At 38.9% G+C, this 57,671-nt stretch carries 57 protein-coding genes and 6 tRNA genes (2 of these 63 cut by a window edge); 10 read left to right on the top strand and 53 right to left on the bottom strand.

Going from position 1 to position 57,671, the window contains the following annotated elements; genetic code table 11:
• The 4 genes in view from accD to gltB are tightly spaced (at most 21 nt apart) and all read right to left on the bottom strand, a layout consistent with a single transcriptional unit that may run on beyond the window.
• Nucleotides 1–436: the 5' end (the start) of an acetyl-CoA carboxylase, carboxyltransferase subunit beta gene (accD, locus tag SDEL_RS02740; protein ID WP_012856335.1), read on the bottom strand. Its footprint begins 443 nt before the window's first position; only the first 436 of its 879 coding nucleotides appear in the window; the start codon lies at nucleotides 434–436; the stop codon falls past the left edge of the window.
• Between the two features lie 21 nt (nucleotides 437–457).
• Nucleotides 458–1,183 carry an inositol monophosphatase family protein gene (locus tag SDEL_RS02735; protein ID WP_012856334.1) on the bottom strand — a complete coding sequence of 242 codons (726 nt, stop codon included), beginning with the start codon at nucleotides 1,181–1,183 and terminating at the stop codon, nucleotides 458–460.
• Nucleotides 1,183–2,568 carry a glutamate synthase subunit beta gene (locus SDEL_RS02730; protein WP_012856333.1) on the bottom strand — a complete coding sequence of 462 codons (1,386 nt, stop codon included), beginning with the start codon at nucleotides 2,566–2,568 and terminating at the stop codon, nucleotides 1,183–1,185. Before SDEL_RS02730 ends, SDEL_RS02735 begins: the two co-directional genes overlap by 1 nt.
• A 1-nt stretch (nucleotide 2,569) precedes the next feature.
• Nucleotides 2,570–6,994, bottom strand: a complete 4,425-nt coding sequence (gltB, locus tag SDEL_RS02725; RefSeq protein WP_012856332.1) for a glutamate synthase large subunit — start codon at nucleotides 6,992–6,994, stop codon at nucleotides 2,570–2,572.
• A 227-nt stretch (nucleotides 6,995–7,221) separates the two neighbouring features.
• Here gltB and recO point away from each other — a divergent pair, with 227 nt between their 5' ends.
• On the top strand, nucleotides 7,222–7,839 hold the full coding sequence (recO, locus tag SDEL_RS02720; protein WP_012856331.1) for a recombination protein RecO: 618 nt from the start codon (nucleotides 7,222–7,224) through the stop codon (nucleotides 7,837–7,839).
• A gap of 22 nt (nucleotides 7,840–7,861) precedes the next feature.
• Here the strand turns inward: recO and SDEL_RS02715 are convergent, their stop codons facing one another.
• The 27 genes from SDEL_RS02715 to pyk all read right to left on the bottom strand — a co-directional run bounded on the left by SDEL_RS02715 (nucleotide 7,862) and on the right by pyk (nucleotide 29,601).
• Entirely contained in the window at nucleotides 7,862–8,614 is a 753-nt protein-coding gene (locus SDEL_RS02715; protein ID WP_012856330.1) for a tRNA 2-thiocytidine(32) synthetase TtcA, read from the bottom strand.
• Nucleotides 8,607–9,302, bottom strand: a complete 696-nt coding sequence (locus SDEL_RS02710; protein WP_012856329.1) for a 5'-methylthioadenosine/adenosylhomocysteine nucleosidase — start codon at nucleotides 9,300–9,302, stop codon at nucleotides 8,607–8,609. The genes SDEL_RS02715 and SDEL_RS02710 overlap by 8 nt, the downstream gene beginning before the upstream one ends.
• A 9-nt stretch (nucleotides 9,303–9,311) precedes the next feature.
• Nucleotides 9,312–10,235 (bottom strand): ACP S-malonyltransferase, encoded by a 924-nt coding sequence (gene fabD / locus SDEL_RS02705; protein WP_012856328.1) that lies wholly within the window; start codon nucleotides 10,233–10,235, stop codon nucleotides 9,312–9,314.
• Nucleotides 10,236–10,296: 61 nt separating this feature from the next.
• Nucleotides 10,297–11,076, bottom strand: a complete 780-nt coding sequence (locus SDEL_RS02700; protein ID WP_223295857.1) for a DNA-binding transcriptional response regulator — start codon at nucleotides 11,074–11,076, stop codon at nucleotides 10,297–10,299.
• Entirely contained in the window at nucleotides 11,048–11,632 is a 585-nt protein-coding gene (locus SDEL_RS02695) for an FKBP-type peptidyl-prolyl cis-trans isomerase (RefSeq protein ID WP_012856326.1), read from the bottom strand. The genes SDEL_RS02700 and SDEL_RS02695 overlap by 29 nt, the downstream gene beginning before the upstream one ends.
• 120 nt (nucleotides 11,633–11,752) lie before the next feature.
• A complete protein-coding gene (locus SDEL_RS02690; protein WP_012856325.1) occupies nucleotides 11,753–12,673 on the bottom strand; it encodes a tetratricopeptide repeat protein in 921 nt (306 codons plus the stop codon).
• Nucleotides 12,674–12,684: 11 nt separating this feature from the next.
• A complete protein-coding gene (locus SDEL_RS02685) occupies nucleotides 12,685–13,185 on the bottom strand; it encodes an OmpA family protein (protein WP_012856324.1) in 501 nt (166 codons plus the stop codon).
• A gap of 63 nt (nucleotides 13,186–13,248) precedes the next feature.
• The gene (gene tolB, locus SDEL_RS02680; RefSeq protein WP_012856323.1) at nucleotides 13,249–14,517 is read right to left on the bottom strand and encodes a Tol-Pal system protein TolB; all 1,269 of its coding nucleotides are present in this window, start codon (nucleotides 14,515–14,517) and stop codon (nucleotides 13,249–13,251) included.
• 3 nt (nucleotides 14,518–14,520) lie between these two features.
• Entirely contained in the window at nucleotides 14,521–15,297 is a 777-nt protein-coding gene (locus SDEL_RS02675; RefSeq protein WP_012856322.1) for an energy transducer TonB, read from the bottom strand.
• Between the two features lie 5 nt (nucleotides 15,298–15,302).
• Nucleotides 15,303–15,695, bottom strand: coding sequence for an ExbD/TolR family protein (locus SDEL_RS02670; protein WP_012856321.1), 393 nt, complete (start codon nucleotides 15,693–15,695; stop codon nucleotides 15,303–15,305).
• A complete protein-coding gene (locus SDEL_RS02665; RefSeq protein ID WP_012856320.1) occupies nucleotides 15,696–16,283 on the bottom strand; it encodes a MotA/TolQ/ExbB proton channel family protein in 588 nt (195 codons plus the stop codon).
• Nucleotides 16,284–16,288: 5 nt separating this feature from the next.
• A complete protein-coding gene (atpC, locus tag SDEL_RS02660; protein WP_012856319.1) occupies nucleotides 16,289–16,684 on the bottom strand; it encodes an ATP synthase F1 subunit epsilon in 396 nt (131 codons plus the stop codon).
• A gap of 19 nt (nucleotides 16,685–16,703) precedes the next feature.
• The gene (gene atpD, locus SDEL_RS02655) at nucleotides 16,704–18,101 is read right to left on the bottom strand and encodes a F0F1 ATP synthase subunit beta (RefSeq protein ID WP_012856318.1); all 1,398 of its coding nucleotides are present in this window, start codon (nucleotides 18,099–18,101) and stop codon (nucleotides 16,704–16,706) included.
• A 33-nt stretch (nucleotides 18,102–18,134) separates the two neighbouring features.
• The gene (gene atpG / locus SDEL_RS02650; RefSeq protein WP_012856317.1) at nucleotides 18,135–19,019 is read right to left on the bottom strand and encodes an ATP synthase F1 subunit gamma; all 885 of its coding nucleotides are present in this window, start codon (nucleotides 19,017–19,019) and stop codon (nucleotides 18,135–18,137) included.
• A gap of 9 nt (nucleotides 19,020–19,028) precedes the next feature.
• On the bottom strand, nucleotides 19,029–20,534 hold the full coding sequence (atpA, locus tag SDEL_RS02645) for a F0F1 ATP synthase subunit alpha (protein ID WP_012856316.1): 1,506 nt from the start codon (nucleotides 20,532–20,534) through the stop codon (nucleotides 19,029–19,031).
• Nucleotides 20,535–20,587: 53 nt separating this feature from the next.
• A complete protein-coding gene (locus SDEL_RS02640; protein WP_012856315.1) occupies nucleotides 20,588–21,118 on the bottom strand; it encodes a F0F1 ATP synthase subunit delta in 531 nt (176 codons plus the stop codon).
• Complete coding sequence (locus tag SDEL_RS02635; protein WP_012856314.1) at nucleotides 21,118–21,633, bottom strand: F0F1 ATP synthase subunit B; 516 nt, start codon at nucleotides 21,631–21,633, stop codon at nucleotides 21,118–21,120. Before SDEL_RS02635 ends, SDEL_RS02640 begins: the two co-directional genes overlap by 1 nt.
• Nucleotides 21,634–21,644: 11 nt before the next feature.
• The gene (locus SDEL_RS02630; protein ID WP_012856313.1) at nucleotides 21,645–22,067 is read right to left on the bottom strand and encodes a FoF1 ATP synthase subunit B'; all 423 of its coding nucleotides are present in this window, start codon (nucleotides 22,065–22,067) and stop codon (nucleotides 21,645–21,647) included.
• 144 nt (nucleotides 22,068–22,211) lie between these two features.
• Nucleotides 22,212–23,066 carry a ParB/RepB/Spo0J family partition protein gene (locus tag SDEL_RS02625; protein WP_012856312.1) on the bottom strand — a complete coding sequence of 285 codons (855 nt, stop codon included), beginning with the start codon at nucleotides 23,064–23,066 and terminating at the stop codon, nucleotides 22,212–22,214.
• A 1-nt stretch (nucleotide 23,067) separates the two neighbouring features.
• On the bottom strand, nucleotides 23,068–23,853 hold the full coding sequence (locus SDEL_RS02620) for a ParA family protein (RefSeq protein ID WP_012856311.1): 786 nt from the start codon (nucleotides 23,851–23,853) through the stop codon (nucleotides 23,068–23,070).
• On the bottom strand, nucleotides 23,850–24,485 hold the full coding sequence (locus SDEL_RS02615; RefSeq protein WP_012856310.1) for a biotin--[acetyl-CoA-carboxylase] ligase: 636 nt from the start codon (nucleotides 24,483–24,485) through the stop codon (nucleotides 23,850–23,852). Before SDEL_RS02615 ends, SDEL_RS02620 begins: the two co-directional genes overlap by 4 nt.
• On the bottom strand, nucleotides 24,466–25,425 hold the full coding sequence (gene fmt, locus SDEL_RS02610) for a methionyl-tRNA formyltransferase (RefSeq protein ID WP_012856309.1): 960 nt from the start codon (nucleotides 25,423–25,425) through the stop codon (nucleotides 24,466–24,468). The genes SDEL_RS02615 and fmt overlap by 20 nt, the downstream gene beginning before the upstream one ends.
• A gap of 43 nt (nucleotides 25,426–25,468) precedes the next feature.
• Nucleotides 25,469–26,236, bottom strand: a complete 768-nt coding sequence (gene proB, locus SDEL_RS02605) for a glutamate 5-kinase (RefSeq protein WP_012856308.1) — start codon at nucleotides 26,234–26,236, stop codon at nucleotides 25,469–25,471.
• A complete protein-coding gene (obgE, locus tag SDEL_RS02600; RefSeq protein ID WP_012856307.1) occupies nucleotides 26,217–27,323 on the bottom strand; it encodes a GTPase ObgE in 1,107 nt (368 codons plus the stop codon). The genes proB and obgE overlap by 20 nt, the downstream gene beginning before the upstream one ends.
• Before the next feature lie 131 nt (nucleotides 27,324–27,454).
• Nucleotides 27,455–27,712 (bottom strand): 50S ribosomal protein L27, encoded by a 258-nt coding sequence (gene rpmA / locus SDEL_RS02595; RefSeq protein ID WP_012856306.1) that lies wholly within the window; start codon nucleotides 27,710–27,712, stop codon nucleotides 27,455–27,457.
• Between the two features lie 39 nt (nucleotides 27,713–27,751).
• A complete protein-coding gene (gene rplU, locus SDEL_RS02590) occupies nucleotides 27,752–28,060 on the bottom strand; it encodes a 50S ribosomal protein L21 (RefSeq protein ID WP_012856305.1) in 309 nt (102 codons plus the stop codon).
• Nucleotides 28,061–28,155: 95 nt separating this feature from the next.
• Nucleotides 28,156–29,601, bottom strand: a complete 1,446-nt coding sequence (gene pyk, locus SDEL_RS02585) for a pyruvate kinase (RefSeq protein ID WP_012856304.1) — start codon at nucleotides 29,599–29,601, stop codon at nucleotides 28,156–28,158.
• A gap of 175 nt (nucleotides 29,602–29,776) precedes the next feature.
• Between pyk and SDEL_RS02580 the strand changes: the two genes are divergently transcribed.
• Complete coding sequence (locus tag SDEL_RS02580) at nucleotides 29,777–30,829, top strand: chemotaxis protein CheX (RefSeq protein ID WP_012856303.1); 1,053 nt, start codon at nucleotides 29,777–29,779, stop codon at nucleotides 30,827–30,829.
• A 77-nt stretch (nucleotides 30,830–30,906) separates the two neighbouring features.
• Entirely contained in the window at nucleotides 30,907–31,395 is a 489-nt protein-coding gene (locus tag SDEL_RS02575; RefSeq protein WP_012856302.1) for a hypothetical protein, read from the top strand.
• On the opposite strand, the gene SDEL_RS02570 is transcribed toward SDEL_RS02575, so the two are convergent.
• The 16 genes from SDEL_RS02570 to ileS form a co-directional block, all read right to left on the bottom strand.
• Nucleotides 31,392–32,081 (bottom strand): class I SAM-dependent DNA methyltransferase, encoded by a 690-nt coding sequence (locus tag SDEL_RS02570; RefSeq protein ID WP_012856301.1) that lies wholly within the window; start codon nucleotides 32,079–32,081, stop codon nucleotides 31,392–31,394. The two genes, SDEL_RS02575 and SDEL_RS02570, sit on opposite strands and share 4 nt — an antisense overlap.
• Nucleotides 32,082–32,128: 47 nt before the next feature.
• Entirely contained in the window at nucleotides 32,129–33,469 is a 1,341-nt protein-coding gene (locus SDEL_RS02565) for an FAD-dependent oxidoreductase (RefSeq protein WP_012856300.1), read from the bottom strand.
• A gap of 105 nt (nucleotides 33,470–33,574) precedes the next feature.
• Nucleotides 33,575–33,949 carry a RidA family protein gene (locus SDEL_RS02560; protein WP_012856299.1) on the bottom strand — a complete coding sequence of 125 codons (375 nt, stop codon included), beginning with the start codon at nucleotides 33,947–33,949 and terminating at the stop codon, nucleotides 33,575–33,577.
• Entirely contained in the window at nucleotides 33,946–35,055 is a 1,110-nt protein-coding gene (gene dapE, locus SDEL_RS02555) for a succinyl-diaminopimelate desuccinylase (RefSeq protein ID WP_223295856.1), read from the bottom strand. The genes SDEL_RS02560 and dapE overlap by 4 nt, the downstream gene beginning before the upstream one ends.
• Before the next feature lie 77 nt (nucleotides 35,056–35,132).
• Nucleotides 35,133–37,334, bottom strand: a complete 2,202-nt coding sequence (locus tag SDEL_RS02550) for an endonuclease MutS2 (protein ID WP_012856297.1) — start codon at nucleotides 37,332–37,334, stop codon at nucleotides 35,133–35,135.
• A 2-nt stretch (nucleotides 37,335–37,336) separates the two neighbouring features.
• Nucleotides 37,337–37,678, bottom strand: coding sequence for a hypothetical protein (locus SDEL_RS02545; RefSeq protein WP_012856296.1), 342 nt, complete (start codon nucleotides 37,676–37,678; stop codon nucleotides 37,337–37,339).
• Nucleotides 37,678–38,991: a UDP-N-acetylmuramate--L-alanine ligase gene (gene murC / locus SDEL_RS02540; RefSeq protein ID WP_012856295.1), complete on the bottom strand. Its 1,314-nt coding sequence runs from the start codon at nucleotides 38,989–38,991 to the stop codon at nucleotides 37,678–37,680. Before murC ends, SDEL_RS02545 begins: the two co-directional genes overlap by 1 nt.
• Complete coding sequence (locus tag SDEL_RS02535; RefSeq protein ID WP_012856294.1) at nucleotides 38,988–40,118, bottom strand: succinyldiaminopimelate transaminase; 1,131 nt, start codon at nucleotides 40,116–40,118, stop codon at nucleotides 38,988–38,990. The genes murC and SDEL_RS02535 overlap by 4 nt, the downstream gene beginning before the upstream one ends.
• 28 nt (nucleotides 40,119–40,146) lie before the next feature.
• Entirely contained in the window at nucleotides 40,147–40,812 is a 666-nt protein-coding gene (locus SDEL_RS02530; RefSeq protein ID WP_041666424.1) for a HesA/MoeB/ThiF family protein, read from the bottom strand.
• Nucleotides 40,809–41,600 (bottom strand): carbon-nitrogen hydrolase family protein, encoded by a 792-nt coding sequence (locus tag SDEL_RS02525; protein WP_012856292.1) that lies wholly within the window; start codon nucleotides 41,598–41,600, stop codon nucleotides 40,809–40,811. Before SDEL_RS02525 ends, SDEL_RS02530 begins: the two co-directional genes overlap by 4 nt.
• A 5-nt stretch (nucleotides 41,601–41,605) precedes the next feature.
• Complete coding sequence (xseB, locus tag SDEL_RS02520; RefSeq protein WP_012856291.1) at nucleotides 41,606–41,800, bottom strand: exodeoxyribonuclease VII small subunit; 195 nt, start codon at nucleotides 41,798–41,800, stop codon at nucleotides 41,606–41,608.
• Nucleotide 41,801: 1 nt separating this feature from the next.
• Nucleotides 41,802–42,911, bottom strand: coding sequence for a homoserine O-acetyltransferase MetX (gene metX, locus SDEL_RS02515; RefSeq protein ID WP_012856290.1), 1,110 nt, complete (start codon nucleotides 42,909–42,911; stop codon nucleotides 41,802–41,804).
• Between the two features lie 144 nt (nucleotides 42,912–43,055).
• Nucleotides 43,056–44,504: an IMP dehydrogenase gene (guaB, locus tag SDEL_RS02510; RefSeq protein WP_012856289.1), complete on the bottom strand. Its 1,449-nt coding sequence runs from the start codon at nucleotides 44,502–44,504 to the stop codon at nucleotides 43,056–43,058.
• Nucleotides 44,505–44,514: 10 nt separating this feature from the next.
• On the bottom strand, nucleotides 44,515–45,873 hold the full coding sequence (gene gatA, locus SDEL_RS02505; protein WP_012856288.1) for an Asp-tRNA(Asn)/Glu-tRNA(Gln) amidotransferase subunit GatA: 1,359 nt from the start codon (nucleotides 45,871–45,873) through the stop codon (nucleotides 44,515–44,517).
• Nucleotides 45,870–45,998: a hypothetical protein gene (locus tag SDEL_RS12355; RefSeq protein ID WP_012856287.1), complete on the bottom strand. Its 129-nt coding sequence runs from the start codon at nucleotides 45,996–45,998 to the stop codon at nucleotides 45,870–45,872. The genes gatA and SDEL_RS12355 overlap by 4 nt, the downstream gene beginning before the upstream one ends.
• Nucleotides 45,991–48,747, bottom strand: coding sequence for an isoleucine--tRNA ligase (gene ileS / locus SDEL_RS02500; RefSeq protein ID WP_012856286.1), 2,757 nt, complete (start codon nucleotides 48,745–48,747; stop codon nucleotides 45,991–45,993). Before ileS ends, SDEL_RS12355 begins: the two co-directional genes overlap by 8 nt.
• A gap of 170 nt (nucleotides 48,748–48,917) precedes the next feature.
• On the opposite strand from ileS, the gene SDEL_RS02495 reads away from it, so the two are divergent.
• The 7 genes from SDEL_RS02495 (at nucleotide 48,918) to SDEL_RS02465 (ending at nucleotide 50,672) form a co-directional block, all read left to right on the top strand.
• A complete protein-coding gene (locus SDEL_RS02495) occupies nucleotides 48,918–50,027 on the top strand; it encodes a CinA family protein (RefSeq protein ID WP_012856285.1) in 1,110 nt (369 codons plus the stop codon).
• Nucleotides 50,028–50,082: 55 nt separating this feature from the next.
• Nucleotides 50,083–50,158: transfer RNA gene (locus SDEL_RS02490), tRNA-Lys, on the top strand.
• 17 nt (nucleotides 50,159–50,175) lie between these two features.
• Nucleotides 50,176–50,251, top strand: a tRNA-Glu gene (locus tag SDEL_RS02485).
• A 27-nt stretch (nucleotides 50,252–50,278) separates the two neighbouring features.
• A tRNA-Val gene (locus SDEL_RS02480) sits at nucleotides 50,279–50,354 on the top strand.
• 7 nt (nucleotides 50,355–50,361) lie between these two features.
• Nucleotides 50,362–50,438: transfer RNA gene (locus SDEL_RS02475), tRNA-Asp, on the top strand.
• A 58-nt stretch (nucleotides 50,439–50,496) separates the two neighbouring features.
• Nucleotides 50,497–50,572 (top strand) — tRNA-Lys (locus SDEL_RS02470).
• Between the two features lie 25 nt (nucleotides 50,573–50,597).
• Nucleotides 50,598–50,672: transfer RNA gene (locus SDEL_RS02465), tRNA-Glu, on the top strand.
• A gap of 17 nt (nucleotides 50,673–50,689) precedes the next feature.
• Here SDEL_RS02465 and SDEL_RS02460 read toward each other — a convergent pair.
• From SDEL_RS02460 to SDEL_RS02435, 6 genes are all read right to left on the bottom strand, one after another.
• Nucleotides 50,690–51,136 (bottom strand): hypothetical protein, encoded by a 447-nt coding sequence (locus SDEL_RS02460; protein ID WP_012856284.1) that lies wholly within the window; start codon nucleotides 51,134–51,136, stop codon nucleotides 50,690–50,692.
• 75 nt (nucleotides 51,137–51,211) lie between these two features.
• A complete protein-coding gene (locus tag SDEL_RS02455; RefSeq protein WP_012856283.1) occupies nucleotides 51,212–54,349 on the bottom strand; it encodes a cytochrome c biogenesis protein in 3,138 nt (1,045 codons plus the stop codon).
• 119 nt (nucleotides 54,350–54,468) lie between these two features.
• The gene (locus SDEL_RS02450) at nucleotides 54,469–55,164 is read right to left on the bottom strand and encodes an ABC transporter ATP-binding protein (protein ID WP_012856282.1); all 696 of its coding nucleotides are present in this window, start codon (nucleotides 55,162–55,164) and stop codon (nucleotides 54,469–54,471) included.
• Nucleotides 55,157–55,924 (bottom strand): ABC transporter ATP-binding protein, encoded by a 768-nt coding sequence (locus tag SDEL_RS02445; RefSeq protein WP_012856281.1) that lies wholly within the window; start codon nucleotides 55,922–55,924, stop codon nucleotides 55,157–55,159. Before SDEL_RS02445 ends, SDEL_RS02450 begins: the two co-directional genes overlap by 8 nt.
• Entirely contained in the window at nucleotides 55,921–56,949 is a 1,029-nt protein-coding gene (locus SDEL_RS02440; protein ID WP_425352955.1) for a branched-chain amino acid ABC transporter permease, read from the bottom strand. The genes SDEL_RS02445 and SDEL_RS02440 overlap by 4 nt, the downstream gene beginning before the upstream one ends.
• A 10-nt stretch (nucleotides 56,950–56,959) precedes the next feature.
• Nucleotides 56,960–57,671: the 3' portion of a branched-chain amino acid ABC transporter permease gene (locus SDEL_RS02435; protein ID WP_223295830.1), read on the bottom strand. Its footprint extends 185 nt past the window's final position; 712 of the gene's 897 nt are visible here — the last part of the coding sequence; its start codon lies off the right edge, out of view — the gene reads right to left on this strand; its stop codon occupies nucleotides 56,960–56,962.

Below are 57,671 nucleotides of genomic sequence, written 5' to 3'. Positions count from 1 at the left end.
TCGCTCGTACAATTTTTTCGCCCTCAACAGAACCTAAACTTCCGCCCATAAACGCAAAATCAAACACAACAAGCTGAACGCTCACACCATTGATTTTACATGAACCACATACAACAGAAGAGTTTTTTCCTGTCTTCTCTTGCGCCTCTTCAATCCGTTTTTTATACGATTTTTTATCTACAAATTTGAGGGGATCTATAGGAGCTAATTTCGTATCAAACTCAACAAAACTTCCTTCATCACAGAGCTGTTCGATACGTTGTTTGGCAGAGATACGCATATGAAAACCACACTTTGGGCAGACATTTAAACACTGTTCAACTTCTTTATAATACATCAAAGATTGGCAGGCACCACACTTCACCCAATGGCTTGGGGCTTCGCTTGGAGTAGATTGCATTTTTCGGATGCTGCTGAAAATTTCTGCAAATCGCATAGGTTTTATCCTCGTGTAAAGCTAATCGCTTTTAAATAAGCCTATCATTTTATCGAAAATTTCCTTATCTTTACTTACGAGGAAAATCTCACCCTCACAGAAGGTCTCTAAATCCGCACACATAAAAAGACCCGCTTCAATATCATAAGAGCGCATTTTGCCAACATAAAGGACAAAATCAACGTCGTGGGCGTAGGCTAAAGAGAGGGCAAAGGCACCAGGAGAGCGGTATTTTATCTTGGCATCAAAAAGTTTCTGATGCACACAATTTGAAGCGTACGAACGCTCAAAAATACCCACTTTTGAAAAGCTATTTTTTCTTACATATAAAAAGGTATCTGAGCCAATTTTACCTTGCCTTAACCCCTGTTCATCCTTGATAAAAACATCCCCATTGGCTAAATTTACAATGACCGCTTGGGTACATTTTCCTGCTTCAAAATAGGCCACAGAAGTTCCATAATAGGGTAAATGAGAGAGCAGATTGTCACTTCCATCAATGGGATCCAGTACAATGCGAGCGGAAGTAGCGGGGTTTTCAATGACCCCACTCTCTTCTGATAAAATCTCTCCAAAAGGCAGAAGATGTTTAATAAAAATCTTCTCTGCTTCTAAATCAATCCCCGCACTTCTATCCCCTCCCGCACCCACTTCAAATGCTTGATGATGCGTAGTCTGCAAACCCTTTACATGTAAAAGGGTATAAAGCTCTTCATTCGCACGTAAAACCGCCTCAATAAAACGCATTAGCCGAGCAGTTTCTTGATGATGTGCATCGCTGCTTCTTTGCCCTCTTTGGCTGCGGTGACAACAAGATCAGAACCTCGCTTACAATCTCCACCCGCATAAACCCCTGATTTGGTCGTTTGATACTCATGATTGACGACAATGCACCCTGATTTATTCACCTCAATGCCATTTTCAGCTAAAAAAGTCGGAACAGAAGGACTAAAACCTAAAGCAAAAATAATCACATCCGCATCCACTCTAAAATCGCCACCTTTGACAATTTCCACGCACTGACGGCAACTCGCATCTTTAGCGCCCAAAATCGTTTTATGCATATCAATACCCACCACAGCGCCATCAGAATTAACCAAAATCTCTTTAGGTGTCACGTTGTAAACAAACTCCGCACCCTCTTCAATGGCATTTTTAAACTCTTTTTTACTGCCTGGCATATTGTATTTATCTCTTCGATACAAACAAGTCACACTCTTAGCCCCCTCACGAATGGAGGTTCTAAGACAATCCATCGCCGTATCGCCACCACCGATGACCACAACATTTTTACCCTTAACTTCAAACTTTTTATCGTAGGCTTCATTGAAAAGCTTTTTTTGAATGGAACGTAAAAAGTTAATGGCAAGAAAGACACCCTCAGCGTTTTCATTGGCGATATTCGCTTTGCGTGGACTCTCCGCACCAATGCCTAAAAAGATAGCATCATGACTGTGTGCCACCTCATCAAAACTCAGCTCTTTACTGCCTACGTGTGTGTTTACATGTAAAGAAAGACCCGCTTCTTCAAGCCACTTGACACGACGTGCTACCACCTCTTTATCGAGTTTAAAACCAGGAATACCATAGGTTAAAAGTCCGCCCGCTCGGTTTTGCTTATCGTATAAACTGACCGCAATACCCGCACGAAGTAAGTAGGTTGCACACGCCAATCCTGCAGGTCCCGCACCAATTACCGCTACTTTTTTCTTGGTCGTAATCCCAGGGAAAGATGGTTTTAATCCTCGCTTGAAACCATCTTCTGAGATAAATGTCTCAATCGCCCCAATCGTAATTGCACCATACCCATCATTGAGCGTACAATCTCCCTCGCAAAGGCGATCTTGCGGACAAATACGCCCTGTAATTTCAGGAAAAGGGTTGGTTTCATTGGAAAGATTAAACGCCAACTCTTTCTTCATCCCACTGGTTGCTTTGAGCCAAAAAGGAATGTAGTTATGCAAAGGACATTTACTATGGCAAAAAGGGTCGCCACACTGCACACAACGATCCGCCTGTTCTCTAGCGTCTTCTCGACCCATCACTTCATAAATCTCTTTAAAATCTCTGACCCTATCACTGGTTGAGCGCTTTCTTGGCTCAATTCTCTCTTCATTGATAAAATTTTGCATCTTAGTCTCCTTGCGCTGGGTTGAGTGGTACATTGGTCATATCTTTAGGGCGTACCATCCAAAAATCTCTTAAAACATCACGGAAATTCTCTAAAATATGGGTAGCTTTGAAACTCACCGTCTCATTGATATGCGTTCGAAGGAGGCGTTTTAAGAAGTGGCGTGCTTCATCCATGTCATCCGTATCAATACGCTCTGCCACAACCAACTCTTGATTGAGTTTGTCAATAAAATCACGGTTTTCATCGTAGATAAACGCCACACCGCCTGTCATACCCGCACCAAAATTTACACCCGTACTGCCTAAGATAGCAACCACACCGCCTGTCATATACTCACACGCATGATCACCCGTCCCTTCAACAACCGCCGTAGCGCCTGAGTTACGCACACAAAAACGCTCACCCACATTGCCCGCAACAAAGAGTTTTCCACCCGTTGCGCCATACAAACAGGTATTGCCCGCACACGAGTAACCTCTGCCTTGATACTTTGGAGCAATAACGATTTTTCCACCGTTCATGCCTTTGCCCACATAATCATTGGCAGTGCCTTTGAGATTAATGCTAATACCATTGGCTAAAAAAGCCCCCAAAGATTGTCCTGCTACGCCATTGAGTCTAAAGACAATGCTCTCATCTTTTAGCCCTTTATTGCCATAGTATTTCGCAATTTCACCGCTGATGAGTGTGCCAAAGCTTCGATTGGTATTGCAAATGGATTTGTGCAACACCATTTTTTCATCAGGATTTTCAATAACTTTGTAAACCTCTTTTAAAATCTCTTTCTCAAATTCATTTTTATCAAACGGCTCATTGGCTTTGCCATTGTGCGTGTTGGGTCCTTCGAGTCGCATCAGAACCGAAGAGAAGTCAAACTTTTTCGCAAAGCTATCTTCAATTACATGTAAAAGATCGCTTCGTCCAATAATATCTTCCAAACGCTCATAGCCTAAGTGTGCCAATATCTCACGCACATCTTCAGCCAATAGGGTAAAGAAGTTCACCAATTTATCGACCGTACCGACAAAGTGTTCACGAAGCTTCTCATCTTGCGTTGCCACACCCACAGAACAGCGGTTTAGGTGACACACACGAAGCACTTTACACCCAATAATCGTCAAAGAGAGCGTTCCAAACGCATAACTCTCTGCCCCCAATAAAGCAGCCTTAATAACATCAAGTCCCGTTTTTAAACCACCATCGGTTTGCAAATGAACACTATCACGTAAATGGTTTGCTTTGAGTGCATTATGCGCTTCACTCAGCCCTAATTCCCACGGATTTCCCGCAAATTTAATGGAGGTTAAAGGTGCTGCACCCGTACCACCATCGCCTCCTGAGATAATAATTTTATCCGCATACGCTTTAGCAACACCCGCTGCAATCGTTCCAACACCTGCTGTGGAGACTAATTTCACCGTAATAATCGCATCAGGATTAATCTGCTTCATATCAAAAATAAGTTGCGCCAAATCCTCAATCGAGTAAATATCGTGGTGTGGCGGAGGAGAAATCAGTGTAACACCTGGAATGGTATAACGAAGAGTGGCAATGAGTGGTGTCACCTTATGCCCTGGAAGCTGACCACCCTCACCTGGTTTTGCACCTTGTGCCACTTTAATTTGAATCTCTGTGGCGGAGCGTAAATACTCAGGTGTTACGCCGAAACGACCCGATGCAATCTGTTTAATTTTAGAGTTTTTATGGGTTTTAAGACGCTCTGGTGCTTCACCACCCTCGCCTGAGTTACTCATACCCCCAATTTTATTCATCGCCTCACCTAGCGCTTCATGCGCCTCGGGAGAGATAGAGCCTAAACTCATCGCTGCTGTAGCAAAACGCTTAAAAATAGCCTCTTTACTCTCTACTTTCTCCAATGCGATAGGCTCACGATCAGATTTGAGTTCAAAAAAGTCACGAATCATTTTAAAGCCACGGTTATTCACCATTTTGGTAAATTCCGCAAAATCTTTTTTCTCCGCTGTCACAACGGCTTTGTGAATCGCATGGACAATATGCGGATGATAGTCGTGAAACTCTTGCCCCTCAATGTATTTGTAAAATCCACCAATTTCAAGCGGAAAGAGTTTTTTGTTAATGTTTAGATCATACGCTTTTGCATGGTTGTTTGAAAGACGCTCTTCAATATCGCTATATCCAAGCCCTGGAATCATTGAAATCGCACCATTAAAACACTCTTTAACAATCTCGCTAGAAAGTCCTAAGACATCAAATAAGGCTGAGTTTCGATATGAAGCAATCGTTGCAATACCCATCTTCGACATAATTTTGAGCAAGCCTTGATTGATAGCGTGACTGACGTTTTTAAGTTTTGTTTTCGTCTCATATGCACTCATCTCACTCTTTTTGCACTCATCCAAAACGGTTGCGTATAAAAGATAGGGATAAATCGCACTGGCGCCAAACCCAACCATAGTGGCACACGAATGGGCATCCAACGCTTCACCGCTAATGGCAACAATGGAGACCAGCGAGCGCACACCCTCATCCAATAAAACCTGATTCACTCGACCAATGACCATAGTCATCGGCATCGGTTTTTGTTTTTCACTCATTCCTCTATCATCAAGGAAAACGATGCGAACACCCTCTTCTTTGACGGCTTGAACGATGTCATACACCAAATCTTCAAGACTACCTTTAAGGTTGTCTTCAAAAAGGGTTGAGAAATAGCGATTTTTATACTCTTCTTTATAACGAGGTTTACTGGCATCACCAAACGAATCAATAATTTCATATTTTTCTTGCATTAAAAGAGGTGAAATGGTTTTAATACAAAGGGCGTGTTCTTCACCCTCTTCTAGGATATTGCGAATGATGCCAAAGTTGGTATTTAAACTCATAACGACTTTTTCACGAATCGGGTCAATCGGAGGATTGGTGACTTGTGCAAATTTTTGTTTAAAATAATCACTAAAATTACGCTGTGTTTGGCTAAATGCCGCCATTGGGGTATCATCCCCCATAGAGCCAACACCCTCTTTGCCATCTTTCATCATCGGCTCAAGCACCATATTTTTGACTTCTTGCGTGATGTTAAAATAGCGCTGTTCTATCTCTAAATTTTCACGTACATAATCCGTTGTTTTTGAAAACGGGATATCTACAAACTCTTGCAGGTAAACAAGCCCTTTATTAAGCCATTCTGTGTAAGTGTTGGAGCTTTTAATGTAGTCATTGATGTCATCATCTTTCATGATTTTGCCAAATTTAAGGTCTAAGCCTATCATTTGACCACTTTGTAAACGACCACGCTCAATGATGTTATCCTCTTCAATATCTAAAACACCGTATTCACTTGAAATCAGAATGCGGTCATCTTTGGTAATGATATATTTGGCAGGACGCAAACCATTTCTATCCAATACACAGGCAATGTAACGTCCATCGGTCAGAGAAATCGCAGCAGGACCATCCCATGGCTCAAAATTGATACTGGAGTATTCATAAAATGCTCGAAGCTCTGCATCCATATGAGGAGCATTTTGCCATGGTACAGGAATTAAAGAGCGAATGGCTTTGAAAAAATCAAACCCATTAATCAACATAAATTCAAACATATTATCTAAACTTGCGCTATCGCTGACATCTGCGTTGGTTAAAGGATAGAGTTGTTGAAGCTCTTCTTGCGTAAAAACAGAACTTTTTATAGACTCGCTACGCACTTGTGTGTAAAAACGATTCGCTGAAATAGAGTTAATCTCACCGTTATGCGCTAAAGTGCGAAACGGTTGTGCGAGTTTCCATTTGGGAAGGGTATTGGTCGAAAAACGTTGATGAAAAAGTGCAAAGGTTGCTTTAAACGCTTTATCGCTCAAATCGGGAAAAAAGGTTTTAATGTAGGTTGGCATCACCAACCCTTTATACGAAATCACTTTACTTGAAAAAGAAGCAATATAAAAATCAAAAGCCTGTGCTAACTTTTTTTCAACCATTTTACGGGTTAAATACAATAATGCTTCAAAGCGTTTTGTCGCAACCAATGAAGAAGAGGTTACAAAGGCTTGTACAATTTGGGGTAATGAATCCAGCGCTAATTTTCCAAGCGCTTTTGTTTTGACGGGTACATCACGGTACAAGAGGACTTTCAAGTCATTTTGCTCACAGGTCTCTTCAAAAATCTGTTTTTGTTCATCATTTTGCAAAAAAATCATTGCGACCGCAAACTGCTTTGGCAAGTCCACACCCAATTTTTTTGCTTCGTTTTTCATAAACTCAGTGGGCATTGAAAAAAGAAGACCACTTCCATCGCCACTCTTACCATCTGCGGCTATCGCACCTCTGTGCATCATACGCTCTAACGCCGTAATTGCATCTTCAACATTTTCATGGGTTGGGATATTTTTTATGTTTGCGATTAGTCCAAAACCGCAATTGTCTTTAAATCCTGTAATAAGATCCATTGCACAAGCCTTTTATGGAATTTTCATCAAAAATCTGACAAATTTTAAGTTAAAAGCGAAGGATGTTACACAAAAAACAATTAAAAAACAATTAAACACTATTTTATGCTATTTTGAACACTTACTTATCGTAAATAAAATTAATTGTCAATAAATTTAATATATAAATTTAATATACTAATTTTAAAATTTAATATTATTGCAATATTTGAATGCTAAAATTCCTCATGCAAGGTTATATTATCAATATTACACGGGTTAAAGACGAAGACCTCATTGTCACCCTTCTCACACAAACGAGTATCAAAACACTCTACCGATTTTACGGGGCAAGACACTCCACTATTCATTTAGGGTATAAAATTGACTTTGAAGCGCTTCCCTCCCTCAAATCCTCGCTCCCTCAGCTACGTTCTATCCTTCATTTAGGCACTTCGTGGAATACCCATCGTGAGCGAATGCTATTATGGCAACCTTTTGTGCGTCTTTTTTATACTCATCTCAAGGATATTGCGTCCTTAGAGCCTTTCTACTTTGAACTTTTAGAGTCTTGTGCTGCTATTTGGGCGAAACAAAATCCTAAACGTATAGCCATAGAGGCTTATGTTAGGCTTTTAGAGCATGAAGGAAGACTGCATGATGATTTTATCTGTTTTAATTGTGAAGAGCCCATAACGAGTGATTTAACACTCATTCGAGCCTATTTACCCGCACACAAAAATTGTGCATGGAATCAAACGTTTTCGCTTTTACATGTAAAAAGGTTGTTTGAAGAAAAAAGCACCATAGCACTCAGCGATGAAGAGGTGGATGTGCTATGGAAGATTTTATTGGAAGGGTTTTAACGTTTAGAAAACTACGTCAGCGTTATGCTAAAAAACGCTCATCGCAAAAACTTGAAACCTGTAAACTCTCAAACGCTTTTTTAAGAGAAATAAAAAGCTCAGGGTTTTCTTGTTCCATTTGAGCCAGCATCTCTTTGGTACGAGTACGAATCACAGGCATTTTTACATCAAAACGCATCGCAGGACACGCCTCATCACCAATGGTTGGCATGTTATGCTCTTTTGCACAATCTCTGAGTTGACGCTCTCTTGCATGTATCAACGGGCGAATTACATGTAAGCCATTCTGGGCTGTATAAATTGGAGGCATGGAACGCAAAGTTCCATTGTAAGAGAAGTTCATAAAAAAGCTCTCCACCGCATCATCCAAATGGTGTGCAAGTGCTAATTTTGTATAGCCATACTCCAGAGCATAGGTATAGAGCGCACCCCTTCGCATTCGTGAGAAAAAACTACAAAAAGAGGAGTTTTCTCGAATTTTATCTTGCGCCAAATCAAAAATTTTCGTATCCACAATTTCATGGTCTATCTCATGCTCAACACAGTGCTGATGCAGTGTATCTAGCTCTTCACCCATACCATAGGTAATCGTAACCGCCTTAAACTCAAAATCAAACGGAGCAACCCGTTGCATATGCTTTAAAATATGGGCAAGGCTGAGTGAATCTTTACCGCCACTAAGCCCCAAAAGAATCCTATCACCCTCGCAAATAAGCTTATAGCGCGCGTTGGTTCGCCCAGCAATACGCAATAAACGTTTACTAATATTAAGCATCTGCCAATTCATCCAACATGGCAATAATAAACTGCGCACTCTCTTTAGCTGAGCTTACTAAAAACTCATCAAAGCTAAAACCTGCATCCATGTCCGCTGCATCACTAATCGCACGAAGCACACAAAAAGGAATCTTTAGCGCATCACACACAACAGCAACTGATGCACCTTCCATTTCAGTCGCATCTGCCTTAAACGTCGTATGAATCCACTCTTTTTTGACGCCATCGCAAATAAACTGATCTCCCGTGGCAATAATGCCCTCTTGCAAAATGATATTTTGTGCCTTGGCTACTTTATGCGCTAAAGCTCGAAGCGACGCATCGGTGTCAACATACACAGACCCCTCAGGCACATACCCATGCGGATGCCCAAAAGCGGTAATATCTAAATCATGCTGGGCTAAAGCCGTTGCAACAAGGACATCACCGATGCGTAAATTTGGATTTAGCGCACCTGCAACACCTGAGAAGAGCAGTTGTTCTGCCCCAAATTTTTCAATGAGGGTTGTTGCGGTCAAACTCGCATTTACCTTACCAATTTTACTGTACGCAATCACTAACTCCATCCCTTTATAGGTTGTCGTGTAATAACGATTTTTCGCAAACTCTAGTGTTTCGTACGTTCCAAAAAAATCTAAGAGTGGTGTGATCTCTTCGACCATGGCACCCATAATGGCTATTTTCATCTTTTTCCTTTAAAACAGTGCAAGCACTTCTTCTAAACTTTTCATATCAACAATGCTATGGGTTGGCTTTTGCGAAATGCGTTTATTTAACCCTTTAAGTACACTGCCACCAAATTCTATAAACATATCGGTTGAAGATTCTACATGTAAAATAGATTGTTTGTATTTTACAGGAGAAATCAACTGCTCAGACAATAAGCGTTTTGCCTCTTCTTTGCTTTGATACGCTTTGGCTGTTACATTAGAAATAACAGGCATCGCAAAATCATCTTTCAGCCACTTCTCCAAATACCCCTCTAAATTGGCTTGGGCTGAACTGAGCAAAGGACAATGACTGGCAACAGACATCGGCAGTAAAACTGCTTTTTTAGCACCCGCTTCTTTAAAGAGTGGCTCTAGGGAAGAGAGGTCATCTTTATTGCCTGCAATGACAATTTGCCCATCCCCGTTATAGTTGGCTGCCCACACCTTTTTACCCAGCTCTCGCTCTTTACACGTAATCTCTTCCACACGGGCATCATCAAGCCCTAAAAGTGCCATCATCCCAGCGTTAATACCTTCACATGCCTTTTTCATCAACAACCCTCGTTGATGGACTAATTCAACAGCGTCTAAGTAGTCCATAGCACCTGTTGCACTGAGTGCTGAGAACTCACCCAAAGAGTGTCCTAGAACAGATACAGGAAGCGTTTTGCACGTTTCTGTAAAAAGACGATGTGCAATGAGGCTGACAAGCAAAATGGCAGGTTGCGTGTATTCGGTTTGTTCTAATTGGTCATTTTCTTCAAAAAGAAGTTTTGTAAAATCAACATGAATGCGCTCACTTGCTTTCTCAACCATCTCTTTTGCAAGTGAACTGTTGTCATAAAAATCCTTCCCCATGCCAACTTTTTGGCTGCCTTGACCAGGAAATATAAACAGTGTTTTATTCATTAATGAACCTTTTATATTATTTACATGTAAGAGCTATGCAAGACCATAACCATTTTCCATGTTAATCTATTTTTAATCGATCTTTGTAGTCGTTAATTTTTTTGCGAAGTGTATTTCTATTGAGTCCAAATCGTTCACTAATAGCCAGTTGCGATCCAAATTTGACGTATCCACTTTGAATCATGGGAACATCAAAAAGGTACAACAAGTCACGATAATCATTACGCCCACCAATTTTATTTGAAATAAAATTTTGCATCATGGTTAAAACTTCATCTTCACCAAAAGAGTGCATTAAGTAAGCGTTATATACAGAACGTCTTAAGGAGTAAGCATTTTTACTCAAATCAGGGGCTATTATCGAAAGTGAAAAAGTATCATGCTCTGTATCATCAAACATACATCGTGCTTCTGCAGTAAATTTTTCGACTAAAGGAGTAACATCCTCTTTGCGTTCACGTAAAGGAGGAAGCACTATTTTTAAACTAAAAAACATATCCACTATGGAGTCACTAATATCCATATTTGAAGTTGCAATCAAACGTGTTTTGTAAACATCCAATGCAATTTTTAATTTTTTATAATTGGTAATTTCGTGAAAATTTTTTACAATCAAAACACTATGGGTTTCAATGAGAGCTAAGAGATCATTAAACGCTCTCGCATCTACAACAGGAGCATTAACAATGTGTTGTGCTAGTGTTAATTTACCAACACCACGTTCACCTAAGATTAATGCATTAATTGAGACACTTTTGAGAAGATTGGCAGATTTAAGAGCCTCAATTGAGGCTCTTGACTTTGCTATATAATTAGTGTGATCCACAACATCCGCCACCATGAGAGTGACTTTCACCGCCGCAGCATGCATCTTCATCATCGTTTGTAGTGTGACAACTGTCACCTGATCCGCATCCACAACCACCATGGCTACTGCCAACATATCCATTTATTAACTCATCTGATGTCGCATCTCTGACTTCAAGAACATTAATAGCAAATAAAAGATCTTTACCTGCTAACGGATGATTAAAATCTATTTCAACATTTTCATCATTGAAATTTTTGACAACAACTTGAACAGTCTCGCCATGTTCGCCTTGACCATAAAGTGTCATACCTACGTGTAGTTCAAGTCCAGCAAATTGCTCTTTAGGCAAAGTTTGAACAGCATTTTCATCATACTCACCATAAGCATCAGCTGCTGCAACATGAATATTTGCATTATCTCCTGCTTTGAGTTCTTTAATTTTTTCTTCTAATCCTGGAATGATTTGACCTTTTCCAACAATAAAAGAGAGTGGTGCAGCGTTTAAATTACTATCTAAAACTTCACCATTATCAACACTCGTAAGTTCATAATGAATTGAAACGACTTGATTATCGCAAATCAACATAACTTCTCCCTTGTTTTTTTGGTAAAGTTTATCGTATCATAAATTTGTTGTAGAAGCCCTTAGAAAAAAAGTAAGGTCTATTTTTTATGCAAAAGAGTGGTTAAAAATTGTCAAAGTAGGTTATTTGACTTTTTTAGCCTCAGGAGATGTAGGATAATTTGCTTTCAATGCCTTATAAAAACCTTGTGCTTCCTTAGCTTTTCCAAGTTTTTCAAAAGAAGTTCCTGTATGGTATAAGAGCGTTGGAATATATGCTGCTTTATCAAATAAGGAAATACTTGTCTTATAATATTCAATCGCCGAAGCATACGATTTTTTACTATAGGCAATCTCACCCAAATTAAAATTTACTTTTGCAGGTTTATAATTGCGGTTTAATAACTCTTTGTATAAAGGTTCTGCATTGGTATAAGATTTGTTTTCAAAAAAGGTATCTGCTTCTTTCATTAAGCTAGCACTATCTTTAGAACTCAAATCTTGCTTTGAAGTCACACTAGGTGTAGACTCTTTTTCTGTCTTTTTTTCATCTACCGCAGACGATTTTTGCTTAGAAATGGCATTTTTATTCTGCTTTAACTCATTTTCAAGCTGTTCAAATTTTTCTTTTGGAACATAACTCTTATTAATAGAATCGATGAGCGTACCTAGTTCGCCAACTACTGACTTAACTTTTTCTTGATTTTCAAGTTGAATTTTTCGGCTTTCTTCAACATACTCACGCAATTTAATAATCTCATCTTCCATCTGTCGCATACGTTCATCTTGTTTTGCAATTTTTGTTTCATAACTTTGTAAAACAGATCGAACACCTTCATAATCTTCAGAAGAAACATTAGTACTTGAACTTTTTTCAGGCTCTCTATAACGTATTGGTGATGAATGAACTGACTCTCCATTTTGTGGAAGAGTTTGAACTTCTTGAGAAGGAACACTTTTAGAAGAAATACCATTGCTATCAATAGTACCGTAAACAGAAGGTTCAGAAGATAACGCTACTATTGGAAGTAGCGCTACCGAAAATAAGAAAAACTTTTTTTTCATTTTATAGACAATTATGGAAGTACTTTAAACTCAGCTCTTCTGTTTTTTGCCCAAGCATCTTTATTGTGCTCGTTAACAGCAGGATTGCTTTCACCATAACTTACAACTGTAAGTCTATCAGCATTCATACCTTTTGCAACCAAACCATCTTTAACACTTTTTGCTCTTTTAAGACCAAGCGCATAGTTGTACTCATCTGTACCGAATTCGTCACAGTTACCTTCAACTTTAATTGAAAAGTTTTTTGCCTCAGCAGAGTTAAACAATGCAGCATTTGCATCGATATTTGTTTGTTGATCTTTACGAACATTGTATTTGTCAAAATCAAAATAGATTGTTTTAGAATTTGCTTCTAAAGAAGCAATCAATTTTTGAAGAGCACTCATACCATCATCAACACTTGATTGTGTATCAGCAGTTGATTTAGTCATATCAACCTCTGGACTTTTTTGACTACAACCAGTCAAAACTAAAACTGCTACCGCTAAACTTGTTAACGCTAATTTACCCATTATTAAATCCTTTTTGGAAATTAAATTTACAACTTTGGAATTATACCATTTTTTTTTTAAAAATTACCAATCAATTGACTGAAGTTTACCTGTTTTTAGCTCAAAATGATACGTTTTGTTTGCATTTAAGCGAATAATGCCTAAGGCACTCTGATTTCCAAACTGCTTTATATACATAATTGTATCAGGATCATTTGCAAAACGAGGATATAAATTCTCTCCTGCTGCTGTTAATTGTCTCAAATAATCTGTATTCGTAGAAATAAGATAAAGATTGAACGTATTACGTCCAAAGGCATTGTCTGCTTCTCTGCTCGAATAAACAATATAATTATCATAGGTTGAAATAGAGTTTTTATTTTTTCCATGATAGACGAGTTTTTCGAAACTTTTATCATAAATACCTTGAGCAAAGATATCAGGGTTACCTAATCTATCAGAAACAAATGCAATACGTCTGTCATTATCAATAAAATTACCATTAACATCAATACCTGCATATTCTGTAATTTTTGTAATTTTGCGACTTTTTACATCATATAAGTAAATATCAGGCTGATCTTTGGGCGCCATAGTGAGCAAAAGTTTACTTCCATCTTTGGAAACATCCGAACATACAATCATACCATTACTTGAAATAATACTTTTACGGGCACCTGTTCTTAAATCATAATGATAAATTGTAGGCTCAGCCCCATTATAAGAAGTATAATAAAATGCGTTTTGTTGATCATTTGCCCATTTTGGGAAGATATTTAATCCTCCTGCAACCATCACTTTTTGATAACTAAGCGTATAGTCTGAAACAACAATTTCACTTTTTTTAGTCCCTGTATATTTTGCAAAAATCACAGACTGCTCCATCCATTTAATAGAGGGAGCTCCTATTTGGTCATTGACATCTATAATAATTTTGTGTGCCAAGAATGGATGTCGCTTGAGATCATTTAAAGAGTATGCCTTTTCAAAAGTTGTTGCACCTGTTTTAGCATTAATAAATTTAACATTGGCAGACATCGTATTGATATTACTATTAATGCTAAAACGTAAAATTGAATCAACTTTTTTTTCAGAAAGAAAATTCTCGAAAGGTCCACCTTCATAACTACTTTGTAAATATTCATCAACAACTTGAAAATGACTACTGACTCGTAAATCGCCAACCAATAGTTTGAAAAATTTTTGTCTTAATGCCATATCTACATTTTTAGCACTTGCATCCTGAACAGCAATTTTTGGTAAAACATCTATTTTTTTAACAATCTCAACCGTCGCATCTGCTGCATACGAAAACAGTGCAAACACCATTAAACAAATCATTTTTTTTATCATGACTTACTCCTTCATATCTTTAAATTCAACAGGTAACTCAAAAAGCTCACCTTTGTCATATTTTGGAAATTCTTCACTTTCCATGCTTTTTAAGAACTCTTTTAATTTTGTATTAAAATCATTGTTATACGACAATGAAACTATTTTATAACTGAAAACACCTTGATTACTTACTTTGATAATTACTTTAGCAACATTTCCATTTTCAGTATCAACTGTTTTTTGCCAATTTTCTTCTAAAATTTCTTGTACCTTACCAATAAAAGGATCATACTCACCACTTTTTTTACTATCAATCAAATGCTTTTCTTCTGCAAAATTTAAAGAATTGGCGATTTTAGAAGCAACATTCTCGCTCTTTTCTTTTGTCTCTTCTTTATTTGGCTTAATACGTGTTGGTTGTGTTTGATTTTTTTTCTGCTCTTTTGCTTCTGGTTTCAATTTAGAAGTATTAATATCTTCAAATAAACCTCTTAAAGATTGACTTTTAACTGCTTCTTTTGGAGATGAAGCAACTTTCTTTTCTTCACTTTTCGGTTTTTCTGAAGGTTTTTCAACAGGTTTTTTGATCTCTTCTTTTTTTCTCTCTTCTTTTAATTTTTCAGAGTTATTTTTTGTTCTTTCTACTAAAGAGACATTCATTGGATCTTTGTTTGAAGTATAATTTTTAAGTGTCTGTTTCTCATGGCTTAACATATAGCCAAAAAAAATAAGAATAAAAATATAAAGGAGGATGGACAATGTCCACCCTAAGGAGGCATATTTATTAACGCTTGACACGTTAGCTATCCATTCGTTTCTAATGAAATATTAGTAAAACCAGATTGTTTAACAGTTTTAAGTACAAACATAACATCTTTATACGAAAGTCCCTCATCAGCTTTAATATAAACAATACTTTTTAAAGGATATTTACTTTTTTGCATCATAAAACTATCAGCGAACTCCGATAACATAAAACTGTCATTTTTTAAATAAACTTTTCTATCTTTCGTAATTCTAATTTCTAATTCTGGTAATTTATTTACAACAGATGATTTACTTCCATCAGGAAGCTTAATCACCTCTTCATAAACTAAAGCGGGTGTAGTTACCATCAAAATTGCAAGAAGTACCAACATAATATCAACTAAGGGCGTAATATTTAGTTCTGGTACTTCATCTAATTGACTATGCATTTAATTATCTCTTTTTGTTTCATTGGCTGAGAGTAAAATATCAACCTCTCTTTGCACATAAACAATCACTTCATATGCCTTACGTCGCAAAAATAAGTTTGCACTATACGCTGGAATAGCAACAAAAATACCTGCTGCTGTCGCAACTAAAGCTTCACTAATGGCAGGAGCAATGACACCTAAAGAAGCGCTTCCTGATTGTCCAAGTCCACTAAAAGTTTCTAAGATAGAGACAACCGTACCAAAAAGACCAATAAAAGGAGCTGTTGAAGCAATAATTGAGAGCATCCATAACGCACTTGTTGCATTTTTCTCAGCTACATTTTTACAAACATTAAGCAATTTTTCAGATGTTCCTGAAACACTAGAGCATTTTCTTAAAATCGAATCATCACGTACATTTTTTGCACCCATCAACATCGATTCAAGAGAACTCTTCTCAACAGAAAGCCAATGATTTAAATAAAGGTGCCTACCAAATAGTATCCCAAATGTAATGATAAAATAAGTAGACAACCAAATCATAATAAACCATGTAACAAAACCGCTTCGAGCGGCAAAATTAATCACCAAATCAAGAAATGACATATCAATTAAAACTTTTTCAATTTAGCAGCAGATTCAATTTTTGCTGTTGCCATTGCAATTGCAACATCAGAATCACTAATACTTTTCAAAAGCTCTTTTGCAGCTTCTAAAGATTTAGCAACTTCACTTTCACTTGTCCCACCAATAGAAACTGCTCCATCGGCTAAAATAGTGACAGAGTTCTCATCAACTTTCACATGTCCCCAATTAATGGCAACGACATCGTGATTTCCATCTTTAAGTTCAATGTCAATAATACCTGCTTGCAACAATGCTACAATAGAGGCATGGTTTGGAAGTACTCCAAACTCACCCTCTTTCCCAGGAAGTGTAACACCTTTGACATCGTTGGTAAAAATTTGACCCTCTGGAGTGACAATCTCCAATTTAAGTGTATTCATTTTTAAACCTTATTGCTTCTTAGCTTTTTAATTTTGCAGCTTTCTCAATTACTTCTTCGATACTTCCTACCATATAAAAAGCAGCTTCTGGTAAATCATCATATTTACCTTCTAAGATACCTTTAAAACCTGCGATTGACTCTTCAAGCGTAACATATTTTCCAGGACTTCCTGTAAATACTTCTGCAACGAAAAATGGCTGAGACAAGAAACGTTCGATTTTACGAGCACGATCAACGGTTACTTTATCTTCTTCACTTAACTCATCCATACCAAGAATTGCAATAATATCTTGTAAATCTTTATACTTTTGAAGAACTGCTTGTACACCACGAGAAACATTGTAGTGTTCAGCACCTAAAATCTCAGGATTAAGCATACGTGAACTAGAATCCAATGGATCAACCGCTGGGTAAATACCTTTTTCTGCAATAGAACGGTTAAGTACTGTTGTTGCATCTAAGTGCGCAAAAACTGTTGCTGGAGCAGGGTCTGTTAAGTCATCCGCTGGGACATAAACTGCTTGAACAGAAGTAATTGAACCTTTTTTGGTCGATGTAATTCTCTCTTGGAATTTACCCATTTCGCTTGCAAGGGTTGGTTGGTAACCTACCGCTGAAGGAATACGTCCAAGAAGTGCTGACATCTCTGCACCAGATTGTGAGAAACGGAAAATATTATCAATAAACATCAATACATCTAATCCCATTTCATCACGGAAATACTCAGCCATTGTAAGACCTGTTAGAGCAATACGGTTACGTGCTCCTGGAGGCTCACTCATCTGACCATAGCACAGTGCAACTTTATCCAAAACATTAGAGTCTTTCATTTCATGGTAAAGGTCATTTCCTTCACGTGTTCGCTCACCAACACCAGCAAAGACAGAGTATCCACTATGCTTAAATGCAACGTTGTGAATCAATTCCATAATAATAACGGTTTTACCTACACCAGCACCACCGAAAAGCCCAACTTTACCACCCTTTGCGTAAGGAGCGAGAAGGTCTACAACTTTAATACCTGTCTCAAAAATTTCTGATTTTGTACTTTGCTCTTCAAATTTTGGTGGTTCTCTATGAATTGACCATTTTGTTTTACCAGCAACGGGCTCACCTTGGTCAATAACATCACCAACAACGTTAAAAATACGTCCTAAAACTTCTTCACCAACAGGAACTTGAATAGGATTTCCTAAAGCTTTAACTTCGATTCCTCTTGTTAAGCCCTCGCTCATATCCATAGCAATTGTTCTTACACGGTTGTCGCCTAAATGTGCTGCTACTTCAAGAATCAACTTTTGTTTTTTACCTTCTACTTCATAATTCACTTCAATCGCTTCATTGATTTTAGGAAGGTAGCCATTAAAATCGACGTCAACAACTGGACCCATGATTTGGCTAATTAATCCATTCATTGAATATTCTCCTTTTATTTTTTAAAAAACAGTTTATTTCATAGACTCTACACCACTGATAATCTCAATGAGCTCAGTAGTAATAGACTCTTGTCTTGCTTTATTATATGCGAGTGTAAGAACACCCACACGCTCTTTCGCATTATTGGTTGCATTTTCCATGGCTTGCATTCTTGCACTATGCTCAGCAGCCAATGAATCAATCAAGGCATAATACATGTTGTACTCAAAATACTTTTGAATTAAAGAATCCAAAATCTCTTCACCATTAGCTTCTGGTTCAACTTCCATTAAAGAACTTGTCTCTTTTGCCTCAATCGGTGATGCAACAGGTACAATATCTACGATTTTCAACTCTTGAGAAATCATATTTTTATACCCATTGTGTACAAGAATAACTTTATCAGTTTTTCCATCAATAAAATCGTCAATGGCACTTTTAATAATTTCTTGTGCTTTTTCATAACTAGGGCTAGAACTCACTCCAGCATAAGTGCTCAGAAGTTCAATACCTTGGAAATTAAAAAATGCGATACCTTTACGTCCAACTGCACGCAATCGAACCGTAATATTTTGGGCAGAATACTCAGCCAATAGATGACGCACTGCTTTAATGGTTTGAACATTAAAACCACCACACAACCCTTTGTCTGCTGTTACAAAAACAACATCAACAATACGTGGTGTTTGATTATTATCAAAAAAACGACTCTCAACTGCACCATTTTTATGCTGATTTATTTTATAAGCAATCTCTGAAAGCACTTCATTAATTTTAATCGCATACAAGCGAGATTGCTTTGCTGCCATTTCAGCTCGTTTCAACTTTGCAGTTGAAACGAGTTTCATAGCTCGTGTCGTTTTTTGAGTGTTTTGAACACTCTTGATTTTTCTTTTTATCTCTTTAAGGTTTGCCATAGCTTATCCTTACTTGACTGCAAACGTCGCTTTAAACTCGCTCAATGCCTTATGTAATTGCTCTTCTAATTCTTTATCAATTGCTTTTTTAACGTTAAGTTGTTCAATAATATTTGGATATTTTGCAGCAACGTATGAGTTAAGTTCCGCTTCAAAACGACTCACCTCTTTTACATCAATACTATCCAAATAACCTTTAGCACCTGCGAAAATAATTAAAACTTGCTTTTCAATAGCAATTGGTGCATATGGAGGTTGTTTGAGAAGCTCAACCATTCTCTGACCACGCTCTAATTGTTTTCTACTTGATTCATCAAGATCACTTGCAAACTGTGCAAATGCTTGAAGCTCACGGTATTGAGCAAGATCAAGTCTCAGTGTTCCTGCAACTTGTTTGGTTGCTTTAATTTGAGCCGCACCACCAACTCGGCTTACAGATAAACCAACGTTAATCGCAGGACGAATACCTGAGTTAAATAAATCTGATTCTAAGAAAATCTGACCATCTGTAATTGAAATAACGTTTGTTGGAATATACGCAGAAACGTCACCCGCTTGTGTCTCAATAATAGGAAGCGCTGTTAGTGAACCTGCACCCAATTCATCATTGACTTTTGCAGCACGCTCTAGTAATCTTGAGTGTAGATAAAAAACATCACCAGGGTAGGCTTCACGACCTGGAGGACGGCGTAAAATCAATGACATTTCACGATAAGCAACCGCATGTTTAGAAAGATCATCATAAACGATCAACGCATGCTTGCCACTATCTCTAAAATATTCACCCATAGAAACACCAGCATATGGTGCTAAAAATTGCATTGCAGCAGAATCACTTGCTCCTGCATTAACAATGATTGTATAATCCATAGCTCCATGCTCTTCTAGCTTTTTAACGACTTGAGCAACCGTTGATTGTTTTTGACCAATCGCAACATAAATACATGTAACATTTTGACCTTTTTGGTTAATGATAGTATCTATAGCAATCGTTGTTTTACCTGTTTGTCTATCACCAATAATCAACTCTCTTTGTCCACGACCAATGGGAACAAGGGCATCAATTGCTTTAAGTCCTGTTTGAAGAGGCTCATGTACGGATTTTCTCGCCATAATACCATGTGCTTTTTCTTCAACGAAACGTGTCTCAGTAGCGTTAATTGGTCCTTTTGCATCAATAGGATCTCCCAATGAGTTAACAACACGACCAACAAGCGCTTCACCAACAGGTACACGTAAAAGCTTTCCTAATCGTTTAACAGAAGAACCCTCTTTAATCTCATTACAGCTTCCAAGAACAACAATACCTACACTTGATTCTTCAAGGTTAAGTGCCATTCCTCTCTCACCATTTTCGAACTCAACCATTTCACCAGCCATAACGTTCTTTAACCCATAAACGTTTGCAACACCATCCGCAACGGAAATAACTTTTCCTGTCTCTTCGATGTCAACATTGAGTTCAAAGTTTTCAATACGCTCTTTAATGATTGAACTGATCTCATCAGCTTTCATTTTTGCTCCCACAATTACTCCTTATCTTTCTTTGTTTATTCTTCTAAAATATACTAAATTGCTTTTAAAATATGTTCGCTCATTTGAGCTTTGAGTCGCTCAAGAGAAAAACGTACTTCTATCCCTAAATCATCTAACTCTACCTTAATACCAGGATACGCATTGACACTATTTTTTAACGAAATACTCGCACCAAATTTTTTACTAAAATTATCTTCTAGAAGTTTTATTTGTCTTTCATTCATCGCAAAGCTTGTAGAAATAGTACCAACGAACTTGTTATTTTTCAGTGCTAGCTGGTATTTAAGTTCATCTGCAATAGAAGGTATTAATTTAAGTCTATCATTGTTGTTTAAGAGTTTAACAAAATTCGTTAATTTTACATTCTTTAGCGTTAACAATGAAACCACAAACTCCGCCTTAGCATGTTTTGATACATGAGGAGAAAGAACAATATTGTTAAACTTATCAAGGCTAAACAGATGGCTTAAAGTAGATAGTTCATTTGAAATTTCTACCAATTCATCGTTGGTACAGCCTTTCATAAGGGCATTGACATATTTTTTTGCTATTGCACTACTCATTATGCAACCTTCTTATTCACAATTTTAACCATCTCATCATCGCCTAGAGTAATAGAACCCTCTTTAAACATCTCGTCTAAGACATTTGAGATAATTTCTCTTTGCATTCTACGCTGTTCTATTGCCATACGATCTTGAAATGCTTTTTCTAAATTACTTAGTTCTGCATCTGCCTCTTGTGCAATTTTTTCTGTCAGTAAAACTGCCTCTTTTTTAGCAGTTTCAATCAAATTTTTTGCATTTACTTTTGCTTCTTCAACTTTTGCAAGGGCTATCTCTTTTTTGCTATTAGACTCTTTAAGTTTAACTTGAATTGAATCTAACTTCGTTGCAATCTCATTTTTTCGACCTACATACCATGCTTTAAGATCATTCGCAACATAGTAATACATGATTGAAACAAAGATTAAAAAGTTAACGGTTCTTGGAAAAATATCTGTTCCACCACTTCCCTCACCACCACTGGCTAAAAGGGCAATAGGTGTTAACAAGAGTAAAAAATAATTGATCTTCATTTTTTATCTCCTTAAATTGTGTTTAATTTTGCATGAACGCTCTCTTTGAAAAGAGGCATTTGTGCCATTAAACTATTTTTAAACTCATTTTTTTCTGATTCTAACGTTGTGAAGAAAACGCCTGTTTGAACTTCAAGTTCATTTTTCTTCTGCTCAATACGTTTCAAAGCTTTCTCATTTGCTTCGTTTATCGCAGCCTCACGAATTTTTGCAGCTTCAAACTTGGCTTCAGACAAAATTGTTTCTATTTCTTGGTAATAGGCAACAACGTCACTAGCATTTTTTCCTGCATTTTCTAAATCACGGTTAATAGAGTTATTTCTATTATCAATAAACTCTAAGAGTGGTTTATATAATGTTTTGTTAAGAACAATCAACAAAACTAAAAATACAGTTCCAGTCACTAGTAAGAGTGCTGGTATGATATCCAACATAATTCTTGCTCCTTTGGCTCGAGATGAGACTCAATTTTTAAGATTTTTTTTGATACAAGTTAAAGTTACTTTTAGAAAATTTTGGCGAATTTTACCATAGTAAAGGAAAATAGTTTATTAAACGTGTGACAAAAATAGATTAATTTATTGGAAACGTTCTAAAAAAGTATGAATTGATTCACCATTTTTAAAATGAATCGTAATAGTATTTGATTTTGGTTTAGCCTCAAAACCAAGCTCTTTTAGGCGTACTGAGACCATTTCCAGTTCTTCAGAGACGTTAATAGTGGTTTTTTCTTTTTTACCAACAGGTTCTTCACTGTTTTTTAACTTTTTTACCAGTGCTTCTGTTTCACGCACACTTAATTTTTGACCTAAAATAGTGTTAACAACCGTCTCTTCATCCTTAGGCTCAAGTCCAACCAAAACTTTTGCATGTCCTTGGGAAATAACGCCTTCAGCCAAATATTTTTTTGTTTGTTCACTTAACGATAACAGACGAATGGTATTGGTAATTTGGGTACGACTTTTATGAATAATTTCAGAAAGTCCATCTTGTGTGATTTGATACTCTTCAATCAACTCTTTATAAGCAATTGCTAGTTCAATAGGATTTAAATCTTCTCTTTGAATATTCTCAATGAGCGCAAGTTCTCGCAAATTTTTGGATTCAATATCAGCTACAATCGCTTTGATTTTTGTAAATCCTGCTAATTTACTCGCACGTAAACGTCTCTCGCCTGCTAAAAGCATATAATCATTGTCTTTAGCAACTACGATGATAGGTTGCAAAAGACCATGTCGTTTAATTGATTCACTTAACTCTTTTAACGCTGTTTCATTAAACGTCACGCGGGGTTGATAAGGATTTGCTGTAATACGCTCTATATCAATTTCGCGTACCAAATCTTTAGCTTGTTCAATATCTTGTTTATACGCCTCTTCAACGTCTTCTATAATAGCACTTAATCCTCGACCTAAAACTTTTTTTGTACTCATATTAACTCACTAAAATAGAATTGGCAAGATTTTGATAGGCTTTTGAACCAGGAGATTCAACATCATATAAAATAATAGGTTTGCCAAAACTTGGAGATTCAGCCAATTTAATATTTCGGGGAATCACGACGTATGAGGCACTCTCTTTATCTAAAAAAAGCTTGTTTTTAAAATGTTCTTTTAAATCAGCAAAAACCTGTTTTGAAAGATTGTTTTGCGTACTGTACATTGTTGGTAAAAAACCTTTAATCTCAAGGGTTGGATTGATGGTTTTTTTAATCAGCTTTACCGTATTCAAAAGCTGTGCAAGTCCTTCTAATGCAAAAAACTCACATTGAATCGGAATAATAACTGAATTTGCAGCACTCAGTGCGTTAATCGTAATACTTCCAAGTGCAGGAGGAGAATCAATGATAATGTAGTCGTACTGATCTCGAATCTCTTCAATTTTGGTCTTTAAGATAAGTTCTCGCCCTTTGGTATTGTTATCATAAAACTCTTTTTCAACACCAACCAATCCAATGTTTGAGGGTGCTACATGTAAAGTGGAAAGAGAGGTCTCTAAAATAACTTGTGAAAGGCGCTTTCTCCCAATGAGAACGTGATAAATGTTGTACTCATAATCGCTTCGATGAAACCCAAGACCTGTGGTAGCATTGGCTTGAGGATCAATGTCGATCAATAACACGCGCTTTTCAGCAACTGCTAAGGAGGCAGCCAAATTAATAGCAGTCGTTGTCTTACCAACACCGCCTTTTTGATTTGCTATCGCTATAATCTCGCTCATCGTAAACTGTACACCTTTTTATTTTCTAGCTCAATAGAGCCATCATCACACAATATCGCATCTTTTAAAGAGACCAACTTGCCATCTAAATGAAAAGAATAACTTCGATTTTTGTCAAATTCTATCTTATAATTACTAAAAACTTTCTTCCATGTTTTCTTTTCTGTAATCTTTTCGACCAGCATTTTTGCCAAAAGCGCTGGGGCAATGGCAATATCTAATTTACCAAAATTTTCAGGGGCAAAAGCGATATTTAATCCAACAGACCCGACAATATTCGAACCAATTTTAGTCGTAATCATCCCGCCAATTTTTTGTGTATCAAGATAAAAATCATTGGGCCATTTCAACCATACCTTCGATGCTTGTTCCGCTAAAATTTCTTTCATGAGTGCAGAAAAATAAATGGAAACGGAGGCTAAAGGTAAATCTAAAGGTAACGCTTTTTCTTCGAGGCAAAAGGAGAAGAAGAGATTGCCCCCTTCTCCAATCCAACGATTTCCTCGACTACCAACCCCGTTGGTTTGGATATCTGCACCAACGCCACACGGAGCGAAAAGAGTACCATTTCGTAACGCTGTTATTAAATAATGATGTGTGGATTCAAGCGTTTCAAACCAATGTATCACCACGACCCAATCGCTTTCCTCGAATATAGTCCACTGCAGGCATGGCATTCTTCGAGACTGGTTGAAGTATTTTAAGAAGCACTTTTCCTTTTTTACATGTAAGGATTATACCCTCTGTTTCAATCCCATCAATCATCCCAACTGACGCATTGCATGAGCTCTCATCCACCAAACATATATCTAAAAGTTTTAATCCAGACTCCAAATAAATTCCAGGCCAAGGAGAAAGCGCTTTAAAATGCTTCATTATCTCTATTGCGTCAAGTTCAAAAGAGACTAAACCATCCTCTTTTTTAATTTTTTTACAATGGGTTGCATTGGCACTTACTTGTTGAATCGGTAAAAGTGCAGCAAAGTTTTTAAGGGTTGTTAACGTCAATCGTGCTGCACATGAAGACAAGGCATTAAATAATAAAGATGCATTATGCTCTGGCTCAATTTTAAGATACGAAAATCCCAGCATGGCACCGGTGTCTAATCCCTCTTCCATCAACATAGATGTCACACCTGTGTAAACTTCGCCAGCAAGTAATGCGGACTGAATCGGACTTGCCCCTCTGTATTTTGGTAATAAGGAGGCATGCAGGTTAATACATGGAGCAATATCGAGCACTTCACGAGGTAAAATTTGCCCATATGCGGCGACCACAATAAAATCAGGACGGCACGCAGCAATTTTCTCCTGAGCCTCTTTGCAACGCAGAGTTTTAGGTTGAAAAATCTCTACATGTAAACCCTGCTCTAAAAGCCACGCTTTCGTATGCGGTGGTGTTAAAAGCTGTTTTCGTCCGACAGGTTTATCCTCTTGAGTCACCAAAAGAATAACCTCAATAGAAGGTTCAAGACAGAGCGCTTCTAAGATGGTTGTTGCATACGAAGGCGTACCCATAAAAACTATTTTCAATTTCTCATTCCTTCGCAGATGTTCACTCTTCACATACATACTTCGGTTCCAAACCTATCAAAGTGAAGCAGTTCACTTTGATTTAACGGTTTTTACATGTAAAAAGGGTTCCGCCTTTATGAACGCCTTCTAGCATATAACTTTTCACATCACTCAAATCAAACCCACTGGCAATAAACATCGATTTTTGATGTTCTAATAAAAACTGTGCCGCTTTGAGTTTGGTCACAATGCCACCCGTGGCAAAAGCAAAATTGGCAGATTTTTCCATTTCAAGCTCACTTGGCTCAATCTCATGAACAATTTTTCGCATTTTCGCATCTTCATACTTATGAGGGTCTTTGTCATAGTATCCGTCAATGTCAGAGAGTAAAATCAACAAATCTGCGCCAAAATAGTACGCTACACGAGAAGAGAGTTGGTCATTATCGCCAAAAACCAACTCCTCCGTTGCCGTGGCATCGTTTTCGTTAATGATGGGTAAAATGCCATTTTCAAGTAAAGTATCAATCGTACATTTAGCGTGATAACAGCGCTTACGTGAGTCAAAGTCATCTGCGGTCAGAAGTAACTGTGCTCCACTTTTACCAAATCGCTCAAGTTTTTTATTGTAAGTGGACATCAATTGAGGCTGTCCCACCGCAGCAATGGCTTGACGATTGTGGAGGAGTTTTTTATCCAGTTTCAAAATACTGTATCCTGCCGCCACGGCACCCGAAGAGACCAAAATGACCTCATATTTTTCCATAAGTGCCACTAAAAACTCAACTAAATTTAAAATGCGCTCTTTGCTTAAACGGTTTTGTGCACTTAAAACGTGCGTACCAACTTTAACAACGACTCTCTTCATCTCGTACCTTTCGAATAACATCTGATAATGCATATTTTATAGCATCCACATTAATTTTAGAAACAGAGGAAAGGGGTATAACAAAAAAGGGCAGATTGCCATCTCTTTCATAGACATCTTGACAATACGTATGTAAATCTTCTCTGGCTTTATATTTGTGTGCCAAATCATTGGTGTTTAAACCTAAAAGATTTAAGAAAAGGTCTACTTTTTCATTAATCTCCTCAGGCGCTAAGGTATCACAACGACTTAATGCAATCGCATAATCACGCTGTGCCAATAAAGGAGAAAATTTTTCAAGCTCTTTTTTTAACGTTTTATATTGCTCTTCAAGGTCACGATAATTGGCTAAATCTATCATGAAAAGTAAAAATTTTGTACGTTCAATATGACGTAAAAATTCTATCCCAAGACCTTTTCCTTCACTCGCCCCTTCAATAATCCCTGGAATATCCGCCATCACATAGGACTGGAAATCATCGGTAACGACAACGCCAAGCTTTGGTGTTAAGGTTGTAAATTCATAATTGGCAATTTCTGGCTGAGCATTGGAAACCACTGAAATAAGCGTTGATTTTCCTACATTGGGAAAACCAACCAGTCCAACATCCGCAATCAGTTTTAATTCTAATTTAATTGCTTTAGTCAGTCCACCTCGACCTGGTTGCGCAAATTCTGGGCGTTGATTGGTTGAACTTTTAAAGTGTGTATTACCAAGTCCACCCATACCACCTTCTAAAAAGAGTTGTTTATCACCCTCATCTAAAAGATCCAATAAAACCTCATTGGTTTCTGCATCAATGACTTGCGTACCAGGGGGAACAGTCACCACTAAATGCTCACCTGATTTTCCATACATTTTACGTCCCATACCAGGTTCGCCATTTCTTGCTTTAAGGTGTTGATTGTTACGAAAATGAGAAAGCGTGTGGGTATTTTTATCTACTTGAAAATAAACATTGCCCCCTTTGCCACCATCTCCGCCATCAGGTCCGCCTTGAATAACATGCTTTTCTCTACGAAAAGAGACACAGCCTGGGCCGCCTTTGCCAGAGCTTAGTGTGAGTGCTACATGATCGATAAACATCGTAAAACCTTTGTGTGTTGTATAAACATAATACTTTTAATCATTACATGTAAAAGTATAATCATTGAAAGTATTTAAATTTTGAGAGGAAGGAAGAAGAAGGAAACCCCTCTTCTTCGTGAAATTATGAATTAGTTTGCGGGAATAACAGAAACTTTATTTCGTGTTTTATCTTTACGTTGGAATTGAACAAATCCATCAATTAAAGCGTAGATTGTATGATCTACACCGATACCAACATTGCTTCCTACATGTACTTTTGTTCCACGCTGACGAATAATAATATTACCAGCACGTACAAACTCGCCACCAAATTTTTTAACACCCAGTCTACGTCCAGCTGAGTCTCTATTATTCTGGGTACTTCCTTGACCTTTCTTGTGAGCCATTGGTTACTCCTAATCTTTATCTTTTGTAACGCTTGTGGGTTAAGCTTTAATGCTTACAACTTTTACTCTGGTATATTGTCTTCTAAAACCACGCTTGACTTTTGAGTCTTTACGTCTACGTTTTTTGAATGTAATGACTTTCTTGTCTTTACCTTCTGTGACAACAACCAGTTCTACAACTGCACCACTGACGAAAGGTGTTCCCACTTTAAGTTCGCCGTTATTCACCGCTAAAACTTCCGTCACTTCGATTTTCTCTTTTGGCTGAGCGTCAAGTTTGTCGACGTTTAAATAGTCGCCTTCTTGAACTTTATATTGCTTCCCGCCATTTTTAATAATTGCATACATGCGTATGTCCTTCTTGGGAGAGATTTTATTTAAGGTTTGGATTCTACCCAAATCTTCTTTAAGGAAGTATTAAAGATATAAATCTCTCATGAATCTTAGAGTACCATATCGGTGTAATACTCAATTTGTTCTTTTTTCAAAATACGAATAAAGTTCGTACTCCCTTCAACGCCAGAAGGATGTCCTGCGGTGACAATATACGTTTTTTCTTTATCAAGAAGACCTTTTTCAAGCCCACGTTGAAGCGTTTGACCAATCATCACATTGAGATTACTGGTATCTATATTCATAATAGGTTTAATACCCCATGCAATCGTAAGAGAGCGTGCAATTTTTTCATCATGCGTTACCGCATAGATATCGGCACGAATACGGTAGCGCGCTAATTTTTTAGCGGATTTTCCTGAACTGGTCAGTGAAATCATCGCCTCTACATTTAAACGATCCGCCAAACGTGCTGTTGAGGAAGAGATAATGTCTGTCTCATCTAAGAAAGGATAAACCTCAAATTTTCCATACGGATAAATACTCTCTGTCTCTTTGATCGTTGCTGCCATAACCTCAACAACGTGAATAGGATTGACACCAATCGCACTCTCTTCAGAGAGCATCACAGCGTCCGTTCCATCTAAAACAGCGTTGGCAACATCGCTAATTTCCGCACGGGTTGCCATCTCTTTTTCTGCCATGGAAAGCAACATTTGCGTTGCGGTAATAACAGGTTTTGAGGCAGCATTGGCTTTGGCAATGATTTTCTTTTGAATGCTTGGAACTTTGTAATACGGCACTTCAATACCCAAATCCCCACGAGCCACCATAATACCATCGCTCACTTCTAAAATCTCATCAATTTTCTCAACGGCATCAAATTTTTCAATTTTAGCAAAAATATGCGAACGGGACTTATGCTCATTCAAAATATTTCTTACATGTAAAATATCTTTAGCACTTTGAACAAACGAAACGGCCACAAAATCAACCCCATTTTGCGCACCCCATAAAAGATCTGCCTCATCTTTGGGAGTAATCACTTCAATATTAATCACTGTATTGGGGAAATTCACCCCTTTATTCGAAGAGAGCTTACCACTGTTCTCAACTTCTGTGACAATATTTTTCCCTGTTTCAACTACCCTAGCACGAATATTGCCATCATAAAGATAAATATACTCACCCACTTTGAGCATATCTAAAATTTGTGGTTGATTGATGCAGAGCTCATAAGCACCCTCTTTTACTTTTTTGCCTACAATTTGCTCTTTTGTAAAATAGAGTCTATCGCCTGTTTCAAGCATAAAATCCTCTTCAAGTTTTCCCACTCGAATTTTAGGTCCACAAATATCTTGTAAAACACCTATTTTTTTGCCTACTTTTGCTTCTGCTTCTCTAATTTTTGCTAAGGTACTGGCGTGGTATTCGTGACTTCCATGACTAAAATTGAGGCGAAATACATTCACACCCGCACGAATTAATCCCTCTAAAACTTCTACGCTATCACTTGCTGGTCCAACTGTTGCTAAAATTTTGGTCTTTTTATCCATATTTTTTCCTTTATTTAAAATACATTCTATCTTATCACGCTATGGTTACAAAATTATATCATAAGGCTTAGCCATTCATCATGTAGAAGTGATGAACTTTTATTCACTTTCAATGAATTTAAAAGCTTTCTATGCTATCATGAACACTTATAATCCTAACAAATAAGATATTTGCATGACAAATACCATTCAACATTCCGTTTTAATTTTTCATTACAATGAAACACTTTTAGAAAGTCGGAACAGTGTACTGTGCAACACCATTGCAGGACAAGCCTCTACGTTTAAAGAAAGAGGCATTAAAGGCATTTTTATTTCGCTCAAACACGCTCCTTATTCTCCATTTGCTAAAGAAGACCCTGCGCTAGGAAATCTTGTGATGCAATTAGAAAAGCTGAGTCATAAGCTTGAAATTCCACTAAGCATTGGCGATTATAAAAAGGAGCTGTTCCCATATCTAAAACGCTTAAGTGCAGCAACCTCTTTGAAACTGTTTCAAAATATTCAAACAGCGTTTCTTTTTTTAAACCCCAATGCTCTTAAAAAAGAGCTTGATGTTTTAATTTATGATGAAGATGCTGAAAATGCGACCAAAATCACCGCAGAGCTTTCCAAACTCGGTTATTCTATTGTACAAGCCAATGATGCAGAAGATTTTAGAATCAAAGCGTCGGCTAAAAAATACGATATGACTATTACCCACACCGCAGTCAATCACTCTAAAAGTGGAGCCTCACAACCTAAGAGTTTAGGACTTTCCAAACAACTCATTATCAATTTGCCTGTTTTTATTGATACAGCCGTCAACTCATTGGTCACCATGACAGGACTTGAAGCTCAAAAAATAAAACATGAGATTAGACCTTTTAATGAAAAAATTCCTGCTCAAACGATTATTGCGGCAATGAAATTTAAAGGGGATATTAGCGGTATTTTCTTTCTCATTTTTCCTAAAGATCTTGCGCTCATCTCTTTGGAAGCGATGTTGGGTGAGCCTGTGGATGAGGAAGACAATGCTGCCATTGTCGATGGTGTTGCAGAATTTTGTAATATCATTACAGGTGCGGCTAAAGTTATCTTCTCTAAAAAAGAGCTCAAAGTCCTGTTTGAACTTCCTAAAACCTACCTCTCAATGCAAGCCGCTCTTGCAGATACACTAGGTTCCAATGGCGTTTGGATTGATATGCAATTAGATGAAAAACCTTTTTACATGTTTATCACCAAATAACTCTTTTACATGTAACGAGATGATGCTAAGGGAACCTTTTTTGCTTGTTATGCTGTATCTATCCAAAGGAGGTACGTATGAGCCTTGATGAGAGTAAAATACGAGTGAATACCTTTTTGCAACAAACACTCAATGCTATCGCCACTAAAAACGAAGAGGCTAAAAATGCTTTTGCCTCTATTTTAGAGAGTGAAATCAGCATTAAGCAAAAAGAAACATCTAATGAAACACCGATTGAGACGCTAACATCTTCTTCACAAGATGAAGCCCTTGAATCCTTTAAAGAAGCACTTAGAACCAAAGGTGCGCTTCAATTTTATCAAGATTACAATTTTGAAAAAATTGAAAAGATGATTGAAGAGAAAAAAGCAGAGCTTATGGATAAGCTAGGGCTTAGTGAAGATGCCCAAACTCCTCTTGTGGGAGAAGAACGGGCTCATGCACTGGCGAGTTTAGATGAGATGCTAGATGCGTATCGTAAACAGTTACAAGAGAAGATGCAAGCTGAGGATGAACTGAAACAGCAAACCTCAACGCTCACAACCTTTTTGCAAGATTTGGCTTAACGCTTTTGAAAAATTAAAATGGTTTTATCAGGCGCATCCCCAAAAAGGGTGATGGGCTTGGTCGAAACCAATTTAAGCGCTGTCAGTTTTTTAAAAAATGAAAGCGGATGAAAATATTGGATAATGTTTCCTTCCTCTTTACGATATAACGCACCTTCCTTTTCAAAAAGAACGATTTTGGTAAAAAGCTCTTTATTCGAAAACGTTGCGTCCACACACAAAAATTGTGTGCCATTGTCCTGACACATAACGCCTTCTGCTACACCTTCAAAACCATAGAGTGTATTGACATCACAGACAAAATAGCCCCCTTTTGGCAAGCAAAAAGCAATGGCATTTAAAAAGTCATCGAGTTCATGGGGTGGAATGTAATTCAGCACATCCGCAATCGCCACCACACATTCAAAACCCTCCGCTTCACATTCACAAAGCTCCTTGGTGGAAGCATTCACACCCAAAGCAAGGGCTCGCTCCACCATTTTAGTACTTCTATCAATCCCTAAAGCCTCAAAGCCATTCTCTTTGAGATGTTTTAAGAATTTTCCATTACCACAGCCGACATCTAAAATAGTCTTTACATGTAAAGATTTTAAGAGGGCTAAATAGTTCTGATACAGCATTTCATACTGGGCATCAAAGCCAATGAGGGATTCTATTTTTGCGTAAAGATCAAGAGGATTTATCATCAGACTTCTTTAAAAAAAGAGGCGTGAAACCACGCCTCTTAAGAGGTTTAATCAACGAGTTCTTGTTTGAATAACTCTTCGTCAAAGGTTTTACCGAGGTATTCACATAAAATACGTGTATCACGACGGGCATTGCCTAAACAACTGGTTGCTCCAGGACTTGGCGTCATGTTAAAGATAATACCCGTACCCGGATTGATGCTCGCTTCTCCTAACATCAATTTCTGCTCCGTTTTATTAATAACCTGAGGTCTTACACCACCAAAGTTATGTGCGTATTCGATATCTTCGATTTGTAAGGAAGGTACGATTTTTCGAGCATCTTTCACAAAAAGCTCTTTACCATACTTTGGTACCTCAAAAAAGAAGTTTCTAAAAATATAATTTCGAATATCGCTGTCTTTCATCAAATCATAAAATACTTTGGCAACTTTGGTATCAAACTGCAATGTCTGCCAAAAATCAAGATACGTACCCCCTGTGTAGCGCTCTAATTTTGGAAGCACTAACGCAGTCGGTCCAAAACGGGTACAGCCTCCTGCCAAAATATCAGGGTCACCATGCAGTGCAGCAAACGGAAGTTTTGGATGCTGAACCATGTAAACTTTACCATTCAACATTTTTTGCTTGGTCATATAAAAACTTCCCGCAACGGGTAAACACGCAAAATCAAGCCCATAGCCCATTTCATGCGCAAGGTAAAGCGAGTGAGCACCGGCATTGACCACGACAAAATCTGCGGTAAAGGTTTTATCTTTGGTCATCACGACATGCATATCACCCAATTTTGTGATACTAGTCACTTGTGAATTTAAGAAAACATCGGCAACTTTGCCTTCAATTTTTTGCGCCTCTTCGACCAAACTTTCTGTCATCTGCCCAAAATCTACGGTACTGTACTGTCCACCTTCAACACCCACACCGACAATGTTTTCAGGACGTTCTTTGCCATACTGATCAAAGACAAGTTTAGGCTCAATCTTGGCAAGTTTTTCTTTGTCAAAGACTTCCAAATAAGGATAAAGATCTTTAAAATCCTCGTAACGCTTCAGCATATAATCCACTTCAGCATCACCCACACCGATTGCCATTTTTTGATGAGCAAACAAAAATTTATCCTGATGACCATGCTGTACACAATACTTTGCGACCATGCTTGCAGTCTCTTTGACTTTGGTTGCTTTCTCTAAGGTGTAGTTTGTCTCGATGTCACCACAGTGAATGGTTTGGGAATTGGAAGTTCCAGCAGAATTAAGTTTTGCTAAACGTTCATACTTTTCAACAAGCGCAATACGCTTAATATCCGTATATTTGGCAAGCTCATAAAAAAGAGCTGCTCCTGAGATACCGCCGCCAATGACTAAGACGTCATAGTGATTTTTTGTCATGATAAAAAACTTCCTACTCTAAGATTTTAGGGTAACGCATTTTATTATAAAACATCCAACAAAAACTTTAAACTAATTTAATATTTATAGGTTAATCTATCCACTTTAAGATTGCAAAGCAATCGCTTCGATTTCCACCAAAGCATTTTTGGGTAATGTTTTCACCGCTACGGTACTACGAGCGGGCTTATGCTCACCAAAAAAACTTCCATACACGGCATTGACACTGGCAAAATCATCCATATTGGCTAAAAAAATGGTGGTTTTAACCACATGATTTAAACTGCTCTTTGCCTCTTTGAGCACTGCTTGAAGATTTTCAAGAACCTGCGTGGTTTGCGCCTTAATATCGCCTTCTAAAAATGTACCATCAGGACGCAAGGCAATTTGACCTGACGTAAAAACCATTCCATTGGCGACAATCGCTTGAGAATAAGGTCCAATGGCACAAGGCGCATCGGGAGTTGAGATAACATTCATTTTTCTTCCTTTGTAAAATGTTCTATAACATGGTTAAAAACAGCTTCAAGTGCTTCTACTTCGCTTAAGGGACAACACTCATTGGGCGCATGAATGGTATCGTTTACCACCCCACACTCAATCGTGGCTACCCCAAACGCACCAAAAAAACGTGCGTCACTTGTACCTCCAGCCGTGGAGAGTTTGGGGGATTTTTGCGTTACATGTAAAAGTGCTTTTTCAACGGCTTTGACAATCAAAGACTCTTTAGATGTTACAAAAGGATGAGCGGTTTGATTCAAACGTAGCGTAAAATCAAGCCCGTTTAGCACGTCACAAATATACTGCTCAATCGCTTCAGCAGTCGTTTTGGTAGAGTTTCGTACGTTAAACATGATTTTGAGATTCTGTGGCGTGACATTGCTCACTTCCATCCCGCCTCTGATATCCGTAATGACCATCATCGAGGGGCCAAAAAATTCATCGCCACAATCTAGCTGATGACCTGCGAGTTTAGAGAGTAGTGGCGCTATTTGATGCACGGGATTGATAGTTTTCTCAGGATAAGCCGCATGTCCTTGTTTTCCTTTAATCTCAATCACCCCATTGATAGAACCTCTTCGTCCCACCTTTATCGCATCGCCAAAGACTTTCTCAGAAGTCGGCTCCGCTACAATGGCATAATCAGGCAAGAAAGAGCGCTCTTTTAAACATTTCAGCACCTCTATCGTTCCATGCTTGGCATCACCCTCTTCATCACTGGTTAAAAGAGCTGAGAGCGTACCTTGAAACGTCTTGGCTTGTTTAAGCGCTTGAAGAAAAGCACACACACCGCTCTTCATATCTTGCGCTCCTCTGGCATACACCACACCCTCTTTCACCACAGGCTCAAAAGGATTACTCTCCCAGCCTTGCCCTGGAGGCACCACATCAATATGTCCTGCAAAACAGAGGTGTGCCCCCTCGCCAAAACGTTTATATAAAAAAAGATTTTTCGTCTCTTCTACATTGACTTCAATCACTTCAAAATCACTCAAATACTCTTTTATAAAGGCAAATGCGCCATCCTCTTCAGGTGTGATTGAAACATATCGTAAAAGTTTTAAAAAAAGTTCATCTGTTTTTATCATCATTTTTCCATTCTAAAAGAGTCTTGTTTAAAATTTATTCTCTTTTTAAGGTTATCTTTTTCTCTCAAGTTTTCTTAAAGTTTAATCAGTGTGGCACCAAAACCACCCATATTGATTGGCGCATCGCCATACGAAACCAATGCAGGGTAAGTACTCAAAAAGGTTCTGACCGCATAAGCTAGTTTACCCGTGCCAATGCCATGATAGACCAGCACCTCATCAAAGCCACTCATTAAGGCATCGCTTAAGAATTTATCGAGCCGCTCTATCGCTTCATCGGCTCTGAGTCCATGCAAATCCAAAATCATCGAAGCACTAGGAGTCTCTTTAGAAATGCTCACTCCCGCACGTTGAACTTTTGGCTGATTACCACTACGTTTGAGCTTGGAAAGAGGCACACGTAAGCTAATACCATCGCACTCAATCATCGCCTCTTCTTTTTTAATGCTCTTAATCACACCCTTAGAGCTTCCATATTTAATTCTATCGCCCACCACCAAAGGTTCAGGTTTATGCTCAGGAATCACTTTTTTGGTCTCTTGATGGAGTTGATTGGCTTTGTTTAAAAGACGATGCGACTCTTTGGTATCACTACTTTTAATCGCTTTTTTGGCTTCACCAATGGCTTCTTGAAACTCTTTTGCCATCTTCGAGTACGCCAACTCAAACTCATCCTTGACCCGTTCTTTCTCCTCTTTTAACGAGAGTTTGAGCTTTTCGACTTCGTGCAATTTAGCCTCTAGCTCTTCAGAGGTTTGGCGCATTTTCAGCTCCAAATCAATGTTTTTTTGAATCAAATCATTGAGTTTTTCTTTATCTTCGCCGTACAATACTCTAGCCTCAGCTACGAGTGTTTGAGGAATGCCATACCGAAGAGCCGTTTCAAAGGCGTAACTTTTACCAATCGTTCCTTTTAAGAAACTGTACGTGGGACGTTCGGTTTTTTCATCGTAAATAGCGGCTAAAAGTTCTACCTCAGGGTGTGTCGCCAAAAGGGATGCTAAGCGTTTATGGTGCGTGGTGATGACGATTTTCATCTCTTTATCAATCAGTTTTTCTATCATCACCTTAAAGAGATTGGCCGCTTCATCGGCGTCCGTTCCTAACTCTATCTCATCCACGCCCACAAGGGTCGCTTTTTTGCCAAAGAGTTTGCTAAATTCGCTCATACGCCCCGCAAAGGTGGAGATGTCATTTTTCACATTTTGAGGGTCATCCAAAATAGCAAACACCTCTTTAAACGAGCCAATACTCGAGTGTTTTGCATCTATACGCATGGGAAGGAGGTACTTGCTTAAAATCGCCGCACTCAAAATGGATTTTAAAAGCATGGTCTTTCCACCCGCATTCACACCCGTTATCATCAACACCTGTTTACTAAAATCAATGCTAATAGGCTTTGGATGTAAAAGAGCGGGATGAGCAAAGTTTTCCAGTTTTAAAGCGTTGCCTTTAGAAGGAAGCACAAAATCCATATCTTTTTCTCTGGCATAAGCAACTCTGGCATAGTAGGCATCAAAACGATCAAACTCTTTATTGACAAAGCTTAAAAATTTTAACTGCTTGCTAAAGAGTGAGGAGATTTGTTTGGCGTACATGTAGACCAACTCCTCTTTTTTATCTAAGAGTTCACTTTCACGACTGACTAATTTTGAAAGCGCTTCTGGAACCACATAGAAAAAACCACTGCTACTGCGACCAATGACATTGCCTTTTAAGACATGGTTAAACCCGCCACGCACTAGAAGCGCTTCTTGATTGTTGATGTAGTGTATCTGTTTATCGGCAAGGTAGAGGGCAATTTTCTCCGTGGAAATGAGACGTCTAAGGGTGGAGTTCATCTCCTCCTTAATCATTTTCAAGCTTTTCGCAATATGCGCAAACTGTTCATCCACACTCGCCCTAAGCTCTCCTTTTTCATCGAAATAGTCACAAATCGAGCGCACATCCAAAGGAATAACAATGCGCTCCATCCATTCACCCAAACTCTGTTCACGTAAAATGGATTTGAGGTAACTAAAGTAACGAATTATCTGCACAAAGGCAAAAATTTCAGAAAGCCTCAGCACACCTAGTTTGCTTAAATGCATCAGTGCGACATCTAAATTAGGCACTTCTGGTAAAGGCTTTAGGCGATCACGCATCAAAAGTTCATGAATGAGTTTATAATGTAAGTTAGCATCACCCTCCATAAAAAGAGGTTTTTCTCGGGCTAAAAAGTGCTTAAAAGAGGTCGCATAATCGACCAAATCAAGCTTTGAAAAAAGTTTTTCCATGGTTATTTCAAGTTACATGTAAAGATGTCTATCACGACACCTTTATCATTTTTATTGGTATCGCTGGGAATAAAACTCATCGTGCCACTGACAAAAATAAAATCCTTTTGATGAACTTCTCTTTGCCCACATACCAATGTTTTTCCCTGTTTAAAAGCATTAAGCATGGCTCGATTGTGTGCGCTTTTTTGAGCGACATTCCACTCATAAAACGCCCCCGCCACAATCGTCATGAGAATACAACCTAAAAGCAAGAGTTTAGTGCGTGTTGATAAAACCTCTTTTTTAGCGTACCAAAAAGCACTTAAGAGCAAAACAATCGCAATAAAAAGCAAAAGTTGCATCAGATAACTCCTCGAAGTTGATAGGTAATATCCCCTGCACCAAAACTAATCACCAATCCCTCATCAAACACACGGTGATCTGCTTCGTTTGGAAAGAGTTCTATACTATCATTTTTTCGATAAATTCGAGGCGCAAAGAGCGGTTCATAGCGTGCAAACTCTTTTTCAAAATCAATAAAAACTTCTTTCTCTCCCGCTTTCCAAACAGGTAAAATGACCAACTCATCCACACCTTCAAAACAGGAGACAAAACTCTCTAAATTATCAATAGTGCGTGAGTATTTATGCGGTTGCCAAATAGCCGTTACCTTTTGAAGCCCCATCAATTTAGCGTAAATTTTAGCAGAACCAAGCGTTGCTTTAATTTCTGTGGGATGATGTCCATAATCATCAATTAACGCAAAATTATCCTCTTTGGCGATAATATCAAAACGCTTTTTAATCCCTTTATAAAACTTCAGTTTTTCACGCACACTCTCCACATCCATCTCATGCAACGCCGCTAAAATGGCTAAAGAAGCATTCAGAGCCATATGCGCTCCAATCCCCCACACCTCAAAACGTCCCAAATCTTTGAGTTCAAAAGAGGTATAAGGCTCACCCTCGTGCATCAAGGTTTGAATGTTTTTAATATCTTGACTGGGATAGAGTCTGGTGGCTTCAAGCTCACTCAGTGTGCTTAAAAACTCATCTTCAGCGTTAATCACACGAATTTTCGCACTCTGTAAAAAGTGGCGATACGCCCCATAAAAACGGTTCAAATCGTAGTTATAGTACTCCATATGCTCAGGTTCAGCGTTCGTCACCACCGCAATGTAAGGATTGGAATTTAAAAAACTCTCATCACTCTCATCGGCTTCAAAAATGACATTATTGCCCTCTTTGTAGTACATATTGGTGCCATACTGTTTGCTCTCCGCTCCAATGACTAAAGAGCCCTCAATCAATGAGGCAAGCATAGCGCTCGTGGTACTTTTACCATGCGCTCCACAGACTGAGAAAACCCGTCTGTCTTTTAAAATAAACAAAAGCGCTTCACGGCGTGGCATAACGCTTATCCCTTTTTCACGTGCACGTACGAGTTCCACGTTATCAGGCTTAATCACCGCAGAGTAAACCACCAAATCTTGATCGGTGATACAATCAGCGTTGTGAGGAATACGCACCTTGATGCCTAACTCTTCTAACCCCGCCGTAATTTTTGTGGCTTTAATATCTGAGCCTGTAATCTCATAACCCTCTTGTTTCAAATACTTCGCTAAAGCAGACAGTCCAATACCGCCAATTCCTACAAAATGAACTCTTCTTTTCAATCATTTTCCTTCATAAATGCTGCAATCTCTTTTAAAATTTTTTCTGTTTTTTCACTATTTTCCACCAACGCAATGCGCACATATCCCTCACCCATGCCCTCACGTCCTAAAAATCGCCCAGGTAAGACTTTGATATTTTTCGTCTCGTAAAGTTTACATGTAAAGGCTATATCATCGCTCACCTCTAGCCAGACATAAAAGGTTGCATCCACCTTTTTCACACCTAAAATCTCCTGCGCTAAAGAGAGGTTTTTAGCATACTCTTTGCGGGTAAGTTCCACATGTTCCATATCATTCCATGCGAGAACTGAAGCCATTTGAATCGGCAATGGAATCCCCATACCCACATAAGTTCGATACTGTGCGTACCCTTTTAAAATGTTTGCATCCCCAGCAATAAAGCCTGAGCGTAAACTAGGAGCGGAACTGCGTTTAGAAATGGAGTTAATGACCAACATATTTTTAAAGCTGTGATTTCCTACATATAAAGAGGCTTCTAAAAGCGATACTGGCTTTATATCGGCATAAATTTCACTGTAACACTCATCGTTTAAAAGCACAATGTCATGTTTGAGCGCAAAGCGTACCCACTCGCTTAACTCCTCCAAAGAGAGAGTAGAAGTGGTTGGATTGTTTGGGAAATTTAAGATAATCAAATCCGCATTTTGAAGCTCTGGCGTGTTCATATCAGGCTTAAACGCATTCTCTTTGCTAAGATTTAAATGAATGACTTTTGCACGACTGGCAATCGCAGCCCCTTCGTAAATCTGATAAAAGGGATTGGTGTACGCCATCACGGGATTTGGTTTGTCAAATAAAAAATATTGAGGAAAATTAAACAACACCTCTCTGGTACCAAAAGTAGGAATAAGCTCACTGGCTTTAAGTTCCACACCAAAACGCTTTTGCATAAAACTGCGCTGTGCTTCATTCACACACGCTTCGCCTAAGGATTTTGGGTATTTATTGAGTAAGGCACTGTTTTGTTTGAGTGCTTCTTGGATAAAATCAGGCGTATCAAACTGCGGTTCACCAATGGTTAAAGAAACCGCTGGATACACACTATTTGGTGTTATATTTTTAAGTAATTCACTGAGTTTTTCAAAGGGATAGGGTTCAAAATGCAATGGTTTTCCTTTTTACATGTAAAGATAATTAATGAGGCATATTCAATTTTTGAGTCATCAGTTCACCCTCATCATTAAAATAAAGATAATAGAGCAAATCTTTTTTAACACGAAGACCCACAAGATACCGCAAAGCTAAATTGGCTTGCAAGGAGGCGATGTGCATGACAATAGGTGCTGCAATGCCCTCAGGGGTTTTGTTACTGATGGCAAAGGCTTTAAAACTGCTCTGCTCAAAGAGACACACTTGCCCATGAAATGCCTCCACCGAGCCATAAAGCCACGGGGTTTTAACCTCTTTGGCATACGTATCTATCAAAGCGCGTGTGGGTAAATTATCGGTCGCATCGATGATTAAATCAACGCCAATGCCTTTACATGTAAAGTCTTCTAAACGTCCAACATGCGCAAAAACCTTGACATACGGGCAACGCTCTTCTATGCTTTGTTTGACAATTTGGGCTTTAAACTTACCCTCATCCCCGACTTTAAAAGCAATTTGACGGTGAATATTGTGCACACTCACCGTATCAAAATCAACGAGATGTATCTCACCAATACCTGAACTGCCTAGTGCATAGGCTAAAGAGCTTCCTAGCCCTCCACACCCAATGATGACAATTTTTTTATGTTGCAAAGAGGCTTGTTTCTCTTCGCCCCAGAGCTGAATTTGTCGGTGAAAATAGTTCATCATAATGCCTCTCGTTTGAGTACGTGTTTTTTCCAACCCCATAATTTTCTAGCTTCCGCTAAGCTCTCTTTCTCAATACTCGCTACAAGCATCTCCTCTTTATCGCCTAAGCTAAGCTCTACTTCACCAAAAGGAGAAAGCAAACTACTTTGTCCGTAAAACTGCCATGTTTCCTCTTCTTTATACGTGCCTACTCGATTGGCTCGTAAAATATAGACGTTGTTGAGCATGGAGCGCAGTTTTAACAGCTCTTCCCAGCGTTTTGAGGACTCAAAGGTTGAAGAAGTAGGGATTAATACCACATCCACATTTTTACGCATCACCTCAACCCACACCATATCAAAATGCAATTCATACCCACTCACAATGCCAAAACGAAGTCCGCCATGCAAGAAAAGGGGTAAAGTGTACTTAGAAATAGCATTGGCAAAAAACTTCTCTTCATTCCAATGTTTGTAATTAATGAGAAACTGCTGTTCAAAAAAATGAACCGATTTGGGTGAAAAATGGGCATTGCACTTATAACAAAAATCACCCTTGACATTCACAATGGGAGCGATAACATGTAAATCATACACGGCGCACAATTTTTTCAACGCTTCAATTTTATGGTTAGATTGCTCTTTAATCATTGAGATGGGCATATTTTCTAACTCTTTAAAAAAGCTATTGAGTGCGTATTCACTCAGCAAAACGACCTCAACCCCTTCTTGTTTGCAAATACGAAAGTAATAATCCAGCTTTGCCTCACTCATCGGTAAGGTGCTTAGTTGCAATGCCGCTATTTTCATCGCTTTTATTCCTTCTCTTGTAATTGCGTGTAAGTGAGTTTCGCCTCTTCAAGCATCTTCGTCGCCTCTTTTAAAATCGCAATACCCTCTTGATACTTTTTCATCCCTTCTTCTAAGGAGAGTTCAGGATTAGAAAGGTTCTCTAAAATGATTTTGGCACGCTCTAGTTTTACTTCAAAACTCTCTTTTTCTTCTTGCATGTTAACCCTTTGCCTCTAATGCTTTTTTAATGTAAAAATCAAACTTATCGTACTCGACTAAAAAGGCATCATGCCCATAGTTGCTATCAATGCAGATATAATCCACCCGCTCACTGCGCCCTATATTTTCCATCGTGTTTTTAATCATCTCCATCTCTTCGGGCATAAAAAGGCAATCACCCTTAAATGAAATCAGTGTGAGTTTGGCTTTAATATGTTTAATCGAATCTTCCAAAGAGTCGTAATTGCGCATCGCATCAAAAATATTCATCGCTTTAATGATATACAAGTAACTTAAAGGGTCAAACCGTTTGGCAAAACTGTACCCGTTGTACTCCATGTACTTTTCCACTTGAAAACGCCCAAAGAGCTCATACAAACCATCGGTTTCAACGTAGTTGCGTCCAAATTTTTTATTCATCGAGTGCGGACTTAAAAAACTAATGTGTCCTGCCATTCGCCCCATGGCAAAACTATGCAAGCCCTCTTCTTCAAAATCCTCAGGATTATAATTGCCCTCTTTAAAACGAGGGTCATGCGAAATGCCTTCCATCGCAATTTTATTCCAAGCGATTGCCCAAGGTCCTGTGGCATAGGTGGTGGCAAGTAAAATCACCCGTTTAGCAAAATGAGGATACTCAATGGACATACAAAGCCCTTGCATTCCCCCCATTGAGCCTCCAATAATCGCATACGCCTCTAAAATCCCCAAACGAGCAAACAGGTTCATCTGAGCTCTGACCATATCGCTAATGGTTAAAACAGGAAACTTAAGACGCAACGGCTCTTTGGTTTTAGGATTGATGCTCATAGGTCCGGTGGAGCCAAAACAGCTTCCTAAAACATTGACACAAATGACACAAAATTTTGTCGTATCAATCACTTTTCCATCGCCAATCAAAGGATCCCACCACCCAGCTTTAGTTTCACCCTCATAACGACCTGCGGCATGATGACTGCCTGTAAGTGCATGAAAGAGCACAATCACATTGCTTTTGTCTTCGTTCATTTCACCGTAAAGCTCATATTTGAGTTCATACGTCTCTAAAATACGTCCACTCTCCAAATAAAGTGCTTCATCAAACTGAGCAAGGGCTGTTTTAATTTTCAAATCGTTCCTTGTATACATTTACATGTAAGGCGAAGTTGCACTCTTTTGGAAACAATTTGAGCCGATGGACCAAAGTGAAACTTTGAGGCATCCATCGTGTCTCAACTCTTGTTAGAAAAAGAGTTTAACGCAGCTTATCCTTGATTAATTCACTCTGTAATTAGGTGCTTCGTGTGTGATGATAACATCATGCACGTGGCTCTCTTTAAGCCCTGCACTGGTAATTTCCACAAACTCTGCTCTCTCTTGATAATCAACAATATCACGTGCGCCCACATAGCCCATTGAAGAGCGAAGACCGCCTACGAGTTGGAAAATCACATCACGAATAGAACCTGCATGAGGCACACGACCCTCAATACCCTCAGGTACCAGTTTATCCGCAGCCGTTCCCTCTTGAAAATAACGATCACTGCTTCCTTTGGTCATCGCCCCAATACTTCCCATACCACGGTATGTTTTGTACTGACGCCCTTGATAGGTAATCACTTCACCAGGACTCTCATCGGTTCCTGCTAGTAAGCTTCCTACCATAACGCTCTGAGCACCCGCTGCTAAGGCTTTGGCAAAATCGCCTGAATACTTAATACCTCCATCAGCAATCACAGGAACCCCGTGTTTGCGACCCACTTCAGAGCACTCTTCAATGGCAGAAATTTGTGGCACACCCACACCTGAGACGATACGTGTTGTACAAATACTTCCCGGTCCTATACCAATTTTAATGCCATCCACACCTGCGGCAACCAAAGCTTCTGCCGCTTCGGATGTAGCGATATTTCCTGCGATAATATCAACATCTAATTCTTTTTTAATCAGCTTAACCGTATCAATAATGCCTTTTGAATGCCCGTGTGCTGAGTCTAAAACCAACACATCCACACCCGCTTCGCTTAAAGCACGAGCACGATCTAACTGACCCACGCCAATGGCAGCACCCACACGAAGTCTTCCAAACGCATCTTTGTTGGCATTGGGATACTCTTGACGTTTTTTTAAATCTTTAATGGTAATAAGACCTGAGAGTTTATTGTCCTCATCGACCACAGGGAGTTTTTCAACCTTATTGGTTCTAAAAATCGCCTCCGCATCATCCAGCGTTGTGCCTTTTTTCACGGTAATTAAAGGCATTTTAGTCATCAACTCTTCGACATTTTTTGTATAGTCATTTTCAAAACGTAAATCACGGTTGGTTAAAATACCAATGAGCGTGTTGCTATCATCCACCACTGGAACACCTGAAATGCGGTACTCTGACATAATTGCTAGTGCGTCACGAAGCGTGGCATGTGCTTTAATCGAAACAGGGTCAATAATAATGCCACTCTCGCTCTTCTTAACACGACGGACTTCTCTTACCTGAGATTCGATATCCATATTTTTATGAATAATACCAATCCCCCCCAAACGTGCCATCATAATCGCCGCTCTATGTTCCGTGACCGTATCCATCGCCGCAGACACCAAAGGAATATTCAGACTAATGCGTTTAGTAAGCTTTGTTTTAATGTCAACCTCTTTAGGCAAAATCTCCGAATATTGTGGAACCAATAATACATCTTCAAATGTCAGTGCTCTTTTTCTAATTTTCATGCGTGCTCTCCTATAACCCTAATGCTCTCTCTAAGCTCAGTGCTCCATCTAAAAGCGCTTGCTCACCGTATGCTTGACCAATCAGTTGTCCACCTACTGGTAACCCTTTACTATCAAAACCTAATGGCACAGAAATGCCTGGAAGTCCCACAAGATTGAGTGAAATGGTATAAATATCACTCAAATACATCTCTAAAGGATCGGCTTTTGAACCAAATTCAAACGCAGTTGTTGGCGTTACAGGCATAAAAATAAGCTCCGCCTCTTTAAAAATAGCCTCGTATTGCGCTTTAATGAAATGGCGTGCTTTTTGCGCCTTAATATAATACGCATCGTAATACCCACTACTCAAAACAAAGGTTCCAAGTAAAATTCTACGCTTCACCTCTTCACCAAATCCTAGACTTCGGCTTTGAATAAACATCTCTTTAAGATTTTCATTGCTTCCACGATTGCCATAACGCACCCCATCATAGCGGCTTAAATTCGCACTTGCCTCAGCGGTTGCAATGACATAATAGGTTGCGATGTCATACTTAGAATTAATGAAATTACGATAAATAATTTTATGCCCCGCTTTTTCAAGGGCTTTGATGCCTTCAAGCATTTTTTCACGCACTTCATCGCTGGCTTCATTGAGATAATTTTCAATCACCGCAATGGTCATTTTACGATCGGCATTGAGTTTATCTGCCACACTTTGATGCGCCATACTCGCACTGGTGGAGTCTTTAGGCTCATGCCCTGCGATAATGTCATACAAAATCGCCGCATCTTCCACATTTTGCGTAATCGGTCCAATCTGATCCAGTGAACTTGAATACGCCCCCAAACCATAACGGCTTACTTTGCCATAGGTGGGTTTTAACCCTACACAACCGCAAAATGCCGCAGGTTGGCGAATACTTCCACCTGTATCACTTCCCAATGCTGCAATCGCAATGCCACCCGCAACCGCTGCCGCACTTCCGCCACTGCTTCCACCAGGGACACAGTTTGGATTGTGTGGGTTAAGGGTTTTACCATAGAAAGAAGACTCCGTGGAGCTTCCCATCGCAAACTCATCCATATTGGTTCGACCAAAAGGAGCTAAACCGTGGCGTAGCATATTGTCAATCACGGTTGCATTATACGGTGCAACATAGCCTTGCAAGATATTAGAAGCACTGGTGACTTCCCAACCATTGACTTGAATATTGTCTTTAATCGCAATGGGAATACCTGAGCCATACTCACTCATAGGTTTACATGTAAGCTGTTCTACATACGCACCCAAGCTTTTTTTCGCTTCAATCTCTTTTTTGAGCTCACTTCTCAATGCCTCAATCTCTTCTTTAGGAAGTTTTAACGCCTCTTTTAAGGTTATCACTTCATATCCTTTAACTGTTTCGTTCTTCGATTTACCAAATAAACACACACACCAATCAAGGCAAAAATAGCACCAATGGTTACAAAAATAAAGCTAAGCTCCACAGGAGCACTCAAATCAACCATGAAGTGCCTCATTACATCGATGGCAAAGCTCTTCTTCGCTTTTTGAGCGGTATTTCCAACAACGTGGACATTTGCATTTAGAGGCTTTTAAAATTTTAAAGCTATCGCCCGCCACTTCAAATACACCCATTTCATCTGCTTCATCATGCTCAATCACTTTACTCACCGTAAACCAATCTTCCGCATCGACTTTTTCAAGCGCTGAAATTTTAGGTGATTTCGTTTGAATGACCAATTCAAGCGTAGATTTAATGACTTTCTCTTTCTTCAAGTTATCCACAATCTCAAAAAATTTCTCTCTGGCTTCTACCATATACGCTTCATCAAAATTGCTCTCAATCATTGGAAATGGTGAGTAAAGTACATCAAAAACGCTTTCTTTTTTCAAAATAGCAGGGGCGTATTCCATCATCTCATCAATGGTATAAGTGAGTGTCGGAGCCATTAATGCCATCAATTTCTCGGCGATTAACGCCATCGCACTCTGTGCGGAGAGACGAAGAGAATCATTTTTAGCATTACAGTAGAGTCTATCTTTTGAAATATCCAAATAAATACCGCTAAGCTCAACAGTGATAAAATGATTAAGAAGTGCAAACCCTTTAGAGAACTCATACTCTCTAAAATAAGCCTCAACCTCATCAAACACCCCTTTGGCATGGGCTAAAATCCACTTATCCAATGCACCCATTTGCGCAATAGGCATCAACACTTCAAGGTCATTGACGTTTGCCAATAAAAATCGAAAGGTATTTCGGATTTTTCGGTACTGCTCGCTGATTTGTTTTAAAATATTATCGCTGATTTTCAAATCGGTAGTGTACTCACTCGTACCCACCCATAAACGTAAAATCTCAACACCATATTGTTTCGCAACATCTGAGGGTGCTACCACATTGCCCTTAGATTTGCTCATCTTCTCACCCTTCTCATCGACGGTGAAACCATGCGTTAAAATCTTAGCATAAGGTGCAATGCCGTTATTAGCCGTACTCACCAAAAGTGAGCTTTGAAACCAACCACGATGTTGGTCACTTCCTTCCAAATACATTGTGGCAGGATAACTGCCTGAATCATACTCTGAAGATTCAAGGACAGCTTTCCACGTGCTACCACTGTCAAACCAGACATCCAAAATATCCATCACTTTTTCAAGATTTTCAGGGTTATAACCACTGTTCTCAACCAAAAGATCTGCAATCTCCAAATCCCACCACGCATCCGCACCTTTTTCTTCAAAAATAGTAGCGATGTGCTCTACGACTTTCGTATCAAAAATCGGTTTACCTGTCGTTTTATCTCTAAAAAATGCGATAGGAACACCCCAATCTCTTTGACGTGAGATACACCAATCAGGGCGATTTTCAATCATCGAACCCAAACGGTTAATGCCCGATTTTGGATAGAAACGAACTTTCCCCAGTTCCTTCATCGCCATTTTACGAAGACTCTCACGTCCATCCACCGCTTCATCCATCGCCACAAACCACTGCTTGGTCGCACGGTAAATGATAGGCTGATGGGTTCTCCAACAAAAGGGATAGGAGTGGGTGAATCTTGAACATTTCAGCAAACTGTTGCCCAAAAGCTCCAAAATACGCTCATTGCATTTAAAAATATGCTCACCCACAAAACTCTCAGGATTTGGAAGCAGTCCTAAACGAACGATCGTTTCATCATAACAACCCCTTTCATCCACAGGCATCACCACTTCAAGTCCGTAACGAAGCCCTACTTTGTAGTCATCATCACCATGCCCAGGAGCGGTATGAACACATCCACTTCCGCCATCCATCGTGACATGATTGCCTAAAATTAACTGTGATGAGCGAGCATTGAGCGGATTGATCGCAAAGCTGTTTTCAAGCACGCTTGCGTTAAACGTTTTAACAACCTCACCCGCTATAACACCTTGCTCTACAAGCTTTACATGTAAAGGCTCCGCCACGATATAACCGTCGCTAGTAAGCACGTAATTTTCATCAGGACTAAAGGAGATACCCACATTAGCAGGCAATGTCCATGGCGTTGTCGTCCAGATAATCACCGACGCATCAGAGCTAATCTCTAACTTCGCTTTTGCTTCATCACCGAGGGCAAATGCCACAAAGATAGAGTAATCTTCTTTATCTTCATACTCCACTTCCGCTTCAGCTAAAGCACTACGTGCCGCCCATGACCAATAGACTGGTTTGCTACGCTCAATTAAAAGTCCTTTGTCTGCGACACCACAAAGCGCTCTGTAAATATCCGCTTCAAATTTAAATTTCATCGTCATATACGGATTGTCCCAATCGCCTATTACACCTAAGGATTTAAACTCTTCTCGCTGAATATCAATAAATTTACGTGCGTGTTCACGGCACAATTCACGAATTTTACTTTTTGGCAGTGCGTCTTTTTTCTCTTTACCAAGGTTTTTTTCCACCTGCTGTTCAATAGGCAAACCATGACAATCCCAACCTGGAACATAACGCACTTTTTCACCAAAGAAGTAATGCGTTTTAATAATCACGTCTTTGAGAATTTTATTGAGGGCGTGACCGATGTGAATATGCCCATTGGCATACGGAGGGCCATCGTGCAAGATAAATGACTGAGGGGCATTTTCACGATTTTGAATCATTTTAGCATAAGCGCTCTTTTCTTTGGAAAACCACTTTGCATAACGTGCAGGTTCATTTTGGGGAAGATTTCCTCGCATGGGAAAATCTGTCTGTGGAAGAAGCAAGGTCTCTTTATAGTCCATTAATAATCTCTCCTTGGAAGCTATACAGCTGTGAAAACTTTACATGTAAGCGTCTCTTAAAATGAGGCAAGTTTATCTAAAAACGATTTAAGAAGCACTTACGGTATAATGGCTAAAAGGTCTATTGAGGGAAACCTCTTAATTTTACGTACTTTAAAAAGGGTATTTTCATGAAAAGTTCTTTGATTATCGTAGGCAAAGCACTCCGTTACAACCACGCTTTTTTAAACTATATTCATTCGCATGTTCAGGCATCTTTGGACTTTCCTGACCAAACGGTTTACATCGATAAAAACGATAAAGACCTTTTTGATGTCATTGAAGAGGCGATTAATCGTTCCGAAGAGACGGTCATTGTCACCACGGCTGAGAGTTTTAATCTCATTAATAAAGTTGTTGCCACGCTTGGAGAAGAGACACTTGAACTCAAAGGTGATATGCTCATTCCATCCAAAACCATTCATTATGAAAAAAACAGTTATCTTCTTATTCGAGACACCAAACGTATCAATGTCATCAAGGTGCAGGAGACACACAAACTCCCTCCCCTGCTTATAGAGTCTAAAAATACAAACTCTCTTTTCTCTATTGTCAACATGGATGAAGACTCTTTGAAAATTCTCATTGAACCTCTAGCCCAAAATTATGAAATACGCATTACCCCAACCACGATTATTGATGGATGGATTAGTGTTGAAGCCATTTCGAATAAATACGGCAATATAGAAAGCTTCTTCAAGGCTGTTACATCTTTGCTCCCTCAAAAGGTCATTTTACACGCAGATGTCATTGAACATATCTCACAATGCCTTCAAAACCATAACCAGACACTTAGCCTTGCAGAAAGTTGCACAGGAGGGCTTCTTGCGTCCATGTTTACACAGCACTCAGGTATCTCCTCAGTCTTTCATGGTGGCTTAGTAACGTATGACAATGCTATTAAAGAGTCTTGGTTAGGCGTGAGTCATGAAACGATTGAACGATTTGGGGCAGTCAGTGAATTGTGTGTACGAGAAATGCTAGAGGGCGTTTTAAATGCTAGCCTTTCAGATTATGCGATTGCAACCAGTGGTATTGCCGGTCCAACAGGAGGAAGTACAGAAAAACCTGTGGGAACAGTCTATGTGGGTGCCCGAAATAAAGAAGGGGTTATACTAGTTGAAAGACTCCTTTTAGAAGGCGATCGAGAATATATCCAAACCCAAAGCGCACTGCATGCGATAAAGTTACTTTTGCATGTGGGAGAAAATATTTTTTTAAAAAGTGAAAAAAACTCTTGACAAATGAAAAATTTTTCTCTATAATTTCAGCCTCATTACGAGAAGAACGGTGAATGACTCGTTAGCTCAGCCGGTAGAGCATCTCCCTTTTAAGGAGGTGGTCGATGGTTCGAATCCATCACGGGTCACCACTTTTTGTTTGTTGTGCGACCCCATCGTCTAGTGGTCCAGGATCCCGCCCTTTCACGGCGGTTACAGGGGTTCAAATCCCCTTGGGGTCGCCATAACTTCTTTTTCTAATGTTCCCTTTTGGTCGCTTAGCTCAGTTGGTAGAGCGCCACCCTTACAAGGTGGATGTCATAAGTTCGAGTCTTATAGCGACCACCATTTATGCGCGGCGGTAGTTCAGTTGGTTAGAATATCGGCCTGTCACGCCGGGGGTCGCGGGTTCGAGCCCCGTCCGCCGCGCCACGATTTTACAATTTTCCCCTCAGAATTTGTTTGTTTTGTTATAAAACTTTCTGAGCATGACTCGTTAGCTCAGTCGGTAGAGCATCTCCCTTTTAAGGAGGTGGTCGATGGTTCGAATCCATCACGGGTCACCATTGTCCTAAACATACACACTTGTGCGACCCCATCGTCTAGTGGTTAGGACACCGCCCTCTCAAGGCGGGAACGGGGGTTCAAGTCCCCCTGGGGTCGCCATTTTCATCCCTTCTTATCTAAATTCTATTTCCTCTTTGATGAATTCCTTCATTTTCATAAATATCAATCTCTTGCTTATATTCTGGATTGACTTTTTTCAACGTTTCATTCATAAATGCAATCATTTTCGCATCAGTATTCTTATGACTTGCAATCAACAGAATAAAATTCAAATAGACCTTTGCTCGCTTAGGAGTGACACCCTTCTCTTTTTTAGGAAACGGACACTCTTGTGCCACTTTCAAAATTGCAGCACTTAAATCATTTTTTGAAGATGTCCGCTTCGCAGCAATTTCAACCAGTTCTTCTATGGCTATTTTTTGAGCTTCTTCCTCTTTAATCTCTTGAGGTGTTTTTTTTTCAACAATAACAGTTTTTTGAAGATTTATGACAACAATGAAGAGAGAGACAAGAACAATTAAAATAACAGCAACAATGCCAACAATCAAATAATGCTCTTGCATTATACGCCTCGTAATTTTTGCGCTTATTATAGCATACATAAAGAGGGTCACAAATACCCTCTTTAAAGAATCCTTTTACAATGCCTTGCCTATATCTCGTTTTGGATATGCCAAAGCAATAACAGCAGCAACAATCACAATAGTATAATAGACAAATGCAGGAATAGGAACAGGATCACCTGCGGCATATGAGTGCATTCCAGAGAGATAAAAATTCACCCCAAAATAGGTCATAATAATTGCAGAGAACGAAACCGTAGAGGCTACAGCAAAAGCAAAAGGGGTGTTCCACTTAGGAACAAATCGAAAATGCACCACTCCTGCATAAATAAGAATAGAAACCAACGCCCATGTCTCTTTTGGATCCCATCCCCAATAACGTCCCCATGACTCATTGGCCCACACACCACCTAAAAAGTTACCTACGGTTAGAAGGCTCAATCCTAGAATCATTGCCATTTCATTAATACGTGTTGCTTCTACAATATTTCGATCAAACTCTTGATTGTGTTTTGAATTGGTTTTGCTTCGTAACATAAAAAGAATCAATGTGAAAAATCCTAGAAGCGCACATAACCCTAAAAACCCATAACTTGCCGTAATAACTGAAACATGAATATTTAACCAATACGAGTTAAGAACAGGAACCAATGTGGTGATTTGAGGATCCATCCAACTCAAATGCGCAACAAAAAGTGTGATACCCGCTAAAATAGAGGTTAAAGCTAAAGAGACAACAGACTGACGTGAGAAGAAAATACCCGCCAACGCAATCGCCCATGCAATGTAAATCATGGATTCATAACCATTACTCCATGGAGCATGCATCGCAATATACCAACGAAGCCCTAGTCCTCCTGTATGTATTATAAACGCAACCGCATTAATCACCAAAACAATACGAGAGAGCATTTGAATACGTAAAGATGACTTGAGCATTTTTGCAAAAATAAAACAAAGCAATACAAGACCACTGAGTAAATAAACAGGGGTTAAACGCTCAAAAATTTGTGCGTGATTGAAGAAAACTTCCGTATTAACACGCTTTAGACTTGGAGTAATACCTCCGCTATACTGTTCTTGATACGCAGCTAGTTTTTCAACCGCTTTATTTGCCTCTGTCCAATTTCCCTTCTCCAATCCAAGGCTAATTGCTTCAAAATAGCCACCAACAAGCGCTCTAACTTCATCACCCTCTTGCTTTGAAAATCGCATCACCGCATCTTGTGGAGGAAACCAGCGTTTTGCCACATCATTTTGTTTGGGAATCATTCTAAAGATTTCACCTGTATAAACCATATAACAGATATTAACACGCTCATCAACCTTGAGGACATCTTTATCAAACTGATTGCGAAGAACTGGTTTTTTACGATTGGCTTCTTCAGAATATTTAATCAGTTTATACCCACGATCTCCCTCTTTTTCAAAGAAATCATTAAAAGAAGCGTATTTTTGCTTCTCGTCCATACCCAAAATCTTTTTTAATTCAGGATGAAACACTTTGATAAAAGGTATATCTTGCCACTGTGCGGGTGAACTCATCATACTCAGGGCGACTTGATTGGCACTAAGCCCCTCATAGGTTGAACGTGCATAGACTTTATGCATCATCTCCATCGCAATGGTATCAATAGGCTTAAATCTACCATCAGCTCCTTGAACCAATAAATGTCCAAACTGATCTGCATGTTTGGCATCGTAGCGTTTTAAAAAGTGTATATTCTCTTCCAAACTTACCGCATGAAGAGAATTTCCTTGCGACAAAAGTAATCCAAGCGCCACAAACATTATCACTGATTTGGCTTTAACCATATCACGCTGCACCATAGATGCAAGTTTTCTAAAACGACTTTTTACATTGAGAAAATTAAAGAAAAATCCTAAACACAACAAGGTATACCCAAAATAAGTTGGCAATTTTCCAGGGTCATTGTTAACGGATAAGATAGTTCCCTTTTCATCTTTATCGTAAGAGCTTTGAAAAAATCGAAATCCTCGATAATCAAGAACATGATTCATATAAATACGAAACGGCATCTGTACCCCTTTTTCAACATCGACCACTTCTACTTCACTCGCATAAGACATAGGCGACATAGAACCAGGATAGCGCTCTAATTGAAATTCATTGAGTTTAATATGAAAAGGTAAGGTAAAAATCTGAGAACCCCACTCAAACATAAAGGGTACTCCTGCGATAACTTCCCTTACAGGCTCACCCTGAGTTCCTTTCCCCTGACCAAAAAGAGCCACTTCTTTATGCTCTCCCTTAAAAGCGACATCAACAACTATAGCAGATACAATAGCATTTTTATTCATCGGCGTTTTATCGGCAACTACTTTTTCTTTACCTTTTAAACCAATGTATCTTGGCGCAAAATTAATATTTCCAACCGTATAGAGTTGCCCTGTTGTAAAATCGTGCTTTATACTAGCGGCATATTCACCTTTTTCATTCTCTGCCATTTTAAACCATGCAACAGAAGAAGGCGCTGTAAAATAAAATTTTCCATTTTCGAGCGTAAAACGAATCTCCTCTTTTTTACTCTCTTTGGGTGCGGCATTAAAACTAAAAATATATTCTGATGTTTCATAACGCTCACCCTCTTTGAGATTGACACTAAGACTCTCGCCATAACCACTGAGCATCATTGAGATCATAGGCTCTCCCATAGGATCCTCGACCACTTTTTTCGTTGCGTAAGTCAAATACTCTTTAAACGTAACATCAGCCTTATCACCATCCACATCAAATGAGAACGAAAAATTGTTACTTCCGATTTGTGAAATCAATTTGGGATGACTATAACGATAGGTTTTATTCTCTTTTAACGCCGTAGCACTAATAAAAGAATCACTTGACATCACTTTATTTTCTTGCATTCCATTTCTTACATGTAACGATCCTTCAAAGCCAAAGTAACGTGTTACACCTGAACCAATAAGAATAAAAATAAAACTCAAATGAAAAAGAAACGAAGGGAGTTTATCGAGGGTATAAATTTTATATTTCACGATGTTGTACACCAAGATAATACCCAGTGCAACTTGAATTAGCTCAAACCACCATGCGGTATAAATGAGTGCCCAACTGGTTTCTACACCAAAATCATTTTCGACAAACGTTGCAAAACCACTAAAAAAACCAAATAACATCAGTAAAATGATGGCTGATTTAATGGAAAGAATGCGCTTTAGTACCAAATCCATAGAACTCCCTTTTTAGAGAAAAATTGGATTATGTTACCGTGTTAAAGTAAATAGTTTATAAATCATTAAAGTTAGCGTAAACCCCTTAAACAAGAGGCTTACATGTAAATATTTTTGGCTTATCCGCCGAGGTATTTTTTACGAATCGCGTCATCGCCTATCATATCAGAAGCGACACCACTCATCGCAATTTTTCCATTTTCCAAAACATAGGCTTTATCAGAAATTTTAAGCGCTGCAAAAGCATTTTGTTCCACCAAAAGAATCGTAATCCCCTCACTTCTTAAGCGCTGAATAATCTCAAATACCTCTCCGACAATTTTAGGAGCCAAACCCAAACTAGGTTCATCCAGCATTAAAAGCTTAGGCTCACCCATCAAAGCACGAGAAATCGCTAACATCTGTTGCTCGCCACCACTCATGGTTCCTGCAAGTTGATGACGCTTATCTTTAATGCGTGGGAAAAGCCCATACATCGCCTCTTTTAGATGCTCGTAATTTTCATCATTATTAAAAGCACCCATACGAAGATTCTCTTCTACGGTCAGATTAATGAAAATCTTTCGACCTTCAGGCACTAAAGAGAGTCCATGTTGCACTAACGTATGGGTTTTATGATTGCGGGTGTCATACCCTAAAAAATTAATCTCACCTGTCTTTTTGACACTGTTGAGCAATGCCTTAAGCGTAGAGCTTTTACCTGCACCATTTGAGCCAATCAGAGAGACAATTTCCCCTTCCTTCACTTCAAAATCAATCCCTTTTACTGCTTCAATCAGTCCATAATAGACATGCAAATTTTTAACACTAATCATTATGAAAATCTCCTAAATACGCAGCAATTACTTCAGGGTCGCAAATAGCATCAGCGGGTTTTCCCTCAAAAATTGTCTTACCATAATCTAAAACAAGCACTTTATCGCATAACTGATTGACAAATTTCATATCGTGTTCAATGACTAAAACCGTCAAATCAAAATCCACCCGTGCTTTTTTTATCAACTCACCCAACTCCTCTGTTTCAGAAGGATTCATCCCAGCAGCGGGTTCATCTAAGAGTAAAAGCTCTGGATTGGTTGCAAGTGCTCTTGCAATTTCAACTTTTCGTTGTTGTCCATAACTCAAATCCACCGCTTTTTCATGCGCAAAATGACCCATTCCAAAATAATCCAAAATCTCCATAGAACGTGTTTTAATGCGCTTTTCCTCACTGATAAAACGAGGAAAACGAATAATCGACTCTAAAAATCCATAACGTGCTTGAAAATCAAAGCCAATCAAAACATTGTCTAAAACGCTCATGCTGGAAAAAAGCCTGATATTTTGAAACGTTCTTGCAATGCCTTTACGCACAATGTGATGCGGTTTTAGACCATTTAAAACTTCATTGCGAAAAATAACCGAACCCGAACTCGGCTCATAATTGCCTGTAATGATGTTAAACATCGTGGTTTTTCCAGCACCATTAGGTCCGATTAAACCAAAAATCTCTTTAGGAGCCACACCAAAGCTGGTCTCCTTTATCGCACTCACCCCGCCAAAATTTTTAGTGACATTTTCAATTTTTAAAATCATTTGCCACCCTTTTTGCGTGATTTAAAAAGATCTGTGAGTTCTCTTTTACCCATGATTCCTTCACGTGCAAATAGCATAATAAAAATAAGAATTAAAGAAAAAACAACCATTCGCATTCCAGGCATTGCCACTGTTTCATATCCAAAAAGATTCATAGGCTCATCCAAAAAGCGCATCCATTCACTACCACCCATAACCAAAACCGTTCCGATGATTGCACCCGTGGTACTTCCAAGTCCTCCTAAAACAATGATAATTAAGAGTTGAAAGGTAAAGAAAAAGTCAAACAAATCAGGTGAAATGCTGGTTAAAAGTGCTGCCAATAAACCACCACCGATACCTTCAAAAAAAGCACTCGTACAAAAAGCGAATGTTTTAGCTTTAAACGTATTGACACCCATGGCAATAGCTGCATCTTCATCATCACGCACGGCTTTCATCGCACGACCAAATTTTGAATTGATAATATTCAGCACCACAATCACCGAAACAATCGCCAATCCCCCTGTCCAATAGAGATTTGAAAACTCAGGGATATCATTGAGTCCTAAAGAGCCATTGGTCACAGCTGGATGATTAATCGCTAGAATTTTAATAATAAAACCAAATCCTAAAGTGACAATCGCCAAATAATCTCCACGAACTCTAAAAACAGGAAAAGAGAGAACCAGTGCTAAGAGCATTGCGAAAAGACCACTTAAAAGCAATGCCACCACAAAGTTTGACTCTAAGGTCATAATAAACGGATACGGATCTTCAATCGCATACTGATAGCTTTTATTATCCGGAGAAATCAATAACAGTGCTGTCACATATGCACCAATGGCGACAAAACCATTAGGTTCGAGTGAAAACTGACCTGTCACGCCATTAATCAAATTGTAACTTACCGCTAAAATAACAAAAATAGCAATGTTATTTAAAATTCTAATAGTGTACTCATCAAAATGCCCATTGGCAAACCAAATAAACCAAACAAAGCCTAAAACCATCGCACTTTTAAGCACTATATTTTTACTCATGATTGTCTGCATCTTAAAACCTACTCTTTTCAAAATCAATACCCAAAATGCCTGTAGGCTTAAACAATAAAATAAGAATCAAAAAGATAAACGCAAACGCATCTTTATAGCCGCCTAGTTCTGGGAAAAATGCAACCACAACGACTTCTGTAAATCCAATAATAAGACCGCCCAACACGGCACCACCCACACTACCTATGCCTCCAACAACCGCAGCGGCAAAGGCTTTAAGTCCTACAAGAACACCCATCATAGGCTCTACGGAAGGATAATTCACTGCCCAAAAAATACCCCCCACAGCAGCGAGTGCTGAGCCCATTCCAAAAACAAGGGTAATCACACGATTGGCATCAATTCCCATTAAATTTACCGTACCAACATCAAAGGCTAAGGCACGAATTGCCATACCATATTTGGTTTTAAATAAAATCCATAAAATTATTCCAAGTAAAATCGCTGTCAAAAGAGGAACGATAACAGCGGACATTGGCATCATTAAACCAAAAAATTCCACCATCACTTCTAAGTAAGCGGGAACAGGAAATGCACGAGGTACGCCTCCAAAAAAGACGTTAAATGCATTTTCAAGAAAAAAACTCACGCCAATAGCGGTAATTAAAAGCGAGATTTTAGGAGCTTCACGAAGGGGTCTATAAGCAACTCTATCACTTGCCATACCTAAAAGCGCTGCACCTACAATGGCTAAAAGAACTGCTGCTGCAAAA

The organism is Sulfurospirillum deleyianum DSM 6946 (assembly GCF_000024885.1).
GTDB classification, from domain to species: Bacteria; Campylobacterota; Campylobacteria; order Campylobacterales; family Sulfurospirillaceae; genus Sulfurospirillum; species Sulfurospirillum deleyianum.
The sequence above is the reverse complement of the archived record's forward strand: the minus strand, read 5'-3'. Positions and strand labels throughout refer to the sequence as shown.

Bases quoted from the DNA above. Each gene is read 5' to 3' on its own strand.
- SDEL_RS02635 (WP_012856314.1), bottom strand. From the start codon at position 21,633: ATGAAGATCAATTATTTTTTACTCTTGTTAACACCTATTGCCCTTTTA.
- SDEL_RS02575 (WP_012856302.1), top strand. From the start codon at position 30,907: ATGAGCCTTGATGAGAGTAAAATACGAGTGAATACCTTTTTGCAACAA.
- ileS (WP_012856286.1), bottom strand. From the start codon at position 48,747: ATGGACTATAAAGAGACCTTGCTTCTTCCACAGACAGATTTTCCCATG.
- SDEL_RS02580 (WP_012856303.1), top strand. From the start codon at position 29,777: ATGACAAATACCATTCAACATTCCGTTTTAATTTTTCATTACAATGAA.
- SDEL_RS02710 (WP_012856329.1), bottom strand. From the start codon at position 9,302: ATGAAAATAGCCATTATGGGTGCCATGGTCGAAGAGATCACACCACTC.
- rplU (WP_012856305.1), bottom strand. From the start codon at position 28,060: ATGTATGCAATTATTAAAAATGGCGGGAAGCAATATAAAGTTCAAGAA.
- recO (WP_012856331.1), top strand. From the start codon at position 7,222: ATGCAAGGTTATATTATCAATATTACACGGGTTAAAGACGAAGACCTC.
- SDEL_RS02625 (WP_012856312.1), bottom strand. From the start codon at position 23,066: ATGAGTACAAAAAAAGTTTTAGGTCGAGGATTAAGTGCTATTATAGAA.
- SDEL_RS02685 (WP_012856324.1), bottom strand. From the start codon at position 13,185: ATGGGTAAATTAGCGTTAACAAGTTTAGCGGTAGCAGTTTTAGTTTTG.
- SDEL_RS02565 (WP_012856300.1), bottom strand. From the start codon at position 33,469: ATGACAAAAAATCACTATGACGTCTTAGTCATTGGCGGCGGTATCTCA.
- SDEL_RS02550 (WP_012856297.1), bottom strand. From the start codon at position 37,334: ATGGAAAAACTTTTTTCAAAGCTTGATTTGGTCGATTATGCGACCTCT.
- tolB (WP_012856323.1), bottom strand. From the start codon at position 14,517: ATGATAAAAAAAATGATTTGTTTAATGGTGTTTGCACTGTTTTCGTAT.
- SDEL_RS02665 (WP_012856320.1), bottom strand. From the start codon at position 16,283: ATGTCATTTCTTGATTTGGTGATTAATTTTGCCGCTCGAAGCGGTTTT.
- proB (WP_012856308.1), bottom strand. From the start codon at position 26,236: ATGAAGAGAGTCGTTGTTAAAGTTGGTACGCACGTTTTAAGTGCACAA.
- SDEL_RS02690 (WP_012856325.1), bottom strand. From the start codon at position 12,673: ATGAAAAAAAAGTTTTTCTTATTTTCGGTAGCGCTACTTCCAATAGTA.
- atpD (WP_012856318.1), bottom strand. From the start codon at position 18,101: ATGAATGGATTAATTAGCCAAATCATGGGTCCAGTTGTTGACGTCGAT.
- SDEL_RS02445 (WP_012856281.1), bottom strand. From the start codon at position 55,924: ATGATTTTAAAAATTGAAAATGTCACTAAAAATTTTGGCGGGGTGAGT.
- atpG (WP_012856317.1), bottom strand. From the start codon at position 19,019: ATGGCAAACCTTAAAGAGATAAAAAGAAAAATCAAGAGTGTTCAAAAC.
- SDEL_RS02525 (WP_012856292.1), bottom strand. From the start codon at position 41,600: ATGAAAATAGCGGCATTGCAACTAAGCACCTTACCGATGAGTGAGGCA.
- guaB (WP_012856289.1), bottom strand. From the start codon at position 44,504: ATGAAAATTAGAAAAAGAGCACTGACATTTGAAGATGTATTATTGGTT.
- fabD (WP_012856328.1), bottom strand. From the start codon at position 10,235: ATGAATAAAACACTGTTTATATTTCCTGGTCAAGGCAGCCAAAAAGTT.
- atpA (WP_012856316.1), bottom strand. From the start codon at position 20,534: ATGAAAGCTGATGAGATCAGTTCAATCATTAAAGAGCGTATTGAAAAC.
- SDEL_RS02735 (WP_012856334.1), bottom strand. From the start codon at position 1,183: ATGCGTTTTATTGAGGCGGTTTTACGTGCGAATGAAGAGCTTTATACC.
- SDEL_RS02560 (WP_012856299.1), bottom strand. From the start codon at position 33,949: ATGAATGTTATCTCAACTCCCGATGCGCCTTGTGCCATTGGACCTTAT.
- SDEL_RS02670 (WP_012856321.1), bottom strand. From the start codon at position 15,695: ATGCATAGTCAATTAGATGAAGTACCAGAACTAAATATTACGCCCTTA.
- SDEL_RS02630 (WP_012856313.1), bottom strand. From the start codon at position 22,067: ATGTTGGATATCATACCAGCACTCTTACTAGTGACTGGAACTGTATTT.
- atpC (WP_012856319.1), bottom strand. From the start codon at position 16,684: ATGAATACACTTAAATTGGAGATTGTCACTCCAGAGGGTCAAATTTTT.
- gltB (WP_012856332.1), bottom strand. From the start codon at position 6,994: ATGGATCTTATTACAGGATTTAAAGACAATTGCGGTTTTGGACTAATC.
- obgE (WP_012856307.1), bottom strand. From the start codon at position 27,323: ATGTTTATCGATCATGTAGCACTCACACTAAGCTCTGGCAAAGGCGGC.
- SDEL_RS02620 (WP_012856311.1), bottom strand. From the start codon at position 23,853: ATGAGCGAGATTATAGCGATAGCAAATCAAAAAGGCGGTGTTGGTAAG.
- SDEL_RS02715 (WP_012856330.1), bottom strand. From the start codon at position 8,614: ATGCTTAATATTAGTAAACGTTTATTGCGTATTGCTGGGCGAACCAAC.
- SDEL_RS02450 (WP_012856282.1), bottom strand. From the start codon at position 55,164: ATGATTAGTGTTAAAAATTTGCATGTCTATTATGGACTGATTGAAGCA.
- SDEL_RS02700 (WP_223295857.1), bottom strand. From the start codon at position 11,076: ATGGTGGCGGATGTTGTGGATCACACTAATTATATAGCAAAGTCAAGA.
- pyk (WP_012856304.1), bottom strand. From the start codon at position 29,601: ATGGATAAAAAGACCAAAATTTTAGCAACAGTTGGACCAGCAAGTGAT.
- fmt (WP_012856309.1), bottom strand. From the start codon at position 25,425: ATGTATGTGAAGAGTGAACATCTGCGAAGGAATGAGAAATTGAAAATA.
- rpmA (WP_012856306.1), bottom strand. From the start codon at position 27,712: ATGGCTCACAAGAAAGGTCAAGGAAGTACCCAGAATAATAGAGACTCA.
- SDEL_RS02455 (WP_012856283.1), bottom strand. From the start codon at position 54,349: ATGGATTTGGTACTAAAGCGCATTCTTTCCATTAAATCAGCCATCATT.
- SDEL_RS02495 (WP_012856285.1), top strand. From the start codon at position 48,918: ATGAAAAGTTCTTTGATTATCGTAGGCAAAGCACTCCGTTACAACCAC.
- SDEL_RS02545 (WP_012856296.1), bottom strand. From the start codon at position 37,678: ATGCAACTTTTGCTTTTTATTGCGATTGTTTTGCTCTTAAGTGCTTTT.
- SDEL_RS02460 (WP_012856284.1), bottom strand. From the start codon at position 51,136: ATGCAAGAGCATTATTTGATTGTTGGCATTGTTGCTGTTATTTTAATT.
- SDEL_RS02640 (WP_012856315.1), bottom strand. From the start codon at position 21,118: ATGAGTAGTGCAATAGCAAAAAAATATGTCAATGCCCTTATGAAAGGC.
- xseB (WP_012856291.1), bottom strand. From the start codon at position 41,800: ATGCAAGAAGAAAAAGAGAGTTTTGAAGTAAAACTAGAGCGTGCCAAA.
- SDEL_RS02530 (WP_041666424.1), bottom strand. From the start codon at position 40,812: ATGATGAACTATTTTCACCGACAAATTCAGCTCTGGGGCGAAGAGAAA.
- SDEL_RS02570 (WP_012856301.1), bottom strand. From the start codon at position 32,081: ATGATAAATCCTCTTGATCTTTACGCAAAAATAGAATCCCTCATTGGC.
- SDEL_RS02695 (WP_012856326.1), bottom strand. From the start codon at position 11,632: ATGTTGATTTGCGATAATCAAGTCGTTTCAATTCATTATGAACTTACG.
- SDEL_RS02730 (WP_012856333.1), bottom strand. From the start codon at position 2,568: ATGCAAAATTTTATCAATGAAGAGAGAATTGAGCCAAGAAAGCGCTCA.
- SDEL_RS12355 (WP_012856287.1), bottom strand. From the start codon at position 45,998: ATGGTTGATTTGAGTGCTCCTGTGGAGCTTAGCTTTATTTTTGTAACC.